Raw genomic sequence first — 57,671 nt, forward strand, 5'->3', positions numbered from 1 at the left:
ACTCAGGCCCAGATAACCGCCTGACAAACCGTCCAACTTTATGGGGTCAGTTCAAAAAGCTGACTGGCTTATTATTTTTGCAGATTAACTTATCACTCGGTTGGCGCTTTCTCTGCTTTACCGGCCAGCAAGCTCAGGAAATCATAGCGTTTTTTCAGGTCTTTTTCGGCAGCGGCATACAGTTGCGCGGCAACCTCTGGCTCTTGGGTATTGAGTCGGCGGAAGCGTTGCTCCTTAAGCAGTGTGGTAGTCAGGTCGCTGCTCGGTGGGCGAGAGTCCAGCGCCAGGGCGGCTTTACCCTCTGCTGTGCGGCGCGGATCGAAACGATATAGCGGCCAGAAACCGGTCGCCGTTAATTGTTTCATCTGATCATGGCTGTAGGCCAGATCGTAGCCGTGCTCCTCACAAGGACTGTAAGCGATAATCAGTGATGGGCCGGGGTAGGCCTCCGCTTCCTGAATGGCTTTCACCGTTTGATTGAGCTGCGCGCCGAGGGAAATCTGCGCCACATAAACATGGCCGTACATCATCATGCTGACGCCTAAGTCTTTGCGCGCCTTGCGTTTTCCATGCTCACCAAATTTAGTGACGGCACCCAGTGGCGTGGCTTTGGATTGCTGACCGCCGGTGTTGGAGTAGCATTGGGTGTCCAGCACCAGCACATTGACGTTTTCTGTCAGACTCAGCACGTGGTCAAGGCCGCCAAAACCGATGTCATAGGCCCAGCCGTCGCCGCCAATGAGCCAGACAGATTTATCCACCAGATAATCGGCATCGGTGGCTAATTGCTGCGCATCATTGCCGGGAATATCAGCTAACAACTGGCGCAGTTGCATCACCTGCTGGCGGCGAACTTCAGGGGCGGCCTCCTCATTGAGCAATTGATTGACCAGTTCCGGCGGCAGTTGGGGAGCCAGCTCATTGATCAAGCGAGTGACACGTTGGCGATGTTGATCAACCGTCAGGCGGAAGCCCAAACCAAATTCGGCGTTATCTTCAAACAGCGAGTTAGCCCATGCCGGGCCACGGCCATCAGCATTGGTGGTATAGGGAGTCGTCGGCAAGTTGCCGCCATAAATGGAGGAGCAACCGGTGGCATTGGCAATCAACAGGCGGTCGCCATATAACTGCGTCAGCAACTTAATGTAGGGGGTTTCACCGCAACCGGAACATGCGCCGGAGTACTCAAATAGCGGCGAAATTAGCTGTGAGGTGCGGATATCAATGCGCTCCATTTGCGTTTTATCGATTTCCGGCAACTGGAGGAAGAAATCATAGTGGGCTCTCTCTGCCACCAGATGCTCCAGCCGTGGTTTCATGTTGATGGCTCTGATTTCAGGGTTTTGGCGATCTTTCGCCGGGCAGACTTCGTAGCACAGGTTGCACCCGGTGCAATCTTCTGGCGCGACTTGCAGCACATATTTCTGCCCGCGCATATCGCGCGCTTTGACATCCAATGATTGCAAGCTCTCTGGTGCACCGGCCATTGCATCAGGGTGTACCACTTTGGCGCGAATTGCCGAGTGCGGGCAGGCGGCAACACAATGGTTACATTGGGTACAGAGGTCGGGCTGCCAGATAGGAATATTTTCCGCGATATTGCGTTTTTCCCATGCAGTGGTGCCCAGCGGCCAGGTGCCATCGGGCGGGAAGGCGGAGACGGGTAGTGCATCGCCCAGACCTGCTAGCATGGTAGCGGTGACGGTTTTGACAAAATCGGGGGCCAGATCGGAGACGATCGGCGGGCGCATTGGGCTGTGTTCATCAATAGGTTGCAGCGGAATTTCCACCAATGCTTCCAGCGTGGCATCCAGCGCCTGCCAGTTGCGGGTGACAATTTCTGGCCCCTTATTGCTGTAACTGCGGTCAATGGCGGTGCGTAACTGCTCTTGCGCCATCGCGGTGGGCAAGATTTGTGTCAGATGGAAGAACGCCATCTGCATCACGGTATTGATACGCGCGCCCAGCTTGCATTCACGGGCGATTTTTGCGGCATTAATCACAAACAGACGCGCATTGCGCTGATGCAGTACCGCCTGAACTTCCTGCGGCAGTCGCGACCACATTTCGTCGGCGCTAAAAGGCGTATTAATCAGGAAAATACCGCCGGGCTTTAGTCGTTCAGCCATTTGGTAGATGTCGATAAACTGCAATTGGTGGCAGCCGACAAAATCGGCGTGACTGACCAAATAAGCTGAGTTGATCGGCGTTTCGCTGACGCGCAAGTGTGAGACCGTCAGGCCGCCCGCCTTTTTCGAGTCGTAAACAAAATAGCCCTGCGCATAAAGTGAGGTGCTGTTGCCGATAATTTTGATACTGTTTTTGGTCGCCGAGACAGAACCATCACTGCCGAGACCATAAAACAGGGCTTCCAGTGTGGCCCGCTGCTCGATTGTCTCATCAGTCAGTGGCAGTGACAGGCCGGTCACGTCATCAAAAATCCCTACCGTGAAGCGCGGACGAGGCAAATCCAGACTCAGCTCTTTGAAAATGGCGAGCACGCAATCGGGGCCAAACTCTTTGGAGGATAAACCATAGCGGCCGCCAATCACCTTCGGCAAGGTGGCGCGTTCGCCACGGCTATAAGCCTCCGCCAACGTCGTCATGACATCAAGATAGAGCGGCTCCGCTAAGGCTCCCGGCTCTTTGGTGCGATCCAGCACTGCAATTTTTGTCGCCGATGGCGGCAACACACTCAGCAAATGTTCAGCGGAGAAGGGGCGGAATAAGCGCACTTTCAACACGCCAACTCGCTCGCCACGGGTCAGCAAACTATCAATCACCTCTTCGCAGGTGCCGATAGCGGACCCCATCAGAATAATCACACGATTAGCTTGCGGGTGACCATAATATTCAAATGGCTTATATTCGCGACTGGTTGCCTCAGCAAACGCCTGCATGGCATCGGCAACATGCTGATAAGTTTGGTTATACCAAGGGTTGGTGGCCTCACGGGATTGGAAATAGGTATCAGGGTTGGCGGATGTGCCGCGCACCACCGGATGATCCGGCGAAAGCGCGCGGCTGCGGTGAGCATCAATCCCTTTTTGCGGCAATAGCTGACGCAGTGTGTCATCACTGAGAGGGACAATTTTATTGATTTCGTGTGAGGTACGAAAACCATCAAAGAAATGAATAAAAGGAATGCGGCTATTAAGTGTCGCCACTTGAGAAATCAGCGCGAAATCTTGCGCTTCCTGCACGCTGCTGGCACACAGCAGGGCACAAGCAGTCTGGCGCACCGCCATGACATCGGAATGGTCACCAAAGATAGACAGCGCGTGGGTTGCAATGGTGCGGGCGGCCACATGGAGCACAAAGGGGGTCAGCTCGCCAGCTAACTTGTACAACGTTGGGATCATCAACAGCAATCCCTGCGAGGAGGTAAAGGAGGTCGACAGCGCGCCGGTTTGCAGTGCGCCATGCACGGTGGCAATGGCCCCGCCTTCCGACTGCATCTCCACCACGCGGGGCACATCACCCCAGATATTCACTTTGCCGTCACCCGACCAGGCATCAGCTTGTTCAGCCATGGTGGAACTTGGCGTAATAGGGTAGATAGCAATCACTTCACTGGCACGATAGGCCACAGAAGCGACGGCACTGTTACCGTCAGTTGTAATCATTAATTTGTACCTTCACATTGCTTATTATGCAGAGAACAGGTGTCATGCATAGAAAATGGGTATTGGGCGTATCTGACCGTTAACTGATTATTTGAACTAATAGCAAAATTCTAGCAGAGCGCATTTTTGCCAGTTATCGCATTTGTGTGGCGGTCAGTTGGCAAGGAATAAGTTGAGTCGGCTGGATGGCGATATTGCGGTGATTCAGATATTAATTATTACAATTAGAAAAACTATTTACCATTGCACGAAATATTGCTCGTCGCTGTGACCTGCGATTATGGCTCAGGGGTATTTGTGAAATAATTGTGAAGCAGAGAGGGATTTAATGACCATTTACATCCGGGCGGGCATAATGTCAGCTCAATAGTAAAATGAGAGAGTAGCCATGAACGGTTTCATGTATTTATTGATGGCAATTGTTGCCGAAGTAGTGGCAACCACAATGTTGAAAGCCTCTGATGGTTTTACCCGCCTGGTGCCCTCGGTGGTGGTGGTGATTGGCTATGGTATTGCTTTTTGGGGGCTTTCGCAGGTGGTAAAAACCATGCCATTGGGCATTGCTTATGCTATATGGTCAGGATTGGGGATTGTTTTGGTATCAGTGGCCGCCACTTTTATGTATCAGCAAAAACTGGATTGGGCGGCGATTGCGGGTATGACACTGATTATTGCTGGCGTGCTGGTGATTAATTTATTATCCAAAACACCGATGCATTAATAAGACAGAATGGGGACGGGGAGCACGTATCCACTTTATACTCTCTGCGCTATCGCGGGTTTAGCGGTAACGCAGAGATCGATAAGTTTGATTATTGATTAATAGCCAAAAATAATCCAATTACCTGATATCTAATTGATGAACGCCCTCGATCGCTAATAATTTTTCATAAATCTCGTGCAGGTTCTTTTTCGGTGACAGCATCACTTCCATGGTGAGTTCACAGTCAGTTTCCCCTTTTTCATGTTTTTGAGTGACTGACAGATTAATGGGTTGTAGCTGTAGTTTTTGCAGAGCCACCAAAATACGCGGGACACTCTCCGACAGCAGCTTAATAGAGACATAGTGGTGCTGCCCGATCAGGTGCTGACTTAATTGGCGGAAGATCTCCAGCACCACCAGTGTCACTAGCGTGCCATAAATCCCAATTTCATAAAGTCCGCTACCAATCACCAGACCGATAGCGGCAGTAACCCACATTCCGGCGGCGGTAGTTAGCCCTTTTACCATCTGCTTTTGAATCATGATGGTCCCGGCACCAAGGAACCCCATGCCGCTGACGACTTGTGCTGCTACACGGCTGGGGTCAAAGCTGACGTGTTCCAGTGTCAATAGATCCTCAAAACCATATTTTGACACGATCATAAACATGGCACTGCCAATACCCACCAGAATATGGGTGCGTAACCCGGCCTCTTTAGCACGCAACTGACGTTCAAAACCAATTAACCCACCTAGCGCACCCGCTAAGGTAATTCGTAGTAATAAATCAGTAATCATCGTTATTCCCTTTTATTTTTTATCAACTCTAGGTCGCTGATTCTCTATCTGATTAATATCAATTTAATGACTTCCCCAACATTTAAGCGGCAAAATACCCTGATAATTAGGCTATTCGCTTTACGCTAAGCTAAATCAAATGATGGTGTTTATGCTTATTTATGTTGTGTTTTAATGATAACAGATATTATATAAGCCAATTATAGCGCTATATATTTCTTATGCCGGAGCAAAAGAATGAAATTATTATCTTGGTTTGTCGGTGGCGCCGTGTTTTTTTTAGCCGCTTGCAGCAGCAATGATCCAACCGATACCGCATCAAACAACAATGCTTATGAGCCAGTGCAGCAAGCCACCAGTGCCCACACTCATGTCAGCATGGCTAATCCCGCGTCACTCAATTGCGCCAATGCCGGGGGAGTATTAACCCTGGCTAAGCAACTAAATGGCAGTAGTGTCGGGATGTGTCAGTTACCCGATGGTAAGCGGTGCGAGGAGTGGGCGTTGATGCGTGGTGCTTGCCAAAGTCGCTAACGGATGCCAGCTCATCGGGATGCCATTATTAGGCCCCTCCATGGGCCGCACCGCTGTATTTAATCAGGCGGTAATGATATCAGACGGTAATGATATTCGGGCAAGGTTCACCCTTTTTCAACTGAGCAATATTCTGCATGGTGGTGGCAGAAATACTGGTCAGCGCTTCTTCGGTTAAAAATGCCTGATGGCCGGTAAATAACACGTTATGACATGAAGAGAGGCGGCGGAAAACGTCATCCTGAATCACGTCATTGGATTTGTCTTCAAAGAACAGATCGCGTTCATTCTCATACACATCCATACCGAGTGCGCCGATTTTTTGCTGTTTCAGCGCTTCAATGGCGGCCACCGAATCGATCAAACCACCACGGCTGGTATTGATGATCATCACACCATCTTTCATTTGGTCAAATGATTGCTTATTCAGCAAATGGTGATTCTCTGGGGTCATCGGGCAGTGTAGCGAGATAACATCAGATTCGGCATATAAGGTTTTGAGATCCACATATTCCGCACCCAACTCCAGCGCTTGCGCACTTGGGTAGGGATCGAAGGCCAGCAGACGCATACCAAACCCTTTCAGGATACGCATGGTGGCGACACCAATTTTACCGGTGCCGATAATCCCCGCCGTGCGATTGTGCATATTGAAGCCAATCAAACCCTCCAACGAGAAGTTGGCATCACGGGTACGCTGATAGGCGCGGTGAATGCGGCGGTTGAGGCTCAACATCATGCCGACGGTATGTTCAGCAACCGCTTCCGGTGAGTAGGCCGGAACACGTACCACCTGAATGCCCAGCTCCTTCGCCGCTTCCAGATCGACGTTATTGAAGCCCGCGCAGCGCAGTGCCAGAATCTCGACCCCGACACTCTTCAGCTCTTCCAGGGTAGCGCGACAAGCATCATCGTTGACGAAGAGACAGACCGCGTCACAGCCCGCCGCCATTTTTGCGGTTTTCGGCGATAACAGAAAATCGAAAAACTCTAATTCAAAGCCAAAATCTTTGTTGACCAATTCGAGGTATTTGCGGTCATACTGTTTAGTACTGTAAACGGCTAATTTCATCGTGATTTCTCCGCCAAAATATTGTGATCAATCTAACAGATTTGAATAAATCATACAATTTGCCGCAACAATAAGCTAAGGAGAGCAGTTGTCACTTTCTAATGCCAAAAAAGTAAGGTTTTTATTCCAGTTTTCAATGGCAGCAGTGATATTCGAGTTACAAGGGTATCACGCTATATTGTGGTATCTTGCAGCAGCTTAGATTATCGAGATTGCAGTTTAGATTAGTGAGATTAAAGCACACCGTGAGTCAGCGCGGTGATAAAACAGGGCAAGTCATGACTAAATGCGCAAAAATAGTGGGTTGGTTGTTATTGATCAGCGCAATTTCTCTGATGGCGTTATGGAAAACCCTGCCGCAGTGGTTACCGAAAATCGCCCAATATTGGTTGCCGGAAGGTAGCCAACTCACCTTAGCTAGCCCGCCGGTGTGGCAAGATGGTGCATTGCATCTTCCGCAACTGCGCTATCGGGTACAAGATTGCACACTCGCCAATATCGATACCCTGAGCCTGGGTTACCATCAAGGCCGCTGGCAAGTGGCGGCCGGTCATGTGGCGCTGGATACCGCCTGCCTGAGTCAATTACCGAGCACTGGCGAGCGCGCACCGCAAGATTTGGCCTACTGGCAGCAGCAGCTATCGGTGCTGGATCTCGATATCGCCAACTTACAGATTACGCCGTGGCAGCAATATGCCGGTAAGTTGACCCTCACCTCGTCCAGCCAAGATAGCGCTCTCCCACAGCAGAAGTTTAGTCAAGAGTTGCGCTATCAGGGCCAACAATTGAGCTTTGCCGCGACACTGGATGAAAATCAGCAGCTTAGCCTGCATCAATTCTCGATGGCGGTGCCCGGCACTCCGCAGCCGTTTGAACTTAGCGGCAAGATTAAAATTCCGCTGTCGGTGGATGATTGGCCTGAGCAGGGGGCGCTTGACGGCGTATTGACCACCGGCTATCTCGCCAAACCACTGTTACTGAACCTGAGCTGGCAACAGCAGCAAGGGGTGCTGACCCTCACTGAGCGCGGTGACGACGCCCCGCTGGCGCGGTTACCGTGGCGTGTATCAGCTAATCAAATTCAAATTGCTAATGGACAGTGGCAGTGGCCCTATGCCCAGCAGCCGCTGAGTGGTGGTATTAATCTGACGCTACATGACTGGGATCAGGGGTTGGATCAAACCTCGGTGGATGCGCGCATCCATGTGATCACCTCCGGCCAAAGTGGTAAGGGCAATGCAGTACTGACCCTTGGGCCAGGCAATCTCAGCCTGACCAACAGCGACTTAACCTTCCAGCTCAGCGGGCAAGCTAATCTGGAGACCATGGTGCTGAATGCCACCATCCCCGGTATCCTCAGCGGCTCGGTGCTCAATCCAACCTGGGTATTGCACCCCGGCGCTTTGCTGCGTGCCCACGGTAATGTCACACCAGAATTGCGGATAAGGGATGCCCGTTGGCCTCTGGCGGGGGTAAAAGTGACCTCCGCGGGTGTCTCGGGTCGTCTACAGGCCATTGTCGATGCGCAAGATAGCTACTGGGGCCATTTTAATTTGCATTTGGATGGTCAGGCGCAGGATTTTTGGCCAGATAAAGGTCAGTGGCAGTGGCGCTATTGGGGCAATGGTCTACTACCGCCGCTGGCGGCGCGGTGGGATGTCAGCGGCAAAGGGAGCTGGCAGGGCACATTGATCACCGTGGATAAGCTCTCGACCGGTTTTGACCGTTTGCAGTATGGATTGGTGAAAGTTGAAGCCCCACGGCTGACATTGGTCAAACCTCTGAACTGGCAGCGGGATCATCATCATCCCGCCTTTATTGCCGGTTTTGAGTTGGGAGCGAAAAAAGTCGCATTTAGTGATGGCGGTGGTTATTTGCCGCCGGCGGTATTGTCGCTGCAACTCAATGGTCGTGACCCAGAGAGCTTCCTGTGGCAGGGGAAACTACAGGCGCAGGCAATTGGCCCAATCCCGCTAAGTGGCCGTTGGGATGGCAAGCGCTTACGTGGTGAAGGCTGGTGGCCGAAACAGTCGTTAACGGTATTCCAGCCGCTGATATCACAAGAGCTAGGCATCAAACTGCGTGATGGGGAGTTCTATGCTCAAGCGGCTTTCTCGGCGGCCCGTGAACAAGGTTTCACCGCCGGTGGTCACTGGGTGGTGAAACGTGGCGGGATGTGGTTAAAAGATGGCGAGCTGAGTGGGTTGGATTTTGTAATGTCTTACCGCCTGCAAGATCACCGCTGGCAATTAGGGGCCAAAGAGCCAGTGATGCTGCGCATTGCTTCACTCACCAATTTGTTTGATATGCGCAATATTACCGCCGATTTACAGGGCAGTTACCCCTATTCAGAGGAGGCCCCATTGACGCTGAGCAATGTGGGCATGGATATTCTAAAGGGGCACATGAGTTTGTCTGCTTTGCGCTTGCCGCAACATGATGCCGCAGTGCTGAAATTAACCGCCATTGATCTCAGCGAACTCTTTACCGTACTACAGCCGAAACAGTTTGCGATGTCAGGTAAAGTGAATGGTGAGCTGCCACTTTATCTCAATAATCCTCAATGGCTGGTGCGCAATGGCTGGATGGCGAATGACGGCATGGTGACATTGCGTTTGGATCAGGATCTGGCTAACCAAATCGGTGACAGCAATATTGCCGCCGGTGCGGCAATTGACTGGCTACGCTATATGGAGATTTATCAATCGTATGCCAAAGTGGATCTTGATAATCTGGGGCAATTAACGTTAAGTTCGAAAATTCATGGTGTGAATACGCAGAAAAACTCCAAACGCGCGGTCATCTTGAACTATCAACATCAGGAAAATGTCTTCCAACTCTGGCGCAGCTTGCGTTTTGGTGACATTTTACAAGAGTGGTTACAACAAACGCTTTCAATACAACCAACAGCCACACCGGCGAGGACGAAGGAATGAAGATCTTGACAGGGGAACGTATGGCGATGGCTCTGGGTATTTTGCTACTCAGTGGCTGTGTGCGCCTCGAGGTAGCGACTCCGGAAAAACCTATCACTATCAATATGAACGTCAAGATTGAGCATGAAATCCAGATCAGAGTCGATAAAGATGTGGAAAACCTGCTTAAAAATCAATCCAACTTATTCTAAGGAGCCATGATGAACAAACAAACTTCAGGCTGGATTGGTGGCACCGGCGGGCTGATTCGGCTGATTTTGAGTGGCATGATATTGAGTGGCACTCTGCTGTTTAGCTCAATGGCGTTTGCGCTGACTTTAGAGCAGGCCAAGCAGCAGGGGCGGGTGGGCGAAACCCTCAGCGGATACCTGGCTCCAGTGAAAAAAGATCCTGAAACACTGGCGCTGGTGGAGCAGATCAATATCGCGCGCACTGAAAAATATGAAGAAGTGGCGCAGAAGAACCACATCTCAACCGAAGATGTAGCCAAGCTGGCGGGGCAGAAACTGGTTAACCGCGCTGCTGCGGGGGAGTATGTGCGCGGCATTAATGGTCAATGGATGAAACGCTGAATATCGCCATGTCGGCATCAAGGTATTTCAGTCAAACGCCCGCTTTTAACCTGGGCGTTTGACTTTAGCACTAGCTAATAGTTATTTATTATTTTTATTCTTGTTTTTATAACGTGATGGCCATATTACCGCAGCATCTATCCCGAGAAAGTCCGCTATAATCTTTTCGCCTTTTGGCCATTGACGATTAAGTGCATTACTCAGTGTGGATGCGCTTAATCCTGCGCGCCGTGATAACTCTGAAAGAGTCGACCCCTTATTTCTTATCGCCGAGGTGATCTCGGTCGGATTCCAGTCCTTCTTCATAATACAGTTACTCCCTTTTTAAAATAGCAATCAGATTAATAATAATTGAAATTACAATAAGTCACTCTCATGGTTAAATTGGATTTTTGACTGCCTTGGTATTCTAAAGTTATATTGATCTTAAATTAAAGAGTAGCATTATAATATACTTGTTTGAATTGGTATTGTTGTGTGTTATATGGCGACGTGTTAATGTCTAATATATGTTCAGATAGATTTCTTTAGGGTGATAATATTAAGTGAGGGTAATTATGGATGCAAAAAACAATACAGTTGAAAAGAGTAGTTCAAATTTAAGGCGAGTATTTTCACATGTATTTGATTGGGATAAAATGGATGTTAATTACTCGAAAGTAGATCTTAGTGATAAATGTATATTCGCGATGCCAAGTAGTTATGAATGGCATCTAATCTATTTTGATAATGATTTGGATTTGTTAATTAGTGAGCGCGTTGTACCTGGGATTCAATATTGGCATGATTACTCTTCTAAATACTCTGATGTGTTTTTAAAAAACAATAAGATAGGTTTGAAAGTAGATATTTGTACACAGTATAAAAATGTATTCGAACTTCTTTCTATAAATTCTAAGATAAATCTATCACATGCCGATATGATGACTATATTCAAATGGAAACCAATTATTGCCTATTATGCACATCGCATATGGAATCAAGAGCAGGATATTATATTGCCGTTACGGGAGGATATACCTGTTCCTGAGAGTATTCTTGAAAATTATAATAGCAATCCTGATGAATCATTGGACAGATATCCATATATGCGATTTGGTAATATTTTTTTTACACGCAAAGAAATTATCACCATTCGATTGCTACTTTCTAATCGAAAAGCAAAAGAAATATCTGCAATTCAGCGGTGCTCAGTCACAACTGAAAATGCGCGCATTCAGCGAATTAAAGAAAAATTAAGTTGTAAGCACGATTCATTAATAGAGTTAATTAAGACGCTAAAGGAACATGATATTACCTTGTCTTGTTTGGATAGACTTACTGTTTATCCTTGATTTTATATGGGTTTTTATTTTTTAGATGATGAGTAAAGGTCGTTTCCTAATAAGGGATCTAATAATTCCAGGAGGTGGTCATGGATGGAAAGAATAATACCATTGAAAAAAACAGTATAAATCTAAGAAGAGTTTTCTCACATAATTTTGACTGGGATAATATGGACATAACTTATGGTGAGGTAGATCTAATTAATAAGCGCATGTTAACAATACCAAGTAATTATGAGTGGTATTTGATATATTTTGATAATGATTTAGATTTACTCACTAGTGAACGCATCGTACCTGGTATTCAATATTGGCATGATTACTCATCTAAGTTTATGGATGTATTGCTAAAAAACAACAAAAGAGAAACCAAAATTGATATTTGTACGCAATATGACAATGTATTTGAACTTTTATCCATTAATTCCAAGAGTAAACTATCTTTTAATGATGTAATGACTCTCTATAAATGGAAACCAATTATTGCTGATTATGCTCATCGCGTATGGCATCAAGATCGCGATATTATATTACCGTTACGGGAGGAGATACCTACTTATAAAGAGCTTACCAATAAAAAACATGATTCAACTAACGATCTACTGGATGTTCACCCTTATATGCGATTTGGTAATGTCCGTTTTACACGTAAAGAGATGATTACCATTAGACTGTTATTGGCTCATCGTAAAGTCAAAGAGATAGCTGCCATTCAGGGATGCTTAATCACCACTGAACATGCACGTATTCAGCGAATAAAAAAGAAGTTAAATTGTGAACATCATTCATTGGGCGGCTTATTTAATGCACTTAAGGAGCATGGTATTACTATGTCCTGCCTGGAAACACTTATTACTTACCCTTAGAAAAGTAATTGTTAATCGTCGCTATGATTATAAATCAATGAAATAAAAGGAAAGCGTGGCCCTGTAAAAAGATGTTCTAAGAGCAAAGTGCATATAATATAAAGGAGGTTAAATGAAATGGAAATTTAGACTGGGTGCTGTCGCCGGGAATGCACTTGAATATTATGATATTGCGGTATTTGCTGCCATATCTGTATATTTAACTGCAGAGTTAGAACGTCAGGGGTATCAGCAAGCGACGCAGATGGTGTGGGGGATATTTGCTTTGCGGTTTATTGTCCGGCCAGTCGGCGGTTATATTATTGGCCGTTATGCGGATAGAGCAGGGCGAAAATCTGCCCTGATCCTCACCAGTTTTGTCAGCGGTAGCGCCACACTGTGTATGGCACTATTGCCTATCAGCCTTCTGGGATCTTATACACCATTGGCTATTTTAGTGCTGCAAATGGCGCTCTCTTTCAGTTATGCCGGCGAGTGGCCAACACTCACCACTTACCTATTTAATGATGCCAAAAATAGTGAACGCGCCAGAATATCTGCACTGATTACGAGTAGTGCAATCATGGGGGTTATTGCCTCATTACTGCTGGTATTAGTGCTGGAACTAGCCCTTGATCCTGTGACAATGCAAACAGTAGGCTGGCGAATTCCCCTATTGTTGGGGGTAGTCAATATCACGGTTAGTTTCTGGTTTCGGGCCAGATTACCGATTCAACCACCCGCCTCTGGGCATTATCGCCGGGTTAACTGGCGCAAATCCTTGCAAATATTACTGATTAACGTTCCTGGTTCCGTGGTGTTTTATGCTCAAAATATGTCAAGTTCCCTTATTCGTGATAATTTGCAACTGGGCGATTTTAAAAGTCTGTATGCCATTCTATCCTCAACACTAATACTTTTTTTTATGCTGATCTGTGGTTGGTTAACCGATAAATATAGCTCATCAGCTAAAGTACTTAATGCTGGGGTGATAGGGTTAATTCTGTTTTCGGTGCCGCTATATTATGTGATAGGAAGTAATGTAATTGAGTTAATCCTGCTTGCTCAGCTTATTATTATAATAAATACTGCCATGATATCAAGCACGATGCCGTCGGTATTAGCAGACGTTGCCGAGGGGCAAACAACCACGCTCAGCATGGGTTACAATATCTCATCGACGCTGGCGGGAGGATTAACACCTCTCATTATCAGCTATTTGGTCTCTTATGATCTGGTCTATGCAGGCGCTTATATTGCGTTATCCGGTTTCTCAGTATTACTCTCATATTGGTTATTTAAGCCTGATCTCTATCAGAGAAAAACCGAACACGCAGATGAATAATAAAACTTATCCTGCTCCCGGCAACGGAGGCAGGATAAACCTGCGAGGGGGGTTCCGTGTAACAAAAATCTGAAAATTAAGTTGAGTATTCAATATGATAAACCGATCGTGCTAGCATCGCCCGATGAAAACCACCCCTACACCCCATGATGCTATTTTTAAACAATTTCTTACCCATCAACAAACTGCCCGTGACTTTTTGGAGATCCACTTACCGCCTGAATACCGAAAAATATGTGACTTAAATACCCTACAACTGGAGTCCGGTAGTTTTATCGAACATAACCTGCGGGCCTATTACTCTGACGTACTCTACTCGCTGAAAACGCAGACGCAGGACGGGTATATTTACGCCCTAATCGAACATCAAAGTTCACCTGATAAGCATATGGCTTTTCGGTTAATGCGTTATGCCATCGCCGCCATGCAGCGCCATCTCGATGCGGGTAACGACAAACTGCCACTGGTGATACCTATCCTGTTCTATCATGGGCAGGTCACACCCTACCCGTATCCCATGAGCTGGCTACAAGCGTTCAACCAGCCAGTGCTGGCCGGGCAACTCTATGGCGGCAGCTTCCCGCTGGTCGATATCACGGTGATCCCAGATGATGAGATCATGAGCCACCGGGGCATTGCCATGCTAGAACTGTTGCAGAAGCACATTCGTCAACGTGACATATCCGAGCTGATGGAACCACTGGTCACACTGCTATCAAGAGGTTACAATACGGAAGATCAGCTAGTATCATTGATGAATTACATGCTACAGAATGGTGAAGCTCTCACGCCGGAAACGTTTATCTGGGAACTGGCTCACCGTCTACCACAGCACGAAGAGGTACTCATGACGATTGCACAGAAACTGGAACAAAAAGGCCGCATGAAAGGGGCGCAAGAAATGGCCCTGAAAATTGCTAGCGCTATGCTGGCTAATGGTGTTGATCGCACCCTCGTTATGAAAACGACCGGTCTGAGTGAAAAAGAGCTGACTCAACTCTGCCATTAGCTCACTGGCCGCCCATCTTAATAACAGGCTACTTTCATAGAAAAGCACCGGGTCATATTTATAGCCAGCAGATAAGAGGTGGGTTTACCTCGCCCCGCAAACAAAAAATGCCAGTCCGCTATTAAACAGACTGGCATTAATGATACGACTTAATTTAATAGCACTACTGGGTAAAACGAGGGTAATACAAGGTCACTTCCCATCGCGTATCAACGGAGACACCCACCGATACGCGAAAGTCATCAATTAAGCGCTAACAACCTGCGCCAGTAGCTCTTTAGCATCGGCCTGTGCTTTGGTGGCAACTTCAGGGCCATAAGCAATACCTTCTGCGAACACGAACTCAACATCAGTAATACCGATAAAGCCCAGGAACAGACGCAGATAAGGGACCACCAGGTCAGTTGGGGTATCTTTATGAATACCGCCACGGCTGGTTAAGATAATGGCACGTTTGCCAGTAACCAAACCTTCAGGGCCTTTTTCGGTGTAACGGAACGTCACGCCTGCACGGGCAATCAGGTCAAAATAGTTTTTCAGTTGAGTTGGGATGCTGAAGTTGTACATAGGTGCAGCCATCACGATCACGTCATTAGCTTGCAATTCTGCAATCAACTCATCAGACAGTGCCAGCGCTTCTTGTTGACGTGGAGTCAGTGCCGCATCTGAAGGGCGCAGAGCACCCACCAGTTCGCCATCTAACACCGGAATAGGTTGAGCGGCCAGATCACGTACCGTGATTTCGTCACCTGCGTGGGCAGCTTGCCATTGTTCAACAAAAAAGTCAGCCAATTGGTTGGACTGAGAATAAGTTGCCAGAATGCTTGATTTCAGAACCAGAACTTTGCTCATCGTAATTCCTTAACAGGTAACAGAGACTTAGGCGAATCGCCCTTTCAATGAGATATACTTTATTCATATTTTTCTACTATGGATAGCGCAATATTTTGCGTTCTTTGTTCGATTTTATTGAACGATGATAATCACCAAGAGATGCTGGCTGGGTTACGGCGTAAACCCTGGCTGTGTTACCATATCAGGCAAAGATTTATAGAATAAAAGCGCTGGATTGCTAACCGCATCTCGACGGAAAAAAGATTGATACAGATTAATAAAAATATCCGCGAATCAACTTCATAGCATAAAATCATTGGGCTGACGCCGTGGGTTGCAGCCGCATCGTAACAAGGAATACTGAACGTGAAATCTTCGCTCACAGCATTATCCTCCCAACTCGGTGAGTTGATGCTCCGTGACCAACAGCGTATGCGGCGTCGGCTGCAAGGCGCACGAAAAGTCAATAATCCAGAGGCCGTAGAGGCCATTACCCGCGAAATCGAAGCTGAAATCGCTACTGCCATGCAGCGGGTTACCCGTCGCCGCGCGGCTTGTCCGACTATCACCTATCCTGAAAATTTGCCGGTCAGTCAGAAGAAACAAGACATTTTTAATGCCATTCGTGACCATCAGGTGGTAATTGTCGCGGGCGAAACTGGCTCCGGTAAAACGACTCAGTTGCCAAAAATTTGCCTGGAGCTGGGTCGTGGCGTGAAAGGGGTGATTGGGCATACTCAACCTCGGCGGCTGGCAGCGCGAACCGTGGCTAACCGTATTGCTGATGAGCTGGAGACCTCACTCGGTGGTTGTGTTGGCTATAAAGTGCGCTTTAACGATCAAGTCGGTGAAAACACGCTAGTTAAGCTCATGACCGACGGCATCTTGCTGGCTGAAATTCAGCAGGATCGTCTGCTGATGCAGTATGATACTTTGATTATCGATGAGGCCCATGAACGCAGCCTGAATATCGATTTTATCCTGGGCTATTTGCGTGAGTTATTGCCAAAACGCCCTGATCTAAAAGTGATTATTACTTCGGCGACTATTGATCCGCAGCGCTTCTCTAAGCATTTCAATAATGCGCCGATTATTGAAGTGTCAGGCCGCACCTATCCGGTGGAGGTTCGCTATCGGCCCATTGTGGATGATGCGGATGATGTTGAGCGCGATCAGCTACAGGCCATTTTTGATGCGGTGGATGAGCTGAGCCATGAGAGTCCCGGCGACATTTTGATCTTTATGAGCGGCGAACGTGAGATCCGTGACACCGCTGATGCGCTGATGAAGCAAAATCTGCCCCATACCGAAGTGCTGCCACTCTATGCTCGTTTATCAAATAGCGAGCAGAATAGGGTATTCCAATCCCACCATGGGCGGCGGATTGTGCTGGCAACTAACGTGGCAGAAACCTCGCTGACTGTCCCCGGCATCAAGTATGTTATCGATCCCGGTACGGCACGTATCAGCCGCTATAGTTTCCGCACTAAGGTGCAGCGACTGCCGATTGAGCCGGTATCGCAAGCTTCGGCTAATCAGCGTAAAGGCCGCTGTGGTCGTGTGTCGGATGGTATCTGCATCCGCTTGTATTCCGAGCAGGATTTCCTCTCGCGCCCTGAATTTACCGACCCGGAAATTCTACGCACCAATTTGGCGTCTGTTATTCTGCAAATGACCTCACTGGGTCTGGGGGATATCGCGGCGTTCCCATTTGTGGAAGCGCCCGATAAACGCAATATTCAGGATGGTGTGCGGCTGCTGGAGGAGTTGGGCGCGATACAAACCGCCGAAAATGGTCATCAGCAACTCACTCCGCTAGGTCGCCAGTTGGCGCAATTGCCGGTTGATCCTCGTCTGGCGCGTATGGTTTTGGAAGCGCAGAGAAGTGGTAGCGTGCGGGAATTGATGATTATCACCTCGGCGTTATCGATTCAAGATCCCCGTGAACGTCCTATGGATAAGCAACAGGCAGCGGATGAAAAACACCGCCGTTTTGCGGATAAAGACTCTGATTTCCTTGCCTTTGTTAACCTATGGGACTATCTGAAAGAGCAGCAAAAAGAGCTGTCATCGGCGCAGTTTCGCAAATTATGCCGCAGCGACTTCCTCAACTACCTACGGGTGCGTGAATGGCAAGATATTTACACCCAACTGCGTCAGGTAGTGAAAGAGCTGGGGATCCCGGTCAATAGTGTTGCTGCGGATTATCGCAGTGTCCATACCGCGATACTGACCGGATTGCTATCACATATCGGCCAGAAAGATGTTGATAAACAAGAGTATACCGGCGCACGAAATGCGCGTTTCGCCATCTTTCCAGGCTCCGGCTTATTCAAAAAACCGCCCAAATGGAGCATGGTTGCCGAACTGGTCGAAACCAGCCGTTTATGGGGCCGCATTGCTGCCCGCATTGAACCGGAGTGGATTGAACCTTTGGCGCAACATTTGGTGAAACACCATTACAGCGATCCACATTGGGAGAAGGCGCAGGGTGCAGTGATGGCGAGCGAAAAAGTCACCTTATTCGGCTTGCCGATAGTGACTGAGCGCAAAATCAATTACGGCCCGATTGATCCCCCACTGTGCCGTGAGCTATTTATCCGCCACGGTTTGGTGGAGGGCGATTGGCAAACTCGCCATGCTTTCTTCCGCGCCAATCTAAAATTACTGGCTGAAGTGGAGGAGTTAGAGCATAAATCCCGTCGTCGCGACATTCTGGTGGATGATGAGACGCTGTTTAACTTCTATGATCAGCGCATAGGTCGTGAGGTTATTTCTGCCCGCCATTTTGATAATTGGTGGAAGAAAACCAGTCAGACCCAGCCGGAGTTGCTGAACTTTGAAAAAACCATGCTGATCAAGGATGGTGCTAACAAAGTTAATCCGCTGGATTACCCTAATTTTTGGTATCAGGGGCAGCTTAAACTGCGGCTCTCCTATCAATTTGAACCGGGTACTGACGCCGATGGAGTGACGGTTCATATTCCGTTGCCGATCCTGAATCAGGTTCAGGAGCAGGGTTTTGATTGGCAGATCCCAGGGATACGCCGTGAACTGGTGATTGCGCTGATCAAGTCATTGCCGAAGCCGGTAAGGCGCAATTTTGTCCCCGCCCCCAATTATGCCGAGGCTTTCCTCGCGCGGGTCACGCCACTGGAAACTGACCTGCTAGATGCGTTGGAGCGCGAACTACGCCGCATGACAGGCGTGACGGTGTCACGTGATAGTTGGCAATGGGAACAGGTGCCTGATCATCTGAAAATGACGTTCCGCGTACTGGATGAGAAAAACCGCACGCTGCGCGAAGGTAAAGATCTCGCGGCCCTGAAGTTACAGTTACATGCGAAAGTGCAAGAAACGCTTTCCGCTGTAGCCGATGATGGTATTGAGCAAAATGACTTACATATCTGGAGCTTTGGCGATCTGCCTGTTTGCTATCAGCAGCGCCGTGGCGGATACGAAGTCAAAGCCTACCCAGCACTGGTGGATGAAAAAGAGAGTGTCGCGATCCGCTTATTTGATACTGAAGCCCAGCAGCAACAGGCGATGTGGCAGGGAACCCGGCGATTATTGCTGCTGAATATTCCCTCACCGATTAAGTATTTGCATGAGAAATTGCCGAACAAATCCAAGCTTGGTCTCTATTTCAATACTTATGGCAAAGTGATGGATCTAATTGATGATTGCATTGCTTGTGGCGTGGATAAATTAGTCGCGCAATATGGTGGCCCGGTATGGCAGGAGGCCGATTTTGTCCGGCTACAGGAGAAGGTGCGCGCTGAACTGAATGAAACGGTAGTGGAGATAGCCAAACAAGTTGAACAGATCTTGACCACGGTATTCAGTATTAATAAGCGATTGAAAGGGCGGGTAGATATCTCGCAAGCATTGGCGCTTTCGGACATCAAAGCTCAGCTAGGTGGTCTGATTTATCGCGGTTTCGTCACCAATAATGGTTGGAAACGTCTACCGGATACTCTGCGCTACTTGCAAGCTATTGAACGCCGCATGGAAAAACTGGCGATAGACCCGCATCGTGATCGAGCGAATATGCAGCGAATAGAGCACGTGCAACAGAAGTGGCAGCAGTGGCTCCATAAGCTGCCGCCAAAGCGCCAGCAGGATGACGATGTGAAAGAGGTCCGCTGGATGATTGAGGAGTTGCGGGTCAGCCTATTTGCCCAGCAGCTAGGGACGTTGTACCCCATTTCTGAGAAACGTATTTTACAAACCATCGAACAGCTTTCTGCCTGATTGATGATGAGTACCATCCCGCGTTGGAATTATTGTTGATTCGAGCGCGGGATTTTTTATGCATTAAGCACTTAGCTCTCCGTTGACAGAACGATATTAAGTTAGTGCAGAAATAATAAAAAGTTGACAATCACCACCACCATGCTGCATAAAAACAATTCCAAACAACGTTAGTATATGCCCAAGGTATCATCATGCAACTACTTAAATGTATTAGGTTACCTTTACTCCGTTAAAGGATATTAAAACTGCTTAACACTCACTGGCAAAGGAGGTTACGCTCTTCGATTATTTAGTACCAACATTGTGTTACCCGAAAATCGTTTAATGGACAGGGCTAAAAAGGAACAGTTATAATGTTTTTTTCTAAAAAAAACTCATCGACTAATACACAAAATAACGGGATTAATTCACCTGATTACTTCGGCAGCAAAACTCTTACAGCCATTTTGGATAAAGGTTTTGCGCAAAAATTCTCAATGGCAATTAATAATCTTATTGTCGATAATACATCGATAGACACTCGAGGTTTGATGAGTGATTCTATGAAAGCTGATTTGTATAGGATGCATTATTATATAGATAACTATAGGGTTAGCACTCCTGGGGACTTTGAGAGCAGTTACCAAAACTTCATTGATCACGGTGGAGAACAATGGACACATGATTATGTGGATTCTATCTCTGCATTTTTACATCAAGGTATTTTTGTTGATATATTTGAGTCAATACCATATTGGGAGGATAGCAATGGATATCGATTCGATATAAGTATGGCTTCTCTGAATAGTACCAATTGCAGTAATGCATTTCATATTAATAAAAGCGGCATTATAGAAATAAAATCACAAAGCTATGTCAATAACATTATTTGTAAAAGAAAGGGATTTGTTGCTACAAATCGTGTCACAAGTGTTTTTTCATTACACATATCTTTAATTATTATGAAAGTCATTGGTAGCCATTGTTTGGTTATGGCTGCTGATAATTTGGCGGATAGGGCCACTCTGCAACTGGATTTCAATGTGTAGCATGACTTGATAGCTTTGATATTTACAATAATAAATAAATTATCGTGGTGAAACTTGAACTCTAAGAATTTTGGCGGTCACCGCGTAACCTCCTATGGAGTCGTTTGTAGAAAAAAATAGTACCGACTTCCACTCGATAGTGTTCTTGAATGGGGCATATAAGCATGAAAAAATATTTAATCTTTACGGGGGAGGCGTTATTCATGAGTAAGTGCAAGGACTCGCATTTGAAAACATAATCCCTTGCGGTAATCTATTGTTCTGCATGGGTAGCGCTGTTTGTCAGAATTTTAGAATCCAGCTATTTTTAATAGTGATATTTATAAACAAACAATAAATAAGAATAATATTTTTATTATATTTTTAGCAAGAGTAAGTATGATTGATTTTTTTTGGGATAAATCAACATGAAGAAAATAATTACTTTTTGCGTACTAACATTTTCTGCATCATCGTTAGCGACTGTCTCCGTAGTAAAAAACAAAAGTGCAGGAAAAGAGGTTGTTGCGGCTGCAAAGATTTATTACATCGGCGATGTCACGGAAAAAAGCGTTACTGAGTTAATTTCATCTATTGATGAGATAAATGCTAATTACCCTACTTTGAAGCATCTGTATCTCTATATTAATAGCAATGGAGGCGATATGGATAGCGGCTATATGGCTTATGAAACGGTAAGAAGTTCACGTGCACCAATAACAACAATAAATTCATCAATGGTCGCCTCTGCAGCAACAATGTTTTACTGCGCGGCCAAAGAGAGGTTGGCTATGCCATTGTCTAGCTTTTTACTTCATCCGGCCTCAGCGAGTAACGATACTAGAAAAGGCTATCTGCAGCCAAATCACATTGATCAAATAAAACAATATGTTGATAGTTCCAATAATGTATTTAAAAACATTTATAAACAATGCACCTCCTATAACGACGAGGATCTAAGCAAAATTCTTTTTAGCGAAGATAGCCATAAGTTGATTGATGCTAATGTTGCTATAGAGAAAAAAATATCAACAGCCAAGGCGATTGAAATAGAAAGAACACCTGTTTCTTATTATATTTTGAATGAGGAAAAGAGTGAGTAATTATATTGTTAATAATTAAGTTAATCTAAGTCATCAAGCCCTGTAGCGCCTCACAAAGGGCTTGGTAATGCCGCTCTGACGGGCGAAGAACCTTAGCCTGTCAGTAAAAGATAATAACCAGAGCATCAATTTTTTAGTCAATTCCCAGCACTATTAATTACCTCTCTTGGTTGCCTTATCAATTATCGTTTTTAACCGGCCCTTAATGGCCGTGACTGCCAATGCTCGGTTATCGGCAAGGTAGCGATCTTTAGCGGCGGGGGCAGAACTTTGAATGGCAATCAAAGACCAATCTTCGCCGTTTTTTAATATCAGTGGCGAGCCGCTGTCACCGGGCAATGTATCGCATTGATGTGAAAGCACACCTTGCTGCGCCCAACCGGTGATCAGACAATCTTCATGACTATAGAGCGTTTCCAGATGATCAAGGGGGTAACCGGCCTGAGTTATTTTGCGGTTAACCTGCTTTAGCGCTTGTGTCAGTTGATTGGCGGTTCCACTCCACAGCGGTAATGGCTTAATCGGAACCAGCTTCTTGCTGGTTAACCGGATGAGTGCAAAATCATAGGCGGCTGCTGCGGGAGGAACTATCCAGCCGTCACCATCAGGTTTGAGTTTTTTCCCCAACTTGGCATCAACCAGGGTTTCCAGTTTAGTTATTTGATACTTCCATTGGCCATTATCGGAAATAAATCTCAAGGCAATTGCGGGGTCAATTTTACCCGGCGGGGCCAGAACACAATGGCCAGCGGTGAGTGCCAGGTGAGGGGAAATTAATGTTGCGGTACAAAGGTTGCCACTGACTGTTTCGATTTGTCCAATGGCTTGCCATGGCCATTGAGCACTACTCGTTATTGCTGTGCGATCATCTTTGCCGAAGAACAGGGTGGTTTGCTCTGCAATCGCGCGGTCACTATCTGGCTTATCCGCTGGCGGCAGAGCTAAAGCTACAGAGGTAGAGAGAGGTAATAAGCTCAACAGTAGCAACGAAGATAAACGCATAAATTATTAGCCTGCCTTTATTCCTAAGGGGGTATCCATTAACACACCTGATACCCTGCTGATTATGCGGGTCATTACAGGTTACTGCTACCGCTAACTATAGACATAATTAGCTATGCTGTGTGTTGTCAGTAATTGATTTTTCGATAATTTTAGAGCGGCATGGGCCGCTTGACTATAAATAAAAAAACAATGCGATCAGTCCGCACATAACTAATGTCGCCAAAGTGATTTCGAATAAATAACGGCGCAGCATTATCAGCACTCCTGATAAAAAAACACCCGGTAAACCGGGTGTTGAGTGAATTAGCTGTTGCAGGTTACTCGCGAAGAGCCAGTTTCAGCTTTCCAGGTTAAATGCTGCTATTTTGCCGCCGGTACAACGGCCGGAGCAGATTTGCTGTGTGCTGCTTTTTTATGGTGTTTTTTGGCAGCCTGCGCTTTTTGTACAGGGGCTGTTTTATCCATTTTTTTCATTGAATCAGATTTTTTGGCTTTTTTGTGATGCATTGTTTTAGCTGGCGCACTATGTGCTGCCGGCGCTGTTGCCATTGGTGCAGCAGGTGGGGCTACGGTGTCTGCGGCAAAAGCGGCAGAAGAGAGACCCAGGGTTGCAGCAACAATCAGAGCTAATACTGTTTTCATGATCTATTCCTCAGTGTTCTGTTTGTATATCGGCCCCGTTGGGTCGTTGAAATAAGAGTAGAGGAAATCATTAATCGCTTCCGTGAGTCATTGGTTTCGGCTTGTAACCGATTGTACAGGAGGCGACATCACAACAAACAGTCTATTTTAGTTACAACATACACTATAGTTTTCATTAATAAATCAGCACTCCCATGCAACCAAATAGTAGTTGGATATTAAGGTAATATTTATGTTTTGCAGGGGAGGAATACCCGGCCTTTAGGTAAAGGTCGGGCGAGAGTCTTAGCCGGGTCGATTATAAATAGCGACGCTCTAAATGTTGGCGGAAAAATCGTGGGTTGAGTGGCTCGCCAGTGGCTTTGGTCATCAGCTCTGCTGTTGGGTAACGGCTACCATGTTGCCAGATATTCTGTTGTAACCAGTTGAAGAGGGCGCTGATATCGCCATTAGCAATGCTCTGATCCAATCCAGGGATGGCATCACGGGCGGTTTGGAATAACTGTGCGGCATACATTGCACCTAAGGTATACGTTGGGAAATAGCCAAAAGCACCATCGGTCCAGTGAATATCTTGCATACAGCCATTACGGTAATTACCTTCCGTATTAATCCCGAGGTATTGCTGCATCTTTTCACTCCACAGCGCAGGGATATCATCGACTTCGATTTCACCACTGATCAGCGCTTTTTCAATTTCATAGCGCAAGATGACATGGGCAGGGTAGCTCACTTCATCGGCATCAACGCGGATAAATCCAGTTTTGACGCGCTGGTTCAAGGCAATGAAGTTTTGCTCAGCTAAAGCAGATTGCTCACCAAATTGCTCTATCACCAGTGGGCGAATCAGTTGCAGGAACTCGTTACTGCGCGCTAATTGCATTTCAAACAGTAAACTTTGAGATTCGTGGGTAGCGGTTGAACGGGCATGGGAGATTGGCTGGCCCAACCATTCACGAGGCAAATTTTGCTCGTAACGGGCATGGCCTGTTTCATGGACAATACCCATCAATGCGCTGAGGAACTCTTGCTCATTATAACGGGTGGTGATACGAACATCTTGGGGTACACCACCACAAAATGGGTGGACGCTAACATCTACCCGCCCGCCATCAAAGTCAAAACCCAGCACTTTCATCACGCTCAGCCCAAGCTGACGCTGTTTTTGCAGGTCAAATGGCCCCTGCGGTATTAAGCAGGGTTCATTGGCTTGTTTGGCGGTCACTTTTAGCAATAGCGCTGGTAACCATTGTTTAAGATCACCGAATATACGGTCAAGATCGGCGCTGTTTGTCCCCGGTTCATACAAGTTTAGCAAGGCGTCATAACCGGACGTTCCGGCCGCCTGAGCACGAATTGAGGCCTCTTCGCGACTCAGTTTGACCACTTCACGCAGATTTTCTGCAAAACCACCCCAGTCATTGGCGATGCGTTGCTGCCGCCATGCATGTTCACATTTGGCTCCGGCCAATGATTTTGCCTCCACCAGTGACTCCGGTAGGAGGGCTGCATTGTGGTAATGGCGACGCATTTCGCGCAAATTCGCCCGCTCAATATCATTCAGCGCTTCATGGTCCGCTTGCTTCAACCATTCACCGACCTGTTTGGTCGTTAGGATCTGGTGTTGCAGCACATTTAACTCAGCCATGGCTTCGGCGCGAGCAAGACTCCCTTTGGCGGGCATCATGGTCTGCATATCCCATCCGGCAATCGCGGAGAGATGTTCAAAGCGAGAAAGGCGAGTGAATGTAGCACGCAGGTGCTGATAAGCAGTGGTCATAGAAAACTCCATCAATCGGATAGGCGACTTGTTTTATTAGGTTAGATTGTTTTATTAATTTTGCTCAGCAGGCAGCGGCGAACTGTTTTTGACCGGCCAGCAAAAGCGGAAGCTGGCTCCCCCCAATGAACTGGCATCAACGGAGATACTCCCTTGATACGCCAGCGCGATGGAGTGAACAATAGCCAACCCTAAACCACAACCTCCGGTCGCCCGATCCCGGCTTGGGTCGAGACGAACAAAAGGCTCAAAGACCCGAGCGCGCTCTTCGAGTGGGATGCCCGGCCCGTCATCTTCCACTTGCAAGCAGGCGTTGTCACCATCAAACCACAGCCCAACGCGCAGCCGTTTAGTTGAGTAACGTAGCGCATTATTGACCAGATTATCCAATACGCGCTCCATCAAACGCAGGTCAACATCCCCAAAGTCGCCGCGATGAGGGATATCAAGTTCTATCTCGCGTTCACTATGGATCATGCGCATATCCATCACTTTTGTTGTTAACCACTTGGGGAGATCTATCGGTTCCAGATTAAGAGAGACTTGCGGACGATCCAGCCGAGCATAGGTCAACAGCTCATCAATCAGAGCTTCCAACTGACCAATATCATGATTTAATGCCTGTTGTTCACTGGCAGTCAGGTTATCACTCATCGCTAAACGATAACGTAAACGTACCAGTGGGGTGCGCAGTTCATGAGCAATGCCATCAATAAGCATTTTTTTGCTGACAATCAATTTGCTGATGTTGTCTGCCATTTGGTTAAAGGCTAGCCCCAGGCGGCTTAAACTGGATGTCGGGTCAAAGTGGGTTCGTTCGTCAAGGTAACCGGCCCCTAACCGCTGGGCGGCGTTCTCCAATTTAAGCAGATCTTTCCAGTGGGGTCGCATCCAAAGAAATACCGGCAGCGCTAATGACATACCAATCAGGATAAGCAGGGCTAAATCCAACAGCCGCATTTGATGCAGATAAAACAGATAGGGCACCGGGCCAACGGCGAGGACATAATGGCTACGGGGAATGCGTTGCAGGAAGGTATATTCATCATCCAGAGCAATAATCTCACCCGCACGTAGGCGCTTATTCAATCGCTCACCCAGATCCCGCTTATCGAGAGGCTCTATATGCAATTGAAAAGAAAGATTTAAATCCAGTGTGGCGATGGTTTTATTCCAATCCTTTAGCGGGATCTCCCGCAGCTCACTGCGCATCAATGACAGTGAACTTTTCATCAAATCATCCAATGATTGGCGACCCGCACGTTCAGCCGTGACTTTGTAGACCAGCCCGACCAGCATCGCCATCACCATAAAGCAGACAAATAGCAGTAAGAAAAACTGGATAAATAGCTTTCTCATTGCTGCACTGACTCCCAGGCATTGGGGGCGAACAGATAGCCTTTATTGCGCACGGTTTTTATCCGGAAAGGCTCCAGGGCGTTGTCATAGAGTTTGCGACGCAAACGTGAGATAGCCACATCAATACTGCGATCCATGCCGTCATAACTGACGCCACGTAAATTTTTCAGCAGCGCTTCGCGATCCATGATGATTCCGGCATGGGTGGCCAGTTCCCACAACAGATCAAAATCAGAGGTCGATAGGGTGATCTCTTCGTCACTAAGATTGACTTGCCGATTCACCGGATCAATGCAAAGTAAGCCAAAGTGAATGGCATTATGACCGGTCAACGGTGGGCTAATCGTCTCCTTCGACTGCTGCTGATTGTGTTGACGCAGGTGTAGACGTAATCGCGCTAGCAGGACGGCGGGCGGTGTGGTTTTCAGAATATAGTCATTCGCGCCCATTTCGAGGGAGAGAATATGGTTCATATCACTGTCGAGTGAGGTCAGTAATACTATCGGGCCGTCATAATTGGGCCGCAGGTCACGGCAAAGTGTCATGCCATCTTTGCCGGGCAACATGATATCGAGTAGCACCAAATCAGGTTGCTGCTGCTCGATAACGGCTTGTGCGGTATCGCCGCGAGGCTCCACAAACACATCAATATCATGCTTGCCAAGATAGGCCGCAACCAGTTTTCCGACCTCCGGGTCGTCTTCGACAAAAACTATTTTAGTCATGTTTTTCAGTTTATAAAAGTGGCCGGCATTCAGCATAGCGCGTGGTTAGCTGCAATACTATGCACGTAATTTATTCAATTTGTTATTAATGCGAATGACGGATTGCTAGACAACAGGCGAATCATTTCATTATATTAATAAAGTGATTATATCGTCATCTCTATTTAGTTGCGCCAATCGTTTATATCTCAATACCTATGATTAATGAATAGCTGTATCGTTCAGCTAAGGACTGAAGGATGAGTGGCGAAAACACCGGCGCGTCAGCGCACAGTGAAAAAATTTGCTTCGATTACACGGATTTTCTGGCAGCGTCATGCAAAAAGCGCTGGGGCTTTATTGATGCAATTTATGGCGTGATGCCGATTTTTGGGATGGTGGTCAAGTCGAAGGTTGAATTAGAAAAGACGCCACAGGAGCGACTGACAGCTTTGGCGCTACAGGTGCTGTCCACCCAGCTCAGTGATGAAACCAATATTATCCGCTTGATTCGATTAGCAGAACAGCAAGGGATAACGCTGTTGGATATCCAACTGCCTTATCCTTTGGAAACGGCACAACTTGGCATAATAAAGCAAAAATTTCCGCCTACAATGCGGTTAAGTCAGCAGGGCGAATGTTTATCTGTGAATTTATCTGGCGCAGAAGATAGTTAGTCTTTGATATTCGATACCTAAATGGACAGATGAGGCTGTCAGGTCACCTTCAGTCTGCCCATTTGAGCTATCTACTTTTGAACTACCTGCTTTTGAACTATCTACTTTATACATCCTGTTTCATTCATTCAGCGTTCACTCAGTGCATGATGAACCAGGTCGCGGGAAGGGTCGCAACCAATACCAGAGCAATCGCCGTCCGTTCCACTTTGTTGAGCAACCTAAGCCCATCATGACCTTTGCGGGCATAAATAAACACCAGCAATCCCGGGGCATAGAGTAGCGCGGATAGCAGCAGATAGAGCAATCCGGCGGCATAAATCAGCCACAAGCCATACAGACATGCACCACTGGCCACCAGAATCAGACGCCAGTCCTGACGTTGCAACGCCACTTTGAATAAGAAAGCGCCGACGAGAAAATAGGGCACCAGAATCATTTCTGATGCAATCGTCAGCAAGGTGTTGTAGTTGCTGCCGGTCAGCCAGATCAGAACCAGTGCCGCTTGTACCGCACAGTTGGTGAGCCACAGTGATTTTGCCGGTGAATTATGCTTATTCTGCTGACTGAATATTTTCGGGAATGCGCCATGTTTTGCAGCCACCATCGGCACTTCAGCCGCCATAATGGTCCAGCTAAGATAAGCGCCACACACTGAAATAATCAGCCCGGTAGCAATAATCACCTCTCCCCAGGGGCCGATCATTTCGACCATAATGCCCGCCATTGAGGGGTTACGCATACCCGCTAACTCTGCACGCGGCACCACACCGAGGGACAATAGGGTAATCAGCAGGTAAACACAGAGCGCAGAGATAACCGCCAGCATGGTTGCCCGGCCAACGTCTCTCTTGTTGCGCGCTCTGGCAGAGACCACCACCGCACCTTCCACGCCAATAAAGACCCACAGGGTGATCAGCATGGTGTCTTTCACCTGCTGCCAGACTGGGGTATGCAGGGCGATGCCGGTGAAATCAAAACTGAAGGTATCGAGACTGAAGGCCAGGCCGGCCAAAACAATAAAGCCGCCGATGGGCAGCAGTTTTGCCAGTGTGGCCGCCATATTGATACTGGCGGCAGTTTGCACGCCACGTAACACCAGCGCGTGAACCAACCACAACAGCAAGGAAGCCCCTAGTAGCGCCTGCCAGGTATTACCTTCGCCAAAAACAGTGGTGCCCGACTTATCCGTAAAAAAGCTCAATGCAGCAAAAACGATGACTAAATAAGATACATTTGCAATCACCGCGCACAGCCAGTACCCCCATGCGGAAAAGAAGCCGATAAGGTCGCCAAAACCCTCTTTGGCATAGGTGAAAATGCCACCATCCAGATCTGGCCGCAGGCGCGTTAGCAGTAACATGGCAAACGCCAGAAAAATAATCCCGACGCCAGTAATACTCCAGCCAATAAGTAATGCCGCCGGACTGGCCACTTCAGCCATATTTTGCGGCAGGCTGAAGACACCGGCACCCAGCATTGAGCTGAGGACTAGCGCCGTGAGCGCAGTCAGGCCAAGTTTTTTTTCCAATTAGGGTTCCTGATTTTAACAGTATTAATGAATGGTTACTGGCTTGTAAATAGCATTATATGAGGCGGATTAATCAATATTTAACAGATAATAGGCCAGAATTTTCGGAGGATTTTACGGAGTGATAAGCCATCATGCAATGATTAGATATGCGATTTAGGCAAAAAAGTATTCAGTCAGCATTGAACAGAGAAAAGAGCACGGCATAGGGATAGAAAAGGGCAGCGCGCGGCTGCCCTTTTTGTGTTTATCGTGACGGGCAAAAACTATTTGAACAAGTCAGCGCTAACACTCAGGTTACCACCACTTTGGTTCTGCCATTGGCGGGTCACATGGTAATACTTCGCACCCTTGGCTGCAGCACGTTTCGCCACTTCATGAGAGACATCGGTCATGCTGTTAAAGTGGCCGCTAAAGCTAATAGAATCAAAAGGTGCCATTTGCGCCGCAGTAGTGTTGCTCAACTCCTGGATTTGCGTGCCATCAGCCAAGGTGACAGTGTAACGCTTCCCGGTTGATGATTGCGTCTCAAAGAAACGGCCAACATCAGCACTTGGTGTACCTGAAGAGGCAACACCTGGAATTTCAACATTTGCGGCTGCTGCGCCACCGGCTGCCAGTGCAGCACGGCCCGCATCTGAATCTGCCGGGATAACATCTGGGCTTTGTACCGCACGTTTTGCCGCGTCTTGCTTATAGATATAAGCGGTGACAAATTGGTTGCCGCCCTGGTTTGCATCAACCTGACGCACGATAAAGAAAGAGTAAGCTCCTTTCTCTTTCGCTGCTTTTGAAATGGCATCGTTAATATCAGGTTGGCTACGGAAGAAGCCGCTCACTGACACGGTATCATAAGGCTGCAAGGCAAAAGCTTCTGCTTTTGGTAGCTCTTTCACCCCGTTAAAATCACGATACTGGGCTTCTTTGCTCACTTCCGGTGCATCTTTATGATAAACATCGGCCGTTACACGCCAGTTGCCACCATTATTGTTGCTATTGATATCTTGAATATAGAAAGAGTCCGCGCCCAATTTGTCAGCACGGCGGGATACCGCATCAGCTGCTTCATTGATTGCATTAAATCGGCCAGTAATTGTAATGCGATCAAATGGCTTAATGGCTGCTGCTTGCTCTGGTGCGAGTTCTTTTGCCGCATGTGCAGCAGAAAGCGCAGTGAGTGATAGCAATGCCGACGCGATGATCGTGTATTTCAGCTTCATAAAAAATCCTTTCGCCTTGCGCATTAACGTTGATACGTGCGGAACAATTGATGTGTAACAGAATAGCGGATGATTATTACATGTAATAATGGCGGGTGTCTCAGCAATTTATATGACTGAGTGTATGAATACTGAAGTTTCGCCATCGGTACTTTACATTAAGAATCTGGATAAGCTTTACGAATAGTGGCTTTAACGTCATAAGTGTGGGTTATTTACATTTTTCTAACCTGATGCCGCGTCACCACTGGACTGCCTTATTATCGTGAGACTGGTTACTCTTGCGCAAAGTTGCAGGAGATGCCGCTAGTAAATATAATTTTTATAGTGAATTATACAGAGTTCTTTCCGCCTGCCAGTTTTAGTGCGAAAACTGCATCAGAAGCTCAGACAGATATGGATCATCGGTCACATTTTCAGTAGGTTATAGGGAGCTATAACAGAGCAGGTTTGTCAGTATATAGGCAGGATGACATTATTTATCATCAAAGACAGGTAAAAGGGAACATTATGCGTATTGGTGTACCAAGAGAGCGGTTGGCCAATGAAGCCCGTGTCGCAGCAACGCCGAAAACGGTGGAACAATTGCTGAAATTAGGCTTCACCGTGGCGATTGAAAGCGGAGCTGGGCATTTAGCCAGTTTTGACGATGCAGCGTACCAGGAAGCGGGTGCCACCATTACGGATACCACCGATGTGTGGCAATCCGACCTTATCCTCAAAGTGAATGCGCCCCTTGAGGACGAAATTGCGCTAATGCGCGCCGGGAGCACCTTGGTCAGCTTTATCTGGCCGGCGCAGAACCCAGAATTATTGCAAAAACTGGCAGCGCGCCAGGTGACAGTATTGGCGATGGATTCCGTGCCGCGTATTTCTCGCGCCCAATCGATGGATGCCCTGAGTTCCATGGCGAACATTGCGGGTTACCGCGCCATTGTTGAAGCCGCCCACGAATTTGGCCGCTTCTTCACCGGGCAAATCACGGCCGCTGGTAAAGTGCCTCCGGCAAAAGTGGTCATTATTGGCGCCGGTGTTGCGGGGTTGGCCGCCATCGGTGCGGCAGGGAGTTTGGGGGCGATCGTCCGTGCTTTTGACACCCGTCCGGAAGTTAAAGAGCAAGTCCAGAGTATGGGCGCTGAATTCCTCGAACTGGATTTCGAAGAGGAAGCGGGCAGTGGTGATGGCTACGCGAAAGTGATGTCCGAAGCCTTTATCAAAGCTGAAATGGAACTGTTTGCTGCACAAGCCGCTGAAGTGGACATCATTGTTACCACCGCTTTGATCCCAGGCAAACCCGCGCCGCGCTTGATCACCAAAGAGATGGTGGCATCAATGAAATCGGGCAGCGTGATTGTCGATTTGGCCGCGCAGACCGGGGGCAACTGTGAACTGACCGTCGCCGATAAAGTGACCGTCACCGGAAATGGCGTAAAAATCATTGGTTATACTGATTTACCTAGCCGTTTGCCGACTCAGTCATCTCAGCTATACGGCACCAACCTGGTTAACTTGCTGAAATTGCTCTGTAAAGAGAAAAATGGCGAGATTGACATTGACTTCGAAGATACCGTTATTCGCGGTGTAACCGTGGTTAAAACCGGTGAAGTGACCTGGCCTGCGCCGCCTATTCAGGTGTCAGCACAGCCTCAGGCAGCGAAAGCCGCACCGATTGTGAAAGAAGAGGCTAAGCCGACATCACCCTGGCCGAAATATATCATGATGGCGCTGGCGATTGTGCTGTTTGGTTGGTTGGCGAATGTGGCCCCGAAAGAGTTCTTATCTCACTTTACGGTCTTTGCGCTGGCGTGTGTGGTGGGCTATTACGTGGTGTGGAATGTCAGCCATGCGCTGCATACCCCACTGATGTCAGTCACTAACGCCATTTCGGGCATTATCGTCGTCGGCGCGTTGTTGCAGATTGGTCATGGCGGCTGGGTGAGTTTCTTATCCTTTATTGCCGTGCTGATCGCGAGCATCAACATTTTTGGTGGCTTCACTGTCACCCAGCGCATGCTGAAAATGTTCCGTAAAAACTAGTTTTCCAATAAAAAACTCAGTTGGTATAACACCATGACTTATAAGAATGAAGGGGTAACTGATGTCTAGTGGTCTCGTTACAGCTGCGTACATAGTTGCTGCGATTTTATTTATTTTCAGTTTGGCTGGGCTGTCGCGCCACGAAACATCCAAACAAGGTAACACCTTCGGTGTGACAGGGATGGCCATCGCGCTTATCGCGACCATTTTGGGGCCGGACTCCGGTAACGTGGCCTGGATTATCATTGCCATGGTGATTGGTGGTGCCATTGGTATTTATCTGGCGAAGAAAGTCGAAATGACCGAAATGCCAGAACTGGTGGCGATCCTGCACAGCTTCGTTGGTCTGGCGGCGGTTCTGGTTGGTTTCAACAGCTATCTGGATCACGGCACGGCAGTGATGGATGCGGTGATGGTGAACATCCATCTGACCGAAGTGTTCCTGGGTATCTTTATCGGCGCGGTGACATTTACCGGCTCTATTGTTGCCTTTGGTAAATTACGCGGGATTATCTCATCCAAGCCGCTGATGCTGCCACAACGCCATAAATTGAATCTGGTGGCGCTGGTTGTCTCATTCTTGCTGATGATCCTGTTCGTCAAAACCGATAGCCTTGCCCTGCAAGTGCTCGCGTTGTTATTGATGACCGTGATTGCGCTGGGCTTTGGCTGGCACTTGGTGGCCTCTATTGGGGGTGCAGACATGCCAGTTGTGGTGTCAATGCTGAACTCCTACTCCGGTTGGGCCGCGGCGGCGGCAGGTTTCATGCTGAGCAACGATCTGTTGATTGTGACCGGTGCTCTGGTGGGTTCTTCTGGTGCAATTCTGTCGTACATCATGTGTAAAGCGATGAACCGTTCGTTTATCAGCGTGATTGCCGGCGGCTTTGGTACTGATGGCTCTTCTACCGGTAATGCTGAAGAGATGGGCGAATACCGTGAAACCAATGCGGAAGAAGTGGCTGAACTGCTGAAAAATGCTAGCTCGGTTATCATCACTCCGGGTTATGGCATGGCGGTAGCGCAGGCACAATACCCGGTGGCTGAAATCACAGCAAAACTGCAAGCTCGGGGGATCAAAGTGCGCTTTGGTATTCACCCAGTTGCGGGTCGTTTGCCGGGTCATATGAACGTGTTATTGGCCGAAGCGAAAGTTCCTTACGACGTGGTGTTGGAGATGGACGAAATCAATGATGATTTCTCAAGCACCGATGTGGTGTTAGTGATTGGTGCCAACGACACCGTTAACCCGGCAGCTCTGGAGGATCCACGCAGCCCAATTGCAGGTATGCCAGTGTTAGAAGTGTGGAAAGCGCAGAGTGTGATTGCCTTTAAACGTTCAATGAACACCGGCTATGCTGGCGTGCAAAACCCATTGTTCTTTAAAGAGAATACTCAAATGTTATTCGGCGATGCCAAAGAGAGCGTAGAAGCCATTTTACGCGCGCTGCAATGATTACGTAGTACAGATGAAGGGCCACACAATGTGGCCCTTTTTTTCGCTTAATAATGAGGGAGTGGGGAGGGGGACTTATTCTGTATCATCCTGATCTTCATTGCCTTCTATTGGGCAGGTAAATCCTTCTGGCTTAATGGCCAGCAAATCACATTTAAGATGGTCGATCACATGTTCTGTGGTGTTGCCAATAAAGGCGGCAGACAATCCGGTACGACCTAACGTCCCCAGCACCACCACGCCAGCCCGCAAATGCTCAGCCAAATCAGGGATAACCTCTTCAGGTAATCCTTTCTCTACATGGGTGAATTTCTCATCGATACCAAACTGCTGGCGCAAGGCTTTCATCGCCACCAAATGCTGACCACGAATAGCATCGTTATAGACGCTCGGGTCAAAATCAGGCAATTCAATGGCAATATTAATCGGCGTAACCGGATAGGCGCTGATCAAATGCACTTGAGTTTGGTTAACATTCTCGGCGAGTTCGAGGGTCTCTTTGACTAACCGCAGATTGAGCGGGTCATGAAGTGGGTCTTCGCTTGAGAGATTGACGGCCACCAGCGCGGTGCCACTTTCCGGCCAGGGCTGATCTTTGACCATCCAGACAGGACATGGACATTTGCGCAGTAAGTGCCAGTCAGTTGGCGTGAAAATGATCGACTCTAGCCGGTCATGTTGATGGGCCATTTTTAGCAGCAAATCGTGTTTGGCTTTCAGCACTTCCTGAATAATGGCTTCATAGGGGCGGTTATGCCACACCACTTTGATTTCAATCGGGATACCGGCATCAATATAGAACCGACACTGCTCGCTTATCCATGCAGAACGCTGGCTGATAACCCCTTTACGCATTGCGGTGCGCTCATCAGGTGACAGCAAAGTCGTCATATCATATGACAGATCATAAATAGGCAAAAATGCTTTGATTGTGCCGCCATTGCGCTGCACAAGGTAAACTGCACGTCTTAATGCAGGTTGATCATCCTGATTGGGGTCAATAGCAACCAGAATATTCTGATACTTTGCCATAGAGTCTCCTTACAACCGTGAATTAACAGTATGTTAGTTAAAGAGTAAACCATGAGAGTGAAAGTGGGTAGGTGGGAGATAGAACCAGACCAATAATATTGATCTGGTCTGGTCTACGATGGCACTACAGAGCGGCTCTTGGATTACCAGCTAACTTGCCCAAGGCCTCGGTATTCTCGATTGTGATGTATTTACCTTTCACACTCAGAATTTCGCTTTTCTGGAAACGGCCCAGTAAGCGGCTGATGGTTTCGACGGTCAAACCTAAATAGTTACCGATATCACCCCGTGTCATGGTGAGACGGAATTCACGCGGAGAGAAACCGCGTTGCGCAAAACGGCGTGAAAGATTATAGATAAAGGCCGCCAGGCGCTCTTCTGCATTCTTTTTCGACAGCAGTAAAATCATATCTTGATCGCCTTTGATCTCGCCACTCATCAGGCGCATCATCTGCTGACGCAGGTTGGGCATCTTGCCGGATAAGTCATCCAGCGTATCAAACGGGATCTCACAGACCATTGAAGTTTCCAGCGCCTGCGCAAAACTTGGGTGCTGTAAATTACTGATAGCATCGAAACCGACCAAATCACCCGCCAGATGGAAACCGGTAATTTGCTCGTCACCCTCTTCGGTGATGGTATAACTCTTTATGGTCCCGGAACGGATGGCATACAGGGATTTGAGTTCATCACCTGCTTTAAACAGCGCCTGTCCTTTCTGAATAGGTTTTTTCCTTTCAATGATATTGTCGAGCTGATCCAGCTCATTTTCATTTAAGGTAAACGGTATACAGAGCTGGCTGATACTGCAATCCTGACAGTGAATTGCACAACCACCAGACTGAATACGTCGGATTACGCGTTTTTCCGGGATCATAGGGTATTCCCAATAATATTGATATGCGTCAATTTTAACATCTTTTCTTGCGTCTGATAAGTGCAAGAACGGTTAGCATGCTAAAAGATAACCCTCATGCATTAATAACCAGCGTTTTCGCTCCACCCCACCCGCGTAACCGGTCAATGCACCTTGCTGCCCGATCACTCGATGACAGGGCACGACAATCGAGATAGGATTCAGACCATTCGCCATGCCGACGGCGCGTGAAGCTGTCGGCCGGTTGATTCTTTGCGCCAATTCGCCATAGCTAATGGTTTCGCCGCAGGGTATTTTCCGCAACTCCTGCCACACCTGACGCTGAAAATCAGTACCGGCGGTTTTCACCGGTAAATCGTCAATGATGCTCAACTCGCCGGCAAAATAGCGCTGCATACTGTCACTCAGCCCGCCGGGATTGCGTTTCTCCACCAGTGTAAAGGTATCCGCGCGGTAATGATGGCGTAGCAACTTTATCAGACGCTCATAATGATCGCTCCAATCGATGGCGCGTAACCGGTGCTCTTTGTCTGCTATCAGTACCAGTTCACCCTGCGGGGTCGCCATTCGATCAATAAAAAACGTGTCCATAACTCTCCGCTAACTAGCTGCCATCGGCCGATAAATATTTTACTGATAATTATTGCATGAAATATGGCTTCAATAGATACCTATCATGGTGCCAGGTTAAAAACCTGCTTTTATCGTGATGATAATCGCATAACCCAGAAAGTTTAGTTATAAGGTCAGGGTGGGCGAAACGGCGATTAGCCGTTAGGATGCCGGGCACCGCTGTTACCACAAGTACTCGACACATTAAATGATCCCACATAAATGGCGATAATAGCTATTTGGCGTAGAAATGATGTGCTCTAGGTTCATGACCAGAGACTATTAATTAGCTATTATCGGCATAATCATCATTTTTTATTTGCCACATAATATTAAATAAGGTTGATATCCACGTGGAATCGGAATCGAAACCTGCACGCATCCTAATCAGCGCCTGTTTGATGGGAAAACCGGTGCGCTATAACGGCAGCGCGCTCTCTGTCAGTGATGACATTATTCAGCGCTGGCAGGACGAAGGGCGCTTAGTTCTGGTTTGCCCTGAATTGGCCGCTGGAATGCCAGTACCACGCCCGCCCGCGGAAATTCAGCAAGGTAACGGTGAGGCGGTGCTGCAAGGGCAGGCGCGGGTGATTGAGCAGTGGGGCAATGACGTCAGCCGCGAATTTCTGCAAGGGGCTTATCAGGCATTGGAATTGGCGCAAAAGCACCATTGCACATTGGCAATTTTGACCGAAGGTAGTCCATCTTGTGGCAGTAGCCGCATCTATGATGGTCACTTCAATGGCACCCAGCGTACCGGTCAAGGGGTCACTACTGCACTATTGCGCCGCCATGGGATTACGGTTTTCAGCCATCTCCAACTTGAGCAGGCGGATGAATTTTTGCGAAGCTCTTCGCAGATTCAGGTTAAAAGCTAATAAATGTCATAAAATATCGCTATGCTGTATAAATAAACAGTTGTTGTGCGAAATCGTAATTTTGGTCACTTAATCTTTATTGAAATCATTAAGTCGAGGTAACGATATGACATTTAAAATAGTGGAAAAACAGCCGAAAAAAGTCGTCAGTATCCGGCTCATTGGCCCTTATCATGAGACGATCCCGCTAGGTTTTAAGCAACTATCATCTCTCTACTCCCAGCACCAGATCCCAGCTAAAGAGTGGCTGGCGCTCTACTGGGACAATCCAGAAACCAATCCTCCTGCTGAATTACGAGCGGATGTTTCCCTGTCTGTTGCTGATGATTATATTTTGCCAGCACAACTTAGCGACCAACTGACAGTGCAAGAGATCCCCGGCGGTTTGTACGCGGTGTACCACACCCGCGTGACAGACGATGATTACGCCAAAGCATGGGGTGAATTATATCATCATCACCTGCCGCAAAGTGGTTATCGCCCGGCGGAAGGGGCATGTTATGAGGTCTACCTCAATGACGGCTTGACCGACGGCTACTTTGATATCGATATCTATCAATCCGTCGAGAAAGCACTTTAATAGCTAGTTGCAGTCGAGAATAGCCTAGTTGCAGCCGAGCAGAGCAGTTCGGCTGCAATCGTGGTCACACTTCCTTTATTTCTGCGGTGAGAAATAACTGACTTAACCAATCACTGAAAACGCGCACGCGCGGCGAAAGTTGACGATTATGAGGATACAGGAAAGAGACGGGCATCGGTGGTGGCGTGTAGTCGGGCAATATCTCGACCAGTGTCCCGGCGACTAAATCAGGTGCTATGTGATAACGCGGCGCCTGAATAATTCCCAATCCCAATCGCGCGGCTGCCACAAAGCTTTCAGCACCAGTGACCGACAGAATCGCCGGTAATTTCACTTGCAGAGTTTCAGAGGATAAACGTGGCACTGACAGCTGATATGAATTTCCCACTTTTGCGTGACCACTCAATGCGGTGTGGGAGCTAAACTCGAGTGGCAATAATCCGCCGGTGGCGCTGGAGCGAAAGCCAACCATTTGATGTCCACTCAACTGAGTTGGCAACACGGGGGTGCCATGCTGCTGTAAGTATTGCGGTGCCGCACAGGTGACTTGCGGTAACAGTGCGATTCGGCGCGCCACCATGTCGCTATCTTGCAAATTACCGACACGTAACACGCCGTCAATCCCTTCGCGGATCAGATCGACTAAGCGATCGCCTTCGCTGATAAATAACTCAATATCAGGGTATTGAGCTATGAAATCAGGTAACTGCGGCAAAACAAAATGGCGGGCTAATGTACCTTGCACGTCAATGCGCAGCAAACCTCGAGGTTTAGCATCGGCAAACGCCATTTCAGCATCTTCAATGTCGGCTATGATCCGCAGGCAGCGCTGATAGTAAGCTTCTCCATCCAGTGTCGGGCTGACATGGCGGGTCGTTCGTTGTAATAAGCGAACCTTTAAACGCTTTTCGAGCTGCTTAATCGCATCCGTGACGGTAGAACGTGGCAAATTTAACTCTTGCGCGGTTTGGGTAAAACTGCGCTGTTCCACTACCCTGATAAACACCCGCATTGCATCTATTCTGTCCACGTTATTGTTCGCATTATTCGGATAGTATTATCGAATAATAGGGGATTATCCGAAACAGTAAAGATGCCATTCTCTGTTTGCTGATTTGAACGACCATTTTCCACATCTATTAATGGCAGCTAGCGAATCAGCACTAACGATATAACTTAGATTCAGGAGAATATTATGGTGAATACCACTCAGCAGGTCGCTATTGTTACTGGTGCATCACGGGGGATTGGCGCAGCAATAGCCGAGCGTTTGGCGCAGGAGGGTTATACCGTGCTGATCAATTATTCACGGGCTGACAGTGAGGCCGAAGCATTGGTGCGAAAAATTCAACAAGCGGGCGGCAATACCTTGAGCGCGAAAGCCGATATCAGTGATGCTGTCGCCGTGGCACAACTATTTACTACCGCAGAAGCGGCTTTCGGCGGTGTCGATGTGCTGGTGAATAATGCCGGAATTCTGTCTCTTAGCTCGATTGCCGACAGTGATGATGAGCATTTTGATCGCCAGATTGCCATCAACCTGAAAGGGAGCTTTAACGGGATGCGTGAAGCGGCTAAACGCCTAAGAGCAGGGGGGCGCATTGTTAATTTTTCAACCAGTGTGGTGGGATTGAAACTGGAAAAATATGGGGTTTATGCGGCAACCAAAGCGGCCATTGAAACCATGACGGCAATCCTGGCAAAAGAGTTGCGTGGCCGCAATATTACCGTCAATGCAGTCGCACCGGGGCCAACCGCAACAGATCTCTTTCTCAATGGAAAATCGCCAGAACTGATTGAAAAAATGGCAAAAATGGCACCACTGGAAAGATTAGGCACCTCAGAGGATATCGCGGCGGCAGTGGCCTTTCTGGTGGGCAAAGATGGCGGCTGGATCAACGGGCAAGTCCTGCGCGCCAATGGGGGGCTGATCTAACCCCTAAAGTGAAACCGCTAAAATAGTCTCTGGGGGATAACCTAACAGGATAAGGGAAATAATTAATATCGACTGTCATAAAAGCGTCATTCGCTTGTTCTAGTATCCGTTGCAACCAATTAATACAAATTGTATTACTGTTTTACAACAAGGAATTATACTGATGCAGAACCGCGAATCCTCTTTTATCCGTCGTCATTCATTATCCGCGATCGCGTTATCCACCCTGATGCTAAGTAGCGCGCTGTTCACGCCCAATGCCATTGCTGCCGCTACCGGTTTATATGATCGCAGTGCCCAAGGTGATGTAACCCAATTTGGTGGCGCGCGCCGTTTGACCGGTGATCAAACCCAGGCACTTCGCGATTCGCTCTCCAACAAAACAGTGAAAAACGTCATTTTACTGATTGGCGATGGTATGGGGGATTCAGAAATCACCTCGGCACGTAACTATGCCATGGGCGCTGGCGGTTTCTTTAAAGGGATTGATGCCCTGCCGCTGACGGGGCAATACACGCACTACTCATTAGATAAGAAAACACAAAAACCGGATTACGTCACTGACTCCGCCGCCTCTGCTACCGCATGGTCATCCGGCGTGAAAACCTATAATGGTGCCTTGGGCGTTGATGTGTTTGGTAAAGATCATGTCACGTTACTGGAACTGGCTAAAAAAGCGGGTAAAGCAACCGGCAATGTCTCTACCGCTGAATTGCAAGATGCCACCCCTGCGGCACAGTTTGCTCACGTCACGGGGCGAAAATGCTATGGCCCAGAAGAGACCAGTGAGAAGTGCGGCACTAATGCGCTGGAAAATGGTGGGCGTGGCTCCATTACCGAGCAGATGATCGCCGGACGTGCTGATGTCACCCTCGGCGGTGGTGCTAAATCCTTCAGCCAGCTGGCCAAAGCGGGTGAATGGAAAGATAAATCCTTACGTGACCAGGCCTTGGCCCGAGGTTATGTGATTGTCGAAAACCTCGACGACCTGAATGCCATCAAACAAGCTGACCAACAAAAACCGCTGTTGGGGCTATTCAGCGCAGGCAATATGCCGGTGCGCTGGCAGGGGCCGAAAGCCTCCTACCATGGCAACCTGGATAAACCGCCGGTGGTTTGTGAAAACAATGCTGAGCGCACCAAAGAGGTTCCAACATTGGCTGTCATGACTGAAAAAGCGATTGATCTGCTGAAAACCAATGAGAAGGGCTTCTTCTTACAAGTGGAAGGGGCGTCAATTGATAAACAAGACCACGCAGCTAACCCTTGCGGCCAGTTTGGTGAAACCGTCGATTTGGACGAAGCGGTGCAAAAAGCATTGGAGTTTGCCCGCGCTGACGGTAATACATTAGTTATTGTGACGGCAGACCATGCGCACTCCAGCCAAATTATCGAAGCTGATGCTAAAGCGCCAGGTTTGACCCAGGCATTAACCACCAAAGATGGGGCGGTAATGGCGATAAGTTACGGCAACTCTGAAGATGATTCCCAAGGGCATACCGGTACGCAATTACGTATCGCCGCTTACGGCCCGCACGCCGCAAACGTTGTGGGTCTGACGGATCAAACTGATCTGTTCTTTACCATGCGCGATGCCATGGCAATTAAATAAGTCATAATCCATTGCGATTAAACAATCCCGGTATAGTAATAGCCGGGATTTTTCATTTTTATTTCCGTCATTGCATCAGATTATTGTGCATCTATAAAAAACTAAATGCGCCCATAAAAGGTCATTCTTGCCGTTTCGGATAACGCAATATTCGGCTGTGCATTATAGGCCAATACCACCAACATGCGCGTGATATCTCCTTGGGTGGGGGTAACACGGTGAATGGCATTTTGCCCGCGGAATAACACTAAATCACCGGGTTCAATCTGCAATGTTTTAGGGACAATCCGTTGATTTAATAATTGTTCCACGCCGGTGTAATTCATCTCGCCATTATCGGCATCACGCATCTCTTCAATATATTCAAAAACGCCACCGGCCTGAGGTTTTTGTACCAATAAAGTAATAGCAAACGACGAGTTATCAAAATGCCAACCCAGCTCCTGGCCTTGACTGGCATAGTGTAAGTTAATTGACGAAAGCGGATCCGCGTAGGGATAGAGCTGATTTTCATCTAATACGGCACAGAGAAAATCTTGAAAATCTTTGGCGTCATAGAGTGTGCGTAGTGCGGAATTCGCCGGGATCTCCTCGTCGGTAATACAGCCTTTTGACGAGGTGACTAACCGATTTCGCGGATGGTCAGCTGGGAAGGCGGGGTCTGGCTTGGTTAGATAAACATTATGCTGATTAGCGGCATAATAGGCTTGATACTGCTGTTCGACCCCCTCCTGCTTAATGCTGGCTAGCACCTGAGGTAATAAAAAGTCCGATAATATCAGTGCACCGGAGGTTTCAAGGGTGCTCTTACACTGTGCAATGAACAGCGCATCGCTGATTGGATGGGCGGCCATATTAATAATTTCAGCTAATTTCTGCATATATCCCCACCGTGGTGCTCAATGTTACGGGTTGATGTTTCACCAAAAGCTACGGAATTTATGCCATGGTTGCATAGACTTTACTAGCTGAATGCATAATCAACTGGCATAATTGATTTATTACAGGCTTAAGCCTACTGTATTGTTGTCTGGACAATATTTAAATTTAAAACTGACTTATTACTTAACCTATAAATTTGACTTAAGTACAAATTAAGGCTTTTTATACACTTTTTTACTCTAATCCATTGCTAACTAAAGCGTGTATAAAAAGAATTTTTTATTAAAAATCGCCATTAAAGGCAGTATAAAAATTAGCAGTTTAAGATAGGGGCATATAAAGCATCGTGGCTAAGAGAAAATCTACCGGTACTGGCTGGGTTATCCTACTGATAGTCGTTTTAGGGCTGATCACCGGGATCCCAAGAGAGGCGTGGATTGCACTAAGCGCGGCTATCTTATGCCTATTTTTTGTTTGGCAAAACCTCAAAGGGGCTAAGCCCCGCCTTAGTCCAGTCATTAGCAGTGACATGCAGAAAACTGCCGCTATCCCCGATCTGGGGGATTACCCGATGACCCCTTCGCAACTGGAACCGGAACATACCACGGATAACAATAGCACTAAGCAAAATCCACCCGTGGAAGAGGCCAGCAAACCTGAGGCGAAACAGCCCGAAATATCCCGCGGTTCTCTAGCTCGTGCATCATGGCTGCGCCCTGGTGAACTGGCGGTAGTCGCCGGAATCAACTTACCGGATGGCATGGTTTACATTGGTAATAAATACAAAAGTAATCGTACCGGTGCCGAGCCTGCATTTATTAATCCATCAATGGATGTCGCGGAAACAGAGAGTGATACCTCATTACCGCTGATTGATAATGCGCCCGACTATTCGACATGCTCACCGGAAGCAAGACGAGCTTATTTACAGTGGTTATCAGAAGGTCGTAAATCTCCTACAGCGCAGATTGGTTATGTTTTCTTATTTTTCTATGGCTTAGAACATCGAATATTGGTTGATGCCCCCATAGATCCCGTGGCAAAAAGGGAACTACCTACTCTTGAGGCTGAGATTAACCGCCTGTTAGGAATTTATGGAAAAAATAATGCGTTCAACCACTACGCGCAGAATTTATTAGTTTATCTCTCTCGAGTGAATATCGAAGAGAAACTCTATTTGTCGCCTCCGCCACCCACACGGGATTCGTCAACGGAGTTACCACTGGCACTGCTGGTTGGGTTAGGGCAGTTAGCTGTTGACCAAAAAACCTTGCCCGCAGCCTGGGCACTTGCCTGGGGCGAAGCCGATCCGGCAATAAACCAGAATATCTCGATGGCCCATTGCGCTGATATTTTCTCCTCCCTCTTCCAGCAGCGTTATCGGGAAAAGTATGGCGATGGATTTTTATTACCGGTGAATAAAACCAAGCTGCTGATATTTTACCGTCCAGCGTCTGCGGGGTTAATCGGGCAAGAGTTCTTCCAACAAATGGGCGAGTTGCCCAATGTGGCCGTGTGCAAAGCTCACCGAGATAAACTACGGGCAATATTTGAGTCTTGTCAGCAAGACCTCGATATTTATAACCGCTTTGCCAGTGTTAACCCAAAGAAAAAAATGTCGCTGGAGGGGCAGTTATTAATGCCCATACCTTTGTGGTCTGAGGCATTAAAAACTGAATTAGAGAGCATCAAAGCAAGGGTAGGTTATGGGTTATTGCTGATCACACTGGAAGAGATTTTTCTTCGGCTCAGCACCGCTTGTGATACCAAACCCTTGGAGCGCATTACTCGCAGTCAGGTAATGGCACTCACTTTTGCCCTGGCCTCTTTGCAAGTGGGTATTGAACCTGATGTCAGAGCGGATAATCGCACTCCAGTGCTGCAAGATACTGTGGCTCTATTTCCTATTGAGTCGATGGTGGCTGAATCTGCGAGCTTTGCCGCATATCGTGTCACTATGTTGGCAGTGGAACTCGCTTGTGCTGCAGTGATGAACGATGGGCATATCGGCGAGCCTGAATCACTGATTCTAACTCGGCATATTGATGCCTGGGGTTATTTAAGCCCTGGTCAGCGTATGCGCCTAAAAGCCTATCTCCAACCTGGCATTAGAAAAAATAATACCTTGTTGGCACTGAAAAATAATCTTGAGCCGCTCTCGCTGGATAATCGCCGTGCTATTGCGCGTTTCCTGGCACACTTAATGCAAGTGGAGGGAACTATCACCCCACAAGAAGTGAAATTCCTTGAGCGGGTGTATAAGCGTTTTGCCTTAGACAGTAAATGGGTTTATACCGACCTTGATAGTCGGGCTACGCCAATGACATTAAGTCTACCGTCCCCAACTTCTGAAATTATTAATAATACCGATCGGATTAATCTGCTAAAGAGTGAGAGTCTGGAGCTGGTAAAATTGCTCGAAAACCTATTTGTCACCGAAAACGTCGTGGCGCAGACCCCGGAAGAGATTCATCCACAGTCAATGAGTGCCATCGCGGCTAATTTAGCTGAAAGCACAGTCACATTCTTGAAATTGCTTATTTCACGTGACACTTGGGATCGTGAGAAGTTGGTTGATATCGCGGCAGATATGGAAGTTAAACTCGATGATGCTCTGGTTGAGATTAACCGCAAAATTTTAGCCGCATTTGATGCGCCGCTAATCACTGGCGAGGCGACGATTGCCATTAACCGTGATATATCCGCAGCACTGCTTATATGATAGTCAGCGTAGCTTGAGCTAAGTGATAATAGCCGCTACCATAGCGCGCCTAATGATATTAGAGAGATAACAGTGATGAAATACCAATGGATATTGTTCGATGCGGATGAAACTTTATTTCACTTTGATGCTTATCAAGGGTTAAAGCTGATGTTTTCGCGCTTTAATGTGGATTTCTCCGTGCAGGATTTCGATCACTATCAATTGGTTAATAAACCGCTATGGGTTGATTATCAAGACGGTAAGATATCTGCCAGCGAATTACAAAACACCCGTTTTGAAATGTGGGCGGAAAAATTAGGTGTGACGGCAACGCGTCTGAACAGTGAGTTTTTAGTGGCGATGGCTGATATTTGTTCATTATTACCGGGTGCACGTGAGTTAGTCGATGCATTGAGCGGTAAAGTGAATATGGGTATCATTACCAATGGTTTTACCGGATTACAGACCATTCGGTTAGAGCGCACTGGCTTAAAAGATATATTCTCCCCACTCATTATTTCTGAAGAGGTCGGGGCAGCTAAACCTGATGTGGCGATCTTTGAGTATGCTTTTAATTTAATGAATCATCCGGCGAAAGAGCAGATTCTGATGGTGGGAGATAACCTCCATTCGGATATTCAGGGCGGTATTAATGCGGGTATTGATACCTGCTGGCTCAATATGCATGGGGCCGCACTGGATGATGATATCTCACCGCGCTATCAAGTCAGCTCATTAGCTGAATTACAGAAATTATTACTGGCGTAATCAACACTCTGCCAGCCAGGAGAGGCCGTTAACGGCATATTACCGCAACGGCCAGCTTAAAATTATCTATCCGTTCTGAATTACACCTTATACAGATTATACCCCAACGCTTTTGCTACGTGAGCCACCATTTTCTGTCCGCGAACACTATTGCCGATAGAATCTAACGGCGGTGAAAAACCAGCAATAGCCATCACCCCTGGAACCACGGCTAATATTCCCCCGCCGACACCACTTTTACCCGGTAAGCCGACACTGTATGCCCAGTCACCGGAGCTACCATATAAACCCTCCATAGTCATCTCAGCCAAAATAAAGGGGATGTTACTGGCAGTTAATACCCGCAATTTGCTGATAGGATTAATGCCAGCGGCAGCAAAAGTGGCACCGATAGTCGCCAGCTCAATGGTATTTAGCAATGTTGAGCATTGGCGAGTATAAACTTCGCACGCCTCCATCGGGTCACAATACATCGCCCCGGCAGAGTAGAGTAACCAGGCAATTGCACGATTGTGGAAGTTTGTTGTTTGTTCCGATTGGTTCACTTCATCCGACAAACTAATGGGAGCACCGGATAATTGTTGCTGGATTTGCAGAATATTACTCCAACGAGCCTCGCTATTATTGGCTTGAATTATGCTCACGGTGGACATTGCACCCGCATTAACCAATGGTGATAATGGCTTGCCCTGATGTAATTCAAGCGCCATAACTGAATTGAAGGGTAAACCAGTAGGATCAGCGCCGACTTTTTCTTGTACCTGTTGCGGGCCGACATCTTCCAGTGCCAGCGCGAGTGTACATATTTTAGAAATAGATTCGATGGCAAAGCGATATTCTGTATCACCTGCCGCAATAATATCACCATCAATGGTCACCGCCGCCAGGCCAGCTAATGATGAGGGAATACTGGCCAGATAGGGGATATAACTGGCGTTACTCCCACCATCAATAGTTGAATATTGTCGATGCGCTTTATTAACGCTGTGTTGCAGCACTTTTAAGTCAGATTTCATCATCCCACTCCACAGTGAGTTACAGTTATCAGCCCGTTGATTACTCTGATTTTTCTGTTTTCTAATCTATATTCTCACCCTGAATGCTCATGTTCTCCTCAGTTATTAACCTCTCTGCGGGCAGGCCGGGATGGCTATTTGCCGCTTGCCAGGTAAAGGGGGCGAAATCAGTTTTTTCATCACGCCAGTGGGGTTTACGCACCGCATAAATCAGCAGCGGTAAAATAAAGAAGAACAGGGTGGCGATAATTAAGATGCCGACATAAGTTTCTGGGCTGCCGATGGCAATTTGACTGGGTGGCACAAAACTGAGCAGGAAAACCAAAATTGAACCAATCCAGCCAGCGCCACCAATAATCCACATACCCATTTCTCCACCAGGAATACGATAGGGGCGAGGGCGTTGTGATTGGCTATAGCGCAGATAGATGGCGGAACTAAACATCAGGATATACATAATAAGATAGAGAATAACGGTTAATTGGCTGAGGATTTGAAATGCCGCTTGCACCGAAGGTAAGATGACAAACAATATTGATAACAGAGAGACGAGCAGTGCCTGTAATAATAAAATATGTGTTGCCATGCCATTCTTGTTGGTGTGTTGCCACCAGCGGGGTAAATAACCGGCTTTTGCCACGGTTAATAACCCGGTTGAAGGGCCACCGACCCAGGTTACCACTCCGGCCAATACCCCGATAGCCAACGCAATAGCCATTATCGGGCTGAGCCAATGCAATCCGGCCCACTGGAACATATCTGAATAGGCCACCAGAATACTTTGCGTCAGATTAATGTCAGTTTTCGGAATAATAAAAGCGATGGCGAGGGTGCCAAATACAAAAATAATCACCGTTCCCAGCGCGGATAACATAATGGCAATGGGATAATTACGATTAGGATTATCCACATCCTTAACATGAATCGCATTCATCTCCATACCGGCATAGAACAGAAAAATACTGGCGGCTAAAACAATATTGTTAAAATCGGAAAAATCAGGGATAACTTCATCCCATGCCAGTGTTATCTGGGGTGCTCCGCCAGCAAACAGATAAGCAAATCCCAAAATAATCAGAATAATGGCCGGAATGATGGTGCCGATAATACCGCCCCATTTGGACACTCTGGCAAAGGTGGCGACCCCTTTAAAGGCAATAAAGGTCGCCAGCCAATACACAATTAACACAATACTCAGCACGAAGAATTTATTGGCCGATAGCGCCTCATCCCAGCGCTGATTAGGGCCAATAAAAGCCAGCGAGACTGCCGCAAAAGTTAATACTGTCGGGAACCAAACCGTGACCTCTATCCAAAGCATAAACATGGCTAAAAATGCCCAACGTGGGCCAAAAGCCTCACCGACCCAGCGAAATACGCCCCCTTTTTCGGGCCAACCGGTCGCTAATTCAGCCGCCACCAGAGAGACGGGAATAAGAAAAAAAATGGCGGCGAAGATATAATAAAAAATAGAACTTAATCCGTATTCAGCTTCAGCGGGTAAGCCTCTTAAACTGACAACGGCAACAATATTCATAATAGCCAATGTGGCGATGCCGAGCTTCCTGGTGGCCACCGGCTTGGGTTGATTATTTGCCATAAATATCCATCCTTTAATTTCTGCAATTAAGCCGGCAAGTTCTATGTGTGCTTGAAACTATTCTGCTGGGCAACGCCATGGAGTTCGGGGTGTTCATGCAAATAGTGGAGTGAGCATTTAATGTCATCCAGTAATAGCGCGGCAAAATCCATTTCGAATCCGCGACGACACATAATTCGCATCACCACAATATCGCTGGCATGGCCGGTTAGTGTAAAGGCGGGTACTTGCCAACCTCGCAGTCTTAATCTTTCAGAGAGGTCATACAGGGTATAACCCGTTTTAGCGCCCTCCTTAATTTTGAAGCAAACAGCGGGTAACCCCTCTTTAGGATCACCGGTGCAGATAAATTCATAGGGGCCCAGTGGCGCAATCGCCTGACTTAAGAAGTTTGCGACCTGATAGGCAGCTTGTTGCACTTTGGTATAACCTTCGCGGCCCAATCGGATAAACTCATAATATTGAGAGATAACCTGTCCCGCTGGGCGGGAAAAATTGATAGCAAAAGTCCCAACTTGCCCGCCAAGGTAATCCACGTTAAAGATCAGCTCATCCGGCAGCGCGGCTTGATCACGCCAGATAACCCAGCCGCAGCCCAGTGGGGCCAAACCATATTTATGGCCTGATGTGCTGATGGATTTCACCCGGGGGAGACGAAAATCCCATTTGATTTCTGAGGCGACAAAAGGCGCGAGGAAACCGCCACTCGCCGCATCGACATGAATATCAATATCTAACCCTTTCTCTTGCTGTAGCTTATCCAATGCCTGGTGCAGAGGTTCGGGGAACTCATAGTTTCCTGTGTAGGTCACGCCGAAAGTCGGGACGACGCCTATGGTATTCTCATCACAGGCAGCAATCATACGCTGCGCATCCATAAAGTAATTCCCCGGTTCCATGGGAATTTCACGGATTTCGACCTCCCAATAACGTGCAAATTTGTGCCAGCACACCTGAACAGGGCCGCAGACCAGATTAGGTTTATCGGTAGATTTACCCGCGGCTAACTGCTTTTTACGCCAGCGCCACTTCATCGCCATGCCCCCTAACATGCAGGCTTCGGATGAACCTATGGTATTGGTCCCCGTGGCCTGGCCGTTAATGGGTTTTGGCGCATACCAAAGATCAGCCAGCATATTGACGCAGCGTAAATCGATGGCCGCTGATTGTGGATACTCCTCTTTATCGATCCAGTTTTTATTAATCGACAAGTCCATTAGCTTATGGACATATTCATCATCCCAGGTTTGACAAAAGGTGGCTAAATTTTGGCGTGCATTACCATCTAAAAAAAGTTCATCACTAATAATTTGAAAAGCAATATCCTCGCGCATCTCTTTTAAAGGGAAATGGCTCGACTCTGCAATATAGCGAGAGGATTGCGAACCAAACCTGGAGTCCAATAATTCTTCTTGCAATTTATTTACGGTGTTACTAATCATGATTTAATAACCGTGTTGTATGAGTGAGAGTTTTAAACGTAGACGGGTAAATTATATGGCGCAAGGTTTAAGTTGATATAATTAAATTACTTTTATTAGCAAATTAATTATTTGAATTGACTGAGTTTTTAAATTGGCAATTAGATCGTTATAGCGATAGTTTATTATTGGGCTAATTACATCGTGGCGTGTGTGAATTATTTTATTGAATATTAAATTGAATGAGTGGTTATAAAACGGGTAGCTGAGAATGTATTTTATTATAAGTCCATGCTGTCCAGTTAACCTTTGTTGATGCGGTGTTTAAAAATTAGGCAGTAAAATGAAAATTATCTCTCAACAAGACAGAGTAGTTACTGTATTAAGATAAAACAATCTAAATATTCCGCAATTAATTTTTCCAGCTGGATTAGGGTATAAATATTATTGATAATATATATGTTGGATAATATCGAAAAACCAAGGAGCTTCATATGTATATGATTGACTATAATAGTTTTCGTGCTGTTAAATCCTTTAACTCCCGTGTGCGATTCTTAGTTTTGCATTACACCGCTGAAAATTTTGAAGGTTCAATAAAGTCCTTAACTGGTGATAAAGTCAGTGTTCAATACTTGGTGCCAGACATCACCGACGAAAGTTATATCCAGGCCGGATTTAAAGATATGAGGATATTTAACCTGGTGGATGAAAATGCACGCGCATGGCATGCAGGCGTCAGTAGTTGGGCAGAGCGCACTAATCTCAACGACACCTCTATTGGTATTGAAATCGTCAATTTAGCCACCGACAATAAAGGTGTTTGGCATTTCCCGCCTTATACTGCGATGCAAATTGCGGCGGTAAAACAACTGGCGGCCAATATCTTACAACGCTACCCCGATATATCTCCGGTAAATGTGGTGGCCCATTCTGATATTGCCCCAACGCGCAAGAGCGATCCTGGTCCTGAGTTCCCTTGGCAAGAGTTATATGACGATGGAATTGGTGCCTGGTATGACACGGATACTAAAGAGAATTTTATTAAGGAATTTACCACCGAGGGGTTACCCAGCAAAGCGGAAATAGTCGCGCACTTCGGCACCTATGGTTATGACGCCACTATTGCCAGCAGTGAGTTAGGATATCACTATTTGGTAAGGGCATTTCAGTTACACTTTAGGCCGACTAATTATGATGGTGAAGTCGATATTGAAACCGCCGCTATTTTGTATGCGTTAGTCGAAAAATATCTCCTGATACTTTAACTGTCAGCTCTTTATGACCTCATTACTGTTATTCACTCCCGGCATATCGTCGGGAGTGATGGAATTGTATTTGCTCTATAGCGACTATTCCCATCAGCATTAATTGGTTGTGAACGATTTTAGTCTGCGTTGAACAACATAAAAATTGCCGCCAGTTGCTCGCGATGTTGAGCCGTTATTTCACTGCTGGCTGAATATCCCTCATTCTGAATAATGATCTCACCTAAGCCAACCAACCAGTCATAAATATAAAATGCTGTATTATTGGTCGGAGTGCGGGCTAATTTGGTTAATCGCTGTGATGGCCCCAGTGGTGCGGCTGATTTAGGCGGTTGAGCAAAAATCTTAGCGCCGCGATTAATGCGGCTATCAGGGCGTTGTGCTTCACTGATTTGCAAGAAACCGAGCCAGGCAACGAAATCACCCAAAATAGTCAGGGCGCGCGAGACCTGGCGATCCGCTTTCGCTTCGCGGTGCAGACCCACTTGCTCGCTGTCCGCCAATATCGTGACCAACTGCCCGGCAATATCCAATCGAATGCTGGCGGTAATCAGCTCCGCAACCAGCAACTCAAGGGTCGGTTTGCTGATCCCCAATAGCTCAATTAATGGGCCATTATCTGGCAACTGCCGCAGATGGTTGATCCAATAGCGCTGCACACTCGCCGCATATTCGGTTTCATAATCGTAGCCGGCGGTGGGGGTCATTGACCGCTCTACTTCAGGCGACAAGGGCAGGTCGCTGAATAAGTCGATATCAATACCAATACTGAAAGGTTCGGCGTTGACTGCGCCTAAGCTTAACTCGGCTGTTCGATTTTGCGGTTGCCGTGAGTCTGGCTGCTGTAAATAGAGAGCACGTAACTCATCGCGGCAGGGCAACAACCGCTCCAGTAACTCGCCGTGCAGGCCGGTGCGCGTTTGCAATGTTTTGAGCAAGGTTTCGGCGATACGCTGTTTTTGTTGTGATTCACTGGCCGCCGATTGAGTCCAATCCGCAAGCAGGTTATCGGTCAATTCCCGTTTTAACTCAATGAGTTGTTCGTTGATACGTTCCGTTTTGATATCACGGCGGATCTCTTGAGCCAGATAAGTGACCATTCGCTCAACACCCCGGGTATCCAGTGCCAATAGAGTGCCCCAGCTATCGCCGGGGTTACCGACATAACGTTGCACCGCTTCGTCGTAATTCGTCGCGCCCGCCACTGATTGATCTGAGGTGATGCGCTGATCAAAAGGGGTCAGCGCCCAGATTAACCCTGGGTTGCGGCGGCTACGCACTTGCGCATTTTCACCTTGCGTCTGCTTAACCCAATAATCCAGCGCTTTGCCTACCGCTTTTACCTCTGCCCGTTGAGTTGCCGCATTGCAGACCAACAACAGGTTAATTTGCTGTTGGTCGGTGTAGCGCTCAAGTAGGTAGCTATTTTTGGCCTGAGATAGCAGCGCCGCTTGCGGATAAACGTGGTGATCAAGGGGAATTGCTGCATTAAGCGCGTGGTTAAAATCGGGGAAATCCAATAAGTCGACGGATGCAAATACATTTTCAGTGGCGGGCATCGGCAGTGGGATCTGTAACTCAACGGCCAACAGTGTAAGCTCAGCAAGTGACAACGTCACTAAATTGCCTGCCTGATTATTCACCCATGGCAGCACCTGGATATGGGTATCCGCTGGGGTATTCAGATAATCGAGGGTCGCGACATTCATGATGCCATTGGCTGGCAGCAGCATATCGTCGACTAACACGCTAAGCGGGGCCAATACTTGCGCCGCGCCGCCCAAATGTTGCAGCGTATAGGCAAAATGACGATAAGCCTCCGTCAATGGAGGACGTTCTGCCCAGAGCACCGAGAACAATCGGGCGCGATCATCGATGCTGAGATAGGGCGCTAACTCAATGGCGGTGGGCCAGAAGTGAGAGTTCAAGATCTTCTGACGCCGCGCGTCATGGCGGGCCAGATAATCCCAAAGCCCAACCACATCATCACGGCTGATCCCGGCGATGGCAACTGGCTGGCGGCGCATGGTCAGTTGCTGCAAATGATCGGCAATATGTTGTTCATCCAGTGAATGCCGTTGCTCATCCTGATGCTCTAGCAGAGATGCCCCTGCCACCAACCTGGCAATATCCACTTCGCTCAGTAGGGAGAGCAGTACCGGATGGCTGTCATGAGTGATTGCCACCTGATGGCTAAAGCGGGTCACCACGCCACTGGCCTGATACCCCGGCTTGATTTGCTGCCAAAAATCGAGTGTTTTTCCGCCGAAGGTGGTCTCCAGTCGGCCATTGCCATCCGCCACCAGCGCTGAAATGAGGTGCTGTTTCCCTGCGGCTGAGTGACCAAAAAAGCCGATGCTCATGGCGGTCAATGCGCTATCTGACAACTGACGCGCCTGATGGTGATGGCGGCGCAGTTTGATGGTCAGCAAGTCAGCTTCAATATCCAGACGTATGGCGTGTTGGCGTGCATCACTAATCCAATCAATGGCTTGGTCGATGCCTTGTGTTATCTGCTGAAGTTGGCGATTGAGCTGCTGGTTGGTTAATGATCTCATTTTCTAAATACGCTCCCACTATCAATCCAATAATGGGTTGATCCTGAGCCATTGCTGGCCAATGTGTTTAGCTTGAGGCGCAGATGATGCAGCGGAACAGGGCTGCCATCTTGCAGCACAGCATCGGCTATCTCAAAACGCTCCGGGCTATTTTCAGCTTGCTTATCAGAGCCTTGCGCTTCACCTTTTGTCAGTTTCAACCTAACGTGCAAGACACTGTCACCGGCAACTTTACGCGCCAGTTCTTGATCGACAATTGACAGGGTGTAGAGCGGGGACGCGGGCCAGCGATCATTATCAAGCTGACGGAATCCCAGGCATAGCGCGCCTGTTACCTGAAAACGGCTCTCGGTTGGCAAGGCAAAATCGCGGCTATCCAGATCGATATCATGATAGTAAACATTCTCCTCGGTCAGTGCGTCGCTGCTGTCTAACATGCCCAGATAGCGGATGGTTGAGTAAGGTTGGAAATCGCCCGCTTTAAAGTAAAACCCCGCCAGGCGCAAATCGAGCGCCAGTAAACAGAGCATCGCACCCACAGCGGCGGTGGATTTTGGGTTATCAATGCGGCCATGCTTGTTAAACGGATACCAATCACTGGTGTGGTAGCCATCAAGCGACAGAATACGATTATTGGGCAAAGGTTGTAGGTGGCGCAAGAGCGCCTGAATACCGGGAAAGCGCGAAGGGCGACCAGTCAAGAGCAGCACGTCGCAGCCATAGAGCGAAACCACTTCAGAAAGTGAACGCAGATTTTGCGTAATGCTCATTCGGTGAGATAAAAACTCGCCATGTAATTTACTCAGCTTCAGCACCAGCGGCACCTGCAAAATATCAAACGCCTCGGCATCGGCGGGCAGTTCACGCTGGACTTCACTGTTAATGTAGTCCAACACTTTCTGTGTCGGGCGTTGCTGTGCTAGCTCGCCGAAGCTGGCGTCGATCTCGGCATTGGTATCCAGCGGATCAAAGTTTTCATAGGCTTCCAGAATGGCCCGCCCGACTGGCATAAATATCTGTAATGTTGCTTGCTGGCGCAGTGTCGATTGCCCATCCATCCGGCCATCATTGCCGAATAATTTATCCATCAGCGCATCACTATTGGCAACAGCCGCTTTTTTCAATCTGGCCTGAAGGGCAGGTAAAATATAGAGCTGAATGACATCCAGCAAGATATCGTCACCCGCCACTTTGAACCCTTCGCGGAACAGCAGGCGCGGGCTGATTTTGACATTATTGCCAATGCCATCATCCAGCCAGTATTGGGTGATCGCCAGATCCGTGGTGCCACCACCAATATCAATCGAGGCGATACGCACGGTTTTTCCGGCCACTTCGCCAGCTTCCAACTGCTTATCTGGCCGGGCCATGCTGGCAAAGAAGGCGGCAGTGCGTCCGCCGAAATTAACCTGCGTTTCGTTATAGAGATAGACCATCTGGCCGCAAGTCGCTTCGTCCCACTCCATCTGCACGCCTGGCACCGGAATTTGGCTTTTGGCGCGGTCTTGCTCTGAGACAAAATGATCATCTGCCGGATGCCAGCCCATGGATTTCCACACTAGAGCAATGGCTTCATGCATCCGGCGACGGAAAATCTCGCGCTCCGGTTTTGGCATGGCGGAGGGCAAAGTCAGAATGATGCTGCGCAATTGCCGTGGTGCATTGCTATGGGTCATCTTCAGACGTTGCGCCGCGCTGTTGATCTGCATTAGCGCTTGCGCCAGTAGCTCTGACAGCATAAATGTCATCAATGAACTGCGGCTATAATGGGGTGAAAATACCGGCAGCCGCTCATCCATCGGCAGGTTATACAGCGGTTGGCCGTCATCATTTAGCAGATGGGTCAGCGGCAGTGCCGTGGCGGGCGGCTCATCTGTCTGCGCCGTTGGTGTTTCATTAAAGCGCCAACCCGGCGCGTAACTCTCTTCATCCCACAAGTAGCGCCGTGGGCTGGAGAGGCCAGTAGACCCCTCGGTGCCTAATCGGTGCAGCGCCATGCGGCTGGCTTCGCGGCCAACACGGGTGATCGCGGGCCAGATAAAGGCATCATCACGCCCACTCTCGACAGAGAAATTCTGCTTACCAAACTTCGCCTGGGCGAACTCAATCCGGCTCTCAAACAGTTCGTTATACAGAGAGTGAGGCTCGCTCAAATCACGAATTTGTAGCTCATAGCTCTGTTGCAGCCCATGACTCTCATCATGATGATCTTCCACCAAAATGCCGCAGGTATGGGAGTTACCTACATCCAGAATCAGATCGACATTCACCACCGGCTGTTGCCCGCTGCGGGTATTGATCTTTACCTCAGGTATGCCAATCTGGCGGCCCAGTAACTCCAGCAGGTTAAGGTAGTGCGCTTGATACTCAAACTCACGTAGCGACGCGGTGATATGTCGTGCGGTTCGCGCCTCTTGCTCAGCGGCTTGCTGGGTAAACACCTCCCGTAGCCAGCCGTCGACCCAGGTCAAATCAAGGAACTCTGCCAGCTCTTCATTATGGTAAGCCAGCGCAAAACTCAATCCGCTTTTGATGTCGTTTTCATTGGGTGCCAGCAACTCATTGGCGTGGCCATCAGGGTAAGTTTTGGTATCAAAGGCGACAGTGACCCGTAATGTATTGCCATCCTGATCAGGGGTGTCCAGGAGTAAAATTTGCACTCTGGCCCAGTTGTCCGGCCCATTAATAAAGGTACGCGGCGGGTTAAAACGCAAAAATGGCAGGGGAAGCCAGATCTTGTTCAGTAGCTTAAGCGACTGCTCCAGCGGAAAGCTAAACTCAGGTTTCACAATCTCAGGCGTGGCACCGGGTACTAACAGCGAATATTTGCCATTATCGGCATGGTAGTTCAGCCGCAGCAGCGGGCCGTTGGCGCTTTTACGCACAAATTTATTCGGCAGCTCGGTATCGATTTCGGGCTTTAACGCGAAATCCAGAAACTGGATACCACTGTTCTGAATAAGCGTGATTTTCTGTTTATAATCAGTGATCGTTGCCAGCATAATATTATTTAGTCTCACGCTTTATCGTCATGGGAAGGGTCGTATTGGCATCATAACGGCCTTTGCACTCAGCAACGCCACTCACACCTTGCTGACAGACGATCTCCGGTATTTGATATTTAGATCCATCACTACACTGCGCCCTATAGCGGCTATTGATCACCAAATTACCTGACTTCATCACGCCGGCGGTAATATTTGCGCGGCAAGTGACATTATCGCCATGGGTGATTTTTGCCGTGCCTTTGCCGTTGTTAATCTGATACTTCAGACTTGGCGCTTTGCCAGTATGGGCGGTTTTAATCTCTGGACTAACACGCCAGTGACCATTAAGGAAGGCGGTTGAACCCACTTTGACGGCATCGGAAGGTAAGATCAGCGCTGTTTTACTCTCCGCCGCACTCATGACTGGTACTGCGGCAGCTTCCGCTGCGATGGGCGCCGGGGTCACAGTGGCATTAGCTAATGGGAGCTGTGGTGCCAGCGGCGGTTGAATGATGTTGGCTTCAGGAGCGGTCACTTTATCTTCAGTCAACTTCTCTTCAATC

General features: G+C 47.8%; 45 protein-coding genes (1 of these 45 running past the window's edge). 22 read left to right on the forward strand and 23 right to left on the reverse strand.

What is annotated here, in order from left to right; genetic code table 11:
* Positions 1-92: 92 nt before the first annotated feature.
* Positions 93-3,626, reverse strand: a complete 3,534-nt coding sequence (nifJ, locus tag AACW11_RS00700) for a pyruvate:ferredoxin (flavodoxin) oxidoreductase (RefSeq protein WP_212585535.1) — start codon at positions 3,624-3,626, stop codon at positions 93-95.
* Between the two features lie 388 nt (positions 3,627-4,014).
* Here nifJ and AACW11_RS00705 point away from each other — a divergent pair, with 388 nt between their 5' ends.
* Positions 4,015-4,347: a DMT family transporter gene (locus AACW11_RS00705; protein ID WP_212585536.1), complete on the forward strand. Its 333-nt coding sequence runs from the start codon at positions 4,015-4,017 to the stop codon at positions 4,345-4,347.
* Between the two features lie 120 nt (positions 4,348-4,467).
* On the opposite strand, the gene AACW11_RS00710 is transcribed toward AACW11_RS00705, so the two are convergent.
* Positions 4,468-5,127, reverse strand: a complete 660-nt coding sequence (locus AACW11_RS00710; protein ID WP_212585537.1) for an MgtC/SapB family protein — start codon at positions 5,125-5,127, stop codon at positions 4,468-4,470.
* A gap of 237 nt (positions 5,128-5,364) precedes the next feature.
* On the opposite strand from AACW11_RS00710, the gene AACW11_RS00715 reads away from it, so the two are divergent.
* The gene (locus tag AACW11_RS00715; protein ID WP_212585538.1) at positions 5,365-5,661 is read left to right on the forward strand and encodes a putative hemolysin; all 297 of its coding nucleotides are present in this window, start codon (positions 5,365-5,367) and stop codon (positions 5,659-5,661) included.
* Between the two features lie 79 nt (positions 5,662-5,740).
* Here AACW11_RS00715 and AACW11_RS00720 read toward each other — a convergent pair whose 3' ends face one another.
* Entirely contained in the window at positions 5,741-6,733 is a 993-nt protein-coding gene (locus AACW11_RS00720; RefSeq protein ID WP_005270500.1) for a 2-hydroxyacid dehydrogenase, read from the reverse strand.
* A gap of 278 nt (positions 6,734-7,011) precedes the next feature.
* Here AACW11_RS00720 and AACW11_RS00725 point away from each other — a divergent pair, with 278 nt between their 5' ends.
* Genes AACW11_RS00725 through AACW11_RS00735 form a run of 3 tightly spaced genes read left to right on the forward strand, consistent with a single transcriptional unit; the run spans position 7,012 to position 10,241 of the window.
* Entirely contained in the window at positions 7,012-9,669 is a 2,658-nt protein-coding gene (locus tag AACW11_RS00725) for a YdbH family protein (RefSeq protein WP_212585539.1), read from the forward strand.
* Entirely contained in the window at positions 9,666-9,860 is a 195-nt protein-coding gene (locus AACW11_RS00730) for a YnbE family lipoprotein (RefSeq protein WP_032896245.1), read from the forward strand. The genes AACW11_RS00725 and AACW11_RS00730 overlap by 4 nt, the downstream gene beginning before the upstream one ends.
* 9 nt (positions 9,861-9,869) lie before the next feature.
* Positions 9,870-10,241 carry a YdbL family protein gene (locus tag AACW11_RS00735; protein WP_212585540.1) on the forward strand — a complete coding sequence of 124 codons (372 nt, stop codon included), beginning with the start codon at positions 9,870-9,872 and terminating at the stop codon, positions 10,239-10,241.
* Positions 10,242-10,322: 81 nt separating this feature from the next.
* Here the strand turns inward: AACW11_RS00735 and AACW11_RS00740 are convergent, their stop codons facing one another.
* Positions 10,323-10,547, reverse strand: coding sequence for a helix-turn-helix domain-containing protein (locus tag AACW11_RS00740; protein WP_212585541.1), 225 nt, complete (start codon positions 10,545-10,547; stop codon positions 10,323-10,325).
* Positions 10,548-10,798: 251 nt separating this feature from the next.
* Here AACW11_RS00740 and AACW11_RS00745 point away from each other — a divergent pair, with 251 nt between their 5' ends.
* From AACW11_RS00745 to AACW11_RS00760, 4 genes are all read left to right on the forward strand, one after another.
* Positions 10,799-11,575: a helix-turn-helix transcriptional regulator gene (locus AACW11_RS00745; protein ID WP_212585542.1), complete on the forward strand. Its 777-nt coding sequence runs from the start codon at positions 10,799-10,801 to the stop codon at positions 11,573-11,575.
* Between the two features lie 80 nt (positions 11,576-11,655).
* The gene (locus AACW11_RS00750) at positions 11,656-12,432 is read left to right on the forward strand and encodes a helix-turn-helix transcriptional regulator (RefSeq protein ID WP_212585543.1); all 777 of its coding nucleotides are present in this window, start codon (positions 11,656-11,658) and stop codon (positions 12,430-12,432) included.
* A 112-nt stretch (positions 12,433-12,544) separates the two neighbouring features.
* Positions 12,545-13,756, forward strand: coding sequence for an MFS transporter (locus tag AACW11_RS00755; protein WP_212585544.1), 1,212 nt, complete (start codon positions 12,545-12,547; stop codon positions 13,754-13,756).
* Positions 13,757-13,880: 124 nt separating this feature from the next.
* Complete coding sequence (locus tag AACW11_RS00760) at positions 13,881-14,765, forward strand: Rpn family recombination-promoting nuclease/putative transposase (protein ID WP_212585545.1); 885 nt, start codon at positions 13,881-13,883, stop codon at positions 14,763-14,765.
* Between the two features lie 246 nt (positions 14,766-15,011).
* Here AACW11_RS00760 and azoR read toward each other — a convergent pair whose 3' ends face one another.
* Positions 15,012-15,617, reverse strand: coding sequence for an FMN-dependent NADH-azoreductase (gene azoR / locus AACW11_RS00765; RefSeq protein ID WP_212585546.1), 606 nt, complete (start codon positions 15,615-15,617; stop codon positions 15,012-15,014).
* Between the two features lie 348 nt (positions 15,618-15,965).
* Between azoR and hrpA the strand changes: the two genes are divergently transcribed.
* From hrpA to AACW11_RS00780, 3 genes are all read left to right on the forward strand, one after another.
* Positions 15,966-19,853 (forward strand): ATP-dependent RNA helicase HrpA, encoded by a 3,888-nt coding sequence (gene hrpA, locus AACW11_RS00770; RefSeq protein WP_212585547.1) that lies wholly within the window; start codon positions 15,966-15,968, stop codon positions 19,851-19,853.
* A gap of 356 nt (positions 19,854-20,209) precedes the next feature.
* Positions 20,210-20,884, forward strand: coding sequence for a hypothetical protein (locus AACW11_RS00775; protein ID WP_212585548.1), 675 nt, complete (start codon positions 20,210-20,212; stop codon positions 20,882-20,884).
* Between the two features lie 407 nt (positions 20,885-21,291).
* A complete protein-coding gene (locus AACW11_RS00780; protein ID WP_212585549.1) occupies positions 21,292-21,966 on the forward strand; it encodes a ClpP family protease in 675 nt (224 codons plus the stop codon).
* A 153-nt stretch (positions 21,967-22,119) separates the two neighbouring features.
* Here the strand turns inward: AACW11_RS00780 and AACW11_RS00785 are convergent, their stop codons facing one another.
* From AACW11_RS00785 to rstA, 5 genes are all read right to left on the reverse strand, one after another.
* Entirely contained in the window at positions 22,120-22,968 is an 849-nt protein-coding gene (locus tag AACW11_RS00785) for a trypsin-like serine peptidase (protein WP_212585550.1), read from the reverse strand.
* 363 nt (positions 22,969-23,331) lie between these two features.
* Positions 23,332-23,613 (reverse strand): acid resistance repetitive basic protein Asr, encoded by a 282-nt coding sequence (gene asr, locus AACW11_RS00790; protein ID WP_212585551.1) that lies wholly within the window; start codon positions 23,611-23,613, stop codon positions 23,332-23,334.
* A gap of 298 nt (positions 23,614-23,911) precedes the next feature.
* Positions 23,912-25,393, reverse strand: coding sequence for a carboxypeptidase M32 (locus tag AACW11_RS00795; RefSeq protein WP_212585552.1), 1,482 nt, complete (start codon positions 25,391-25,393; stop codon positions 23,912-23,914).
* Positions 25,394-25,447: 54 nt separating this feature from the next.
* Positions 25,448-26,752, reverse strand: a complete 1,305-nt coding sequence (gene rstB / locus AACW11_RS00800; protein WP_212585553.1) for a two-component system sensor histidine kinase RstB — start codon at positions 26,750-26,752, stop codon at positions 25,448-25,450.
* The gene (gene rstA / locus AACW11_RS00805) at positions 26,749-27,477 is read right to left on the reverse strand and encodes a two-component system response regulator RstA (RefSeq protein WP_212585554.1); all 729 of its coding nucleotides are present in this window, start codon (positions 27,475-27,477) and stop codon (positions 26,749-26,751) included. The genes rstB and rstA overlap by 4 nt, the downstream gene beginning before the upstream one ends.
* A gap of 239 nt (positions 27,478-27,716) precedes the next feature.
* Between rstA and AACW11_RS00810 the strand changes: the two genes are divergently transcribed.
* Positions 27,717-28,133 (forward strand): hypothetical protein, encoded by a 417-nt coding sequence (locus tag AACW11_RS00810; protein WP_212585555.1) that lies wholly within the window; start codon positions 27,717-27,719, stop codon positions 28,131-28,133.
* Positions 28,134-28,272: 139 nt separating this feature from the next.
* Here AACW11_RS00810 and AACW11_RS00815 read toward each other — a convergent pair whose 3' ends face one another.
* Positions 28,273-29,664, reverse strand: coding sequence for an amino acid permease (locus tag AACW11_RS00815; RefSeq protein ID WP_212585556.1), 1,392 nt, complete (start codon positions 29,662-29,664; stop codon positions 28,273-28,275).
* Positions 29,665-29,930: 266 nt separating this feature from the next.
* The gene (ydgH, locus tag AACW11_RS00820; protein ID WP_032896257.1) at positions 29,931-30,884 is read right to left on the reverse strand and encodes a DUF1471 family protein YdgH; all 954 of its coding nucleotides are present in this window, start codon (positions 30,882-30,884) and stop codon (positions 29,931-29,933) included.
* Between the two features lie 510 nt (positions 30,885-31,394).
* Between ydgH and pntA the strand changes: the two genes are divergently transcribed.
* Both pntA and pntB read left to right on the forward strand, forming a co-directional pair.
* Positions 31,395-32,921, forward strand: coding sequence for a Re/Si-specific NAD(P)(+) transhydrogenase subunit alpha (pntA, locus tag AACW11_RS00825; protein WP_212585557.1), 1,527 nt, complete (start codon positions 31,395-31,397; stop codon positions 32,919-32,921).
* A 61-nt stretch (positions 32,922-32,982) separates the two neighbouring features.
* Positions 32,983-34,377 (forward strand): Re/Si-specific NAD(P)(+) transhydrogenase subunit beta, encoded by a 1,395-nt coding sequence (gene pntB / locus AACW11_RS00830; protein WP_212585558.1) that lies wholly within the window; start codon positions 32,983-32,985, stop codon positions 34,375-34,377.
* A gap of 75 nt (positions 34,378-34,452) precedes the next feature.
* Here the strand turns inward: pntB and uspE are convergent, their stop codons facing one another.
* The 3 genes from uspE to ogt form a co-directional block, all read right to left on the reverse strand.
* Entirely contained in the window at positions 34,453-35,409 is a 957-nt protein-coding gene (uspE, locus tag AACW11_RS00835; protein ID WP_212585559.1) for a universal stress protein UspE, read from the reverse strand.
* A gap of 124 nt (positions 35,410-35,533) precedes the next feature.
* Positions 35,534-36,286 carry an FNR family transcription factor gene (locus AACW11_RS00840; protein WP_212585560.1) on the reverse strand — a complete coding sequence of 251 codons (753 nt, stop codon included), beginning with the start codon at positions 36,284-36,286 and terminating at the stop codon, positions 35,534-35,536.
* 72 nt (positions 36,287-36,358) lie between these two features.
* Positions 36,359-36,877 carry a methylated-DNA--[protein]-cysteine S-methyltransferase gene (gene ogt, locus AACW11_RS00845; RefSeq protein ID WP_212585561.1) on the reverse strand — a complete coding sequence of 173 codons (519 nt, stop codon included), beginning with the start codon at positions 36,875-36,877 and terminating at the stop codon, positions 36,359-36,361.
* Positions 36,878-37,251: 374 nt separating this feature from the next.
* Between ogt and AACW11_RS00850 the strand changes: the two genes are divergently transcribed.
* Together AACW11_RS00850 and sbmC are read left to right on the forward strand one after the other, a co-directional pair.
* Entirely contained in the window at positions 37,252-37,776 is a 525-nt protein-coding gene (locus AACW11_RS00850) for a DUF523 domain-containing protein (protein WP_445285793.1), read from the forward strand.
* Positions 37,777-37,882: 106 nt separating this feature from the next.
* Positions 37,883-38,356, forward strand: a complete 474-nt coding sequence (sbmC, locus tag AACW11_RS00855) for a DNA gyrase inhibitor SbmC (protein ID WP_212585562.1) — start codon at positions 37,883-37,885, stop codon at positions 38,354-38,356.
* A 64-nt stretch (positions 38,357-38,420) separates the two neighbouring features.
* Here sbmC and AACW11_RS00860 read toward each other — a convergent pair whose 3' ends face one another.
* Positions 38,421-39,386: a LysR family transcriptional regulator gene (locus tag AACW11_RS00860; RefSeq protein ID WP_212585563.1), complete on the reverse strand. Its 966-nt coding sequence runs from the start codon at positions 39,384-39,386 to the stop codon at positions 38,421-38,423.
* A gap of 165 nt (positions 39,387-39,551) precedes the next feature.
* Between AACW11_RS00860 and AACW11_RS00865 the strand changes: the two genes are divergently transcribed.
* Together AACW11_RS00865 and phoA are read left to right on the forward strand one after the other, a co-directional pair.
* Positions 39,552-40,292 carry an SDR family oxidoreductase gene (locus tag AACW11_RS00865; RefSeq protein ID WP_212585564.1) on the forward strand — a complete coding sequence of 247 codons (741 nt, stop codon included), beginning with the start codon at positions 39,552-39,554 and terminating at the stop codon, positions 40,290-40,292.
* Between the two features lie 163 nt (positions 40,293-40,455).
* On the forward strand, positions 40,456-41,904 hold the full coding sequence (phoA, locus tag AACW11_RS00870) for an alkaline phosphatase (RefSeq protein ID WP_212585565.1): 1,449 nt from the start codon (positions 40,456-40,458) through the stop codon (positions 41,902-41,904).
* A gap of 101 nt (positions 41,905-42,005) precedes the next feature.
* On the opposite strand, the gene AACW11_RS00875 is transcribed toward phoA, so the two are convergent.
* On the reverse strand, positions 42,006-42,785 hold the full coding sequence (locus AACW11_RS00875) for a HalD/BesD family halogenase (RefSeq protein WP_212585566.1): 780 nt from the start codon (positions 42,783-42,785) through the stop codon (positions 42,006-42,008).
* A gap of 347 nt (positions 42,786-43,132) precedes the next feature.
* Between AACW11_RS00875 and AACW11_RS00880 the strand changes: the two genes are divergently transcribed.
* A complete protein-coding gene (locus AACW11_RS00880) occupies positions 43,133-45,508 on the forward strand; it encodes a tellurite resistance TerB family protein (RefSeq protein ID WP_212585567.1) in 2,376 nt (791 codons plus the stop codon).
* Positions 45,509-45,583: 75 nt separating this feature from the next.
* The gene (gene yjjG, locus AACW11_RS00885) at positions 45,584-46,258 is read left to right on the forward strand and encodes a pyrimidine 5'-nucleotidase (RefSeq protein WP_212585652.1); all 675 of its coding nucleotides are present in this window, start codon (positions 45,584-45,586) and stop codon (positions 46,256-46,258) included.
* An 80-nt stretch (positions 46,259-46,338) separates the two neighbouring features.
* Here yjjG and glsA read toward each other — a convergent pair whose 3' ends face one another.
* The 3 genes from glsA to AACW11_RS00900 form a co-directional block, all read right to left on the reverse strand.
* Entirely contained in the window at positions 46,339-47,274 is a 936-nt protein-coding gene (gene glsA, locus AACW11_RS00890) for a glutaminase A (RefSeq protein WP_212585653.1), read from the reverse strand.
* 61 nt (positions 47,275-47,335) lie between these two features.
* Positions 47,336-48,874: a putative glutamine/gamma-aminobutyrate antiporter GadC gene (gene gadC / locus AACW11_RS00895; protein ID WP_212585568.1), complete on the reverse strand. Its 1,539-nt coding sequence runs from the start codon at positions 48,872-48,874 to the stop codon at positions 47,336-47,338.
* A gap of 41 nt (positions 48,875-48,915) precedes the next feature.
* The gene (locus tag AACW11_RS00900) at positions 48,916-50,316 is read right to left on the reverse strand and encodes a glutamate decarboxylase (RefSeq protein ID WP_212585569.1); all 1,401 of its coding nucleotides are present in this window, start codon (positions 50,314-50,316) and stop codon (positions 48,916-48,918) included.
* Positions 50,317-50,789: 473 nt separating this feature from the next.
* On the opposite strand from AACW11_RS00900, the gene AACW11_RS00905 reads away from it, so the two are divergent.
* The gene (locus tag AACW11_RS00905) at positions 50,790-51,563 is read left to right on the forward strand and encodes an N-acetylmuramoyl-L-alanine amidase (protein ID WP_212585570.1); all 774 of its coding nucleotides are present in this window, start codon (positions 50,790-50,792) and stop codon (positions 51,561-51,563) included.
* A 119-nt stretch (positions 51,564-51,682) separates the two neighbouring features.
* Here the strand turns inward: AACW11_RS00905 and AACW11_RS00910 are convergent, their stop codons facing one another.
* The 3 genes in view from AACW11_RS00910 to AACW11_RS00920 are tightly spaced (at most 4 nt apart) and all read right to left on the reverse strand, a layout consistent with a single transcriptional unit that may run on beyond the window.
* Positions 51,683-54,121 carry a putative virulence factor gene (locus AACW11_RS00910; RefSeq protein WP_212585571.1) on the reverse strand — a complete coding sequence of 813 codons (2,439 nt, stop codon included), beginning with the start codon at positions 54,119-54,121 and terminating at the stop codon, positions 51,683-51,685.
* Complete coding sequence (locus AACW11_RS00915) at positions 54,118-57,123, reverse strand: virulence factor SrfB (RefSeq protein WP_212585654.1); 3,006 nt, start codon at positions 57,121-57,123, stop codon at positions 54,118-54,120. Before AACW11_RS00915 ends, AACW11_RS00910 begins: the two co-directional genes overlap by 4 nt.
* Positions 57,124-57,127: 4 nt before the next feature.
* Positions 57,128-57,671: the 3' end of an SrfA family protein gene (locus AACW11_RS00920; RefSeq protein ID WP_212585572.1), read on the reverse strand. Its footprint extends 767 nt past the window's final position; the window shows 544 of its 1,311 coding nt (coding positions 768-1,311); its start codon lies off the right edge, out of view; its stop codon occupies positions 57,128-57,130.

Source organism: Yersinia sp. Marseille-Q3913, from assembly GCF_963892745.1.
Lineage (GTDB): Bacteria > Pseudomonadota > Gammaproteobacteria > Enterobacterales > Enterobacteriaceae > Yersinia > Yersinia bercovieri.

Excerpts from the sequence above, each read along its gene's own strand:
- nifJ (WP_212585535.1), bottom strand. The coding sequence starts at position 3,626 with ATGATTACAACTGACGGTAACAGTGCCGTCGCTTCTGTGGCCTATCGT.
- AACW11_RS00705 (WP_212585536.1), top strand. The coding sequence starts at position 4,015 with ATGAACGGTTTCATGTATTTATTGATGGCAATTGTTGCCGAAGTAGTG.
- AACW11_RS00710 (WP_212585537.1), bottom strand. The coding sequence starts at position 5,127 with ATGATTACTGATTTATTACTACGAATTACCTTAGCGGGTGCGCTAGGT.
- AACW11_RS00715 (WP_212585538.1), top strand. The coding sequence starts at position 5,365 with ATGAAATTATTATCTTGGTTTGTCGGTGGCGCCGTGTTTTTTTTAGCC.
- AACW11_RS00720 (WP_005270500.1), bottom strand. The coding sequence starts at position 6,733 with ATGAAATTAGCCGTTTACAGTACTAAACAGTATGACCGCAAATACCTC.
- AACW11_RS00725 (WP_212585539.1), top strand. The coding sequence starts at position 7,012 with ATGACTAAATGCGCAAAAATAGTGGGTTGGTTGTTATTGATCAGCGCA.
- AACW11_RS00730 (WP_032896245.1), top strand. The coding sequence starts at position 9,666 with ATGAAGATCTTGACAGGGGAACGTATGGCGATGGCTCTGGGTATTTTG.
- AACW11_RS00735 (WP_212585540.1), top strand. The coding sequence starts at position 9,870 with ATGAACAAACAAACTTCAGGCTGGATTGGTGGCACCGGCGGGCTGATT.
- AACW11_RS00740 (WP_212585541.1), bottom strand. The coding sequence starts at position 10,547 with ATGAAGAAGGACTGGAATCCGACCGAGATCACCTCGGCGATAAGAAAT.
- AACW11_RS00745 (WP_212585542.1), top strand. The coding sequence starts at position 10,799 with ATGGATGCAAAAAACAATACAGTTGAAAAGAGTAGTTCAAATTTAAGG.
- AACW11_RS00750 (WP_212585543.1), top strand. The coding sequence starts at position 11,656 with ATGGATGGAAAGAATAATACCATTGAAAAAAACAGTATAAATCTAAGA.
- AACW11_RS00755 (WP_212585544.1), top strand. The coding sequence starts at position 12,545 with ATGAAATGGAAATTTAGACTGGGTGCTGTCGCCGGGAATGCACTTGAA.
- AACW11_RS00760 (WP_212585545.1), top strand. The coding sequence starts at position 13,881 with ATGAAAACCACCCCTACACCCCATGATGCTATTTTTAAACAATTTCTT.
- azoR (WP_212585546.1), bottom strand. The coding sequence starts at position 15,617 with ATGAGCAAAGTTCTGGTTCTGAAATCAAGCATTCTGGCAACTTATTCT.
- AACW11_RS00775 (WP_212585548.1), top strand. The coding sequence starts at position 20,210 with ATGTTTTTTTCTAAAAAAAACTCATCGACTAATACACAAAATAACGGG.
- AACW11_RS00780 (WP_212585549.1), top strand. The coding sequence starts at position 21,292 with ATGAAGAAAATAATTACTTTTTGCGTACTAACATTTTCTGCATCATCG.
- AACW11_RS00785 (WP_212585550.1), bottom strand. The coding sequence starts at position 22,968 with ATGCGTTTATCTTCGTTGCTACTGTTGAGCTTATTACCTCTCTCTACC.
- asr (WP_212585551.1), bottom strand. The coding sequence starts at position 23,613 with ATGAAAACAGTATTAGCTCTGATTGTTGCTGCAACCCTGGGTCTCTCT.
- AACW11_RS00795 (WP_212585552.1), bottom strand. The coding sequence starts at position 25,393 with ATGACCACTGCTTATCAGCACCTGCGTGCTACATTCACTCGCCTTTCT.
- rstB (WP_212585553.1), bottom strand. The coding sequence starts at position 26,752 with ATGAGAAAGCTATTTATCCAGTTTTTCTTACTGCTATTTGTCTGCTTT.
- rstA (WP_212585554.1), bottom strand. The coding sequence starts at position 27,477 with ATGACTAAAATAGTTTTTGTCGAAGACGACCCGGAGGTCGGAAAACTG.
- AACW11_RS00810 (WP_212585555.1), top strand. The coding sequence starts at position 27,717 with ATGAGTGGCGAAAACACCGGCGCGTCAGCGCACAGTGAAAAAATTTGC.
- ydgH (WP_032896257.1), bottom strand. The coding sequence starts at position 30,884 with ATGAAGCTGAAATACACGATCATCGCGTCGGCATTGCTATCACTCACT.
- pntA (WP_212585557.1), top strand. The coding sequence starts at position 31,395 with ATGCGTATTGGTGTACCAAGAGAGCGGTTGGCCAATGAAGCCCGTGTC.
- pntB (WP_212585558.1), top strand. The coding sequence starts at position 32,983 with ATGTCTAGTGGTCTCGTTACAGCTGCGTACATAGTTGCTGCGATTTTA.
- uspE (WP_212585559.1), bottom strand. The coding sequence starts at position 35,409 with ATGGCAAAGTATCAGAATATTCTGGTTGCTATTGACCCCAATCAGGAT.
- AACW11_RS00840 (WP_212585560.1), bottom strand. The coding sequence starts at position 36,286 with ATGATCCCGGAAAAACGCGTAATCCGACGTATTCAGTCTGGTGGTTGT.
- ogt (WP_212585561.1), bottom strand. The coding sequence starts at position 36,877 with ATGGACACGTTTTTTATTGATCGAATGGCGACCCCGCAGGGTGAACTG.
- sbmC (WP_212585562.1), top strand. The coding sequence starts at position 37,883 with ATGACATTTAAAATAGTGGAAAAACAGCCGAAAAAAGTCGTCAGTATC.
- AACW11_RS00865 (WP_212585564.1), top strand. The coding sequence starts at position 39,552 with ATGGTGAATACCACTCAGCAGGTCGCTATTGTTACTGGTGCATCACGG.
- phoA (WP_212585565.1), top strand. The coding sequence starts at position 40,456 with ATGCAGAACCGCGAATCCTCTTTTATCCGTCGTCATTCATTATCCGCG.
- AACW11_RS00875 (WP_212585566.1), bottom strand. The coding sequence starts at position 42,785 with ATGCAGAAATTAGCTGAAATTATTAATATGGCCGCCCATCCAATCAGC.
- yjjG (WP_212585652.1), top strand. The coding sequence starts at position 45,584 with ATGAAATACCAATGGATATTGTTCGATGCGGATGAAACTTTATTTCAC.
- glsA (WP_212585653.1), bottom strand. The coding sequence starts at position 47,274 with ATGAAATCTGACTTAAAAGTGCTGCAACACAGCGTTAATAAAGCGCAT.
- gadC (WP_212585568.1), bottom strand. The coding sequence starts at position 48,874 with ATGGCAAATAATCAACCCAAGCCGGTGGCCACCAGGAAGCTCGGCATC.
- AACW11_RS00900 (WP_212585569.1), bottom strand. The coding sequence starts at position 50,316 with ATGATTAGTAACACCGTAAATAAATTGCAAGAAGAATTATTGGACTCC.
- AACW11_RS00905 (WP_212585570.1), top strand. The coding sequence starts at position 50,790 with ATGTATATGATTGACTATAATAGTTTTCGTGCTGTTAAATCCTTTAAC.
- AACW11_RS00910 (WP_212585571.1), bottom strand. The coding sequence starts at position 54,121 with ATGAGATCATTAACCAACCAGCAGCTCAATCGCCAACTTCAGCAGATA.
- AACW11_RS00915 (WP_212585654.1), bottom strand. The coding sequence starts at position 57,123 with ATGCTGGCAACGATCACTGATTATAAACAGAAAATCACGCTTATTCAG.